Below are 57,671 nucleotides of genomic sequence, written 5' to 3'. Positions count from 1 at the left end.
CATCTTTTGAAGATAAGAGTTACCGTATTGGGGGGACTTTTAAATTCTAATTTAATTTCTTTGGTTATTTCTTTATTTTTAATTAAGGTATTGTTATATGAATTTTATAAGAAAAATAGCTGTTATCCCTTTATTTACCTTATTTACTGTATTGGCGGGTTGTACATCATGGGAAAAACCAGGCGCAACTCAGTATGAAAGAGATAGGGATTATGCTGAATGTAAAGCATTGGGTTATTCTCAATTACCATCAGACTGGACCAGCGAAGTTGTTCATTCTTTCGAGACAAAACGTTTTTCCTGCAAAGATAAAGACAAGGACGAAGATAAATCCTGTAATCATTATATTACTGTGCCGAAAACTGAAGTTAAGCGTTGGGATAAAAATGAATCGTCAAGGCGTTGGATAATTTCATCCTGTATGTATAAAAAAGGGTGGCATGAAGAGACGCGCTATTGGTTTTAATATATACCCGTCATCTTTCAAGTTGCCTCTTTGTTGGCTGCACTCACTCACCCCGGTCACATCGTTATCTATGCTCCCGGGGATTCTCTCCCTTGCCGCCGCGATGCATCTTGAAATCTATAGGGTATAGTTCATTTTTTCCATCAGCAGGAGTTATGTGGAGCTGTTGCTGGTGGTTCCTCACATTTTGTCATTATTCCTTTCTAATCGTTGGTTTTAGCCTCTCGGTTTTATTGATTTGAGCTACATTTATAACTTGATGGTATACATTTGTATTTAAAATCAGCAGGTGATGATTTGGTAGCTATATCTTTTTAATAAAGATTCAACTATTTTATTGCTGTAACGATTCAATATACCCATTTATATGTTTAAAAAAGGTTGGTTAAAATATTATCTTAGGATGTTTATTAACCTACTGGTTATCAGCTTTTACTAATTTTTAAAAAAAATTGTCAAAATTTGCAGGTTTTTATGATTTAGCAAAAGGTCTTTATAGACAGTTGATGAATACTTTGTTACTTTTATGGCCCGGTGGTTTAAATTGGTATTACCAATTGACTTCGGCAAAGACCGAAACAACAAACAAAATAGCCTCATGAGATAGGTTCTAACTGGCTTATAATAAATATGGCTTATAGTAAAATCCGCCAACCAAAACTATCAGATGTCATTGAGCAGCGTCTTGAGCATCTCATCCTTGAAGGATCCGTGCGTCCAGGGGAGAAGTTGCCGCCTGAACGTGAGTTGGCGAAACAGTTTGATGTGTCACGTCCTTCACTGCGCGAAGCCATTCAACGGTTAGAAGCTAAAGGTTTTCTTTTTCGCCGTCAGGGTGGGGGAACGTTTGTTCAGAGTAACCTCTGGCAAAGTTTCAGTGATCCGCTGGCACAATTACTGGCTGGTCACCCAGAATCTCAATTTGACCTCCTTGAAACCCGCCATGCTTTGGAAGGTGTTGCTGCCTATTACGCGGCACTGCGTGGAACTGACGAAGATTTTGAGCGTATTCGGCAATATCACCTTGTTATTCAACAAGCTCAGGAAAGTGGTGATGTCAATGCTGAATCTGAAGCTGTTTTGCAATATCAGCTTGTCGTTGCTGAAGCCGCGCATAATGTGGTTCTCCTTCATTTATTACGTTGTATGGCGCCTATGCTGGAACAAAATATCCGGCAGAATTTTGAGTTTTTGTATACCCGCCGGGAAATGCTGACGGCTGTCAGCGATCATCGGGCGAAGATTTTTGAAGCAATAATGGCGAGGCAACCAGAGAAAGCCCGTGAGGCCTCCCATCGCCATTTAGCTTTTATCGAAGATGTCTTATTGGATCTCAGCCGCGAGCACACTCGCCGTGAGCGATCATTACGACGTCTTCAACAGCATCAGGAATAAAATTAGCTGTGTAGATCTTGAAGTTTGCTGCGTTTGCACAGCTAAGTTGAGTCCCTTTACTGAGGGCGCTAGCGGCAACAACAGTGAGGGCCTATCTTCCAGTCATGACCGGCTGAACGTCAAAGGGTATGACGGGAAGGTAGGCTCCAAAACAATCATTAGAAACAGATAACAGATAAGGAATACACCATGTCAGACATTTTGAAAAATGACGTGGATCCGATCGAAACTCGCGACTGGTTACAGGCGATCGAATCGGTCATCCGTGAAGAGGGTGTTGATCGTGCCCAGTTCTTGATTGATCAGGTACTGAACGAAGCACGTAAAGGTGGCGTGAATGTTGCAGCCGGTGCTGCTAACCGCGATTATATCAATACCATTGCTGTTGAGGATGAGCCTGCTTACCCTGGCAATCTGGATTTGGAGCGCCGTATTCGCTCTGCTATTCGTTGGAATGCTGTGATGACCGTGTTGCGGGCATCCAAAAAAGATCTGGAATTGGGTGGTCACATGGCTTCATTCCAGTCTTCAGCAACCATGTATGAAGTTTGTTTCAACCATTTCTTCCGTGCCCGTAATGAAAATGACGGCGGTGACTTGGTTTATTTCCAAGGCCACATCTCTCCAGGCGTCTACGCTCGTGCTTTCCTTGAAGGTCGTTTAACTGAAGAGCAGATGAATAATTTCCGTCAGGAAATTCATGGCAACGGTCTCTCTTCTTATCCGCATCCAAAATTGATGCCTGAATTCTGGCAGTTCCCAACCGTTTCAATGGGATTGGGGCCAATCGGTGCGATTTATCAGGCTAAATTCCTGAAATATCTGGAACACCGTGGTCTGAAAGATACCTCCAAGCAGACCGTTTATGCCTTCTTGGGCGACGGTGAAATGGATGAGCCAGAATCCAAAGGTGCGATTACTATCGCAACCCGCGAGAAACTGGATAATTTGGTATTTGTTATCAACTGTAACCTGCAACGTCTGGATGGTCCAGTTACGGGTAATGGCAAAATCGTTAATGAGCTGGAAGGCATTTTTGATGGCGCAGGTTGGCAGGTTATTAAAGTGCTTTGGGGCGATCGTTGGGATGAACTGTTGCGTAAAGATACCAGCGGTAAATTGATCCAACTGATGAACGAAACGCTGGACGGTGATTACCAGACGTTCAAATCCAAAGATGGCGCTTATGTGCGTCAGCATTTCTTTGGTCGTTACCCAGAGACCGCTGAATTAGTCAAAGATATGACCGATGACCAGATTTGGGCGTTGAACCGTGGTGGTCATGATCCTAAGAAAGTCTTTGCTGCTTTGAAAAAAGCGCAAGAAACTACCGGCAAACCAACGGTTATCCTGGCTCAGACTATCAAAGGTTACGGTATGGGTGATACGGCGGAAGGTAAAAATATTGCTCATCAGGTTAAGAAGATGAATATGGAAGGCGTTCGCCATTTCCGTGATCGTTTCAATGTCCCTGTTGCTGATGAGCAAATCGAAAACCTGCCATATGTGACTTTCGATAAAGATTCTGAAGAATACAAATACCTGCATGAGCGTCGTGCAGCGCTTGGTGGCTATTTGCCAAGCCGTCGTACTCATTTTGAAGAGAAACTGGAACTGCCAACGCTGGAAGATTTTGGTGCGTTGCTGGAAGAACAAAACAAAGAAATTTCTACTACTATTGCTTTCGTTCGTGCTTTGAACGTGATGTTGAAAAACAAGTCAATCAAAGATCGTCTGGTTCCAATCATTGCCGATGAAGCGCGTACTTTTGGTATGGAAGGTCTGTTCCGTCAAATCGGCATCTACAGCCCTAACGGCCAGCAATATACTCCGCAAGACCGTGAGCAGGTTGCTTACTATAAAGAAGACGCCAAAGGTCAGATTCTACAAGAAGGTATCAATGAACTGGGTGCCGGTTCATCATGGCTGGCGGCGGCAACGTCTTATAGCACCAATAACCTGCCAATGATTCCGTTCTACATCTACTACTCTATGTTCGGGTTCCAACGTATTGGCGACCTGTGCTGGGCAGCTGGCGACCAACAGGCTCGTGGCTTCCTGATTGGTGGTACTTCTGGTCGTACAACCCTGAATGGCGAAGGTCTGCAACACGAAGATGGTCACAGCCATATTCAGTCTCTGACTATCCCTAACTGCATCTCTTATGATCCGGCATTTGCTTATGAAGTTGCTGTGATTATGCATGATGGTTTGGAGCGTATGTATGGTGAGAAACAAGAGAATATTTACTACTACATCACCACGTTGAACGAAAACTACCACATGCCGGCGATGCCACAAGGCGCGGAAGAAGGTATCCGTAAAGGTATCTACAAGCTGGAAAGCTTGGAAGGTAGTAAAGGTAAAGTTCAGCTATTAGGTTCAGGTTCTATTCTGCGTCATGTGCGTGAAGCAGCGCAGATTCTGGCTAACGATTATGGTGTGGGTTCTGATGTGTACAGCGTGACTTCATTCACTGAACTGGCTCGTGATGGTCAGGATTGTGAACGTTGGAACATGTTGCATCCAACAGAAACGCCACGTGTACCTTATGTTGCTCAGATCATGAATGAAGCACCGGCAGTGGCTTCTACTGATTATATGAAGTTGTTCGCAGAACAAATTCGTAACTTCATCCCTGCAAGCGAATTCCGCGTATTGGGTACTGACGGTTTCGGTCGTTCCGATAGCCGTGAAAACCTGCGTCATCATTTTGAAGTTGATGCTTCTTACGTGGTGGTTGCTGCTTTGGGTGAATTGGCTAAGCGCGGCGAAATCGATGTGAGTGTTGTGGAAGAAGCAATCAAGAAATACAACATTAACCCAGAAAAAGTTAACCCGCGTCTGGCATAAGAGGTAAAGAATCAATGGCTATCGAAATTAAGGTACCGGATATCGGTGCGGATGAAGTTGAAGTCACCGAAATCATGGTGAAAGTTGGCGATACAGTGGAAGCTGAACAATCGCTGATCACCGTGGAAGGTGATAAGGCTTCTATGGAAGTTCCATCCCCTCAGACGGGTGTCGTTAAAGAGATCATCATTGCGGTTGGCGATAAAGTTGAAACCGACAAACTGATTATGATTTTTGATTCTGCGGAAGGTGCTGTAGAAGCTGCGCCAGCGGAAGAGCCGGCAGCGATAACATTGTCTTCGCGTATGGCAGAGGCAGAACCAGTAGCTTCTGCGGCTATGAATGTTCATGTACCGGATATCGGTGGTGATGAAGTCGAAGTTACCGAAGTGATGGTGAAAGTTGGCGATGCGGTGGAAGCTGAACAATCGCTGATCACCGTAGAAGGTGATAAAGCCTCTATGGAAGTCCCCGCGCCATTCGCAGGTATCGTTAAAGAAATTCAAATCAAGGTCGGTGATAAAGTGAAAACCGATTCTATGATTATGGTATTTGAAGTTGCGGGTGCAGCGCCTGCTGCTCCGGCTGCCTCTGCGCCAGCGCCAGCGGCTGAACCAGAGAAAGCGGCAGCACCGGTTATTGCTAGCAGAAGCTTCGCAGAAGAAGACAAAAATGATTTCGCTGAAAATAGTGCTTATGTTCATGCAACGCCGGTGATCCGTCGTCTGGCGCGTGAATTCGGCGTTAACCTGGCTAAAGTGAAAGGTACAGGGCGTAAAGGCCGTGTTCTGCGTGAAGATGTTCAGGCTTACGTGAAAGACGCGGTTAAACGTGCAGAGTCTACTCCTGCATCAGCCGGTGGTGGTCTGCCGGGTATGTTGCCTTGGCCGAAAGTGGATTTCAGTAAATTTGGTGAAATTGAAGAAGTTGAACTGGGTCGTATTCAGAAAATCTCTGGTGCTAACCTGAGCCGTAACTGGGTGATGATCCCACATGTTACACAGTTCGACGAAACGGATATTACTGAAGTTGAAAACTTCCGTAAGCAGCAGAATCAGGAAGCTGAGAAGAAACAGCTTGGTGTGAAGATCACGCCATTGGTATTCATCATGAAAGCGGTAGCAAAAGCGCTGGAAGAGATGCCGCGCTTTAACAGCTCTATCTCGGAAGATGGTCAGAAACTGACGCTGAAAAAATACATCAACATTGGTGTGGCAGTGGATACACCTAATGGTCTGGTGGTTCCAGTGTTCCGTGATGTTAATAATAAGGGCATCATCGAATTGTCCCGCGAGCTGACTGAGATGTCTAAGAAAGCGCGTGCAGGCAAACTGACTGCATCTGATATGCAGGGGGGATGCTTCACTATTTCAAGCCTGGGTGGTATCGGTGGCACAGCATTTACGCCAATCGTTAATGCACCAGAAGTGGCTATCCTGGGCGTATCCCGCTCATCAATGAAGCCGGTATGGAATGGTAAAGAGTTTGTTCCACGCCTGATGCTACCTCTGTCACTCTCTTTCGATCACCGTGTGATCGATGGTGCTGATGGTGCGCGTTTCATCACATTTATTAATCATGCGATGAGCGATATCCGCCGTCTGGTGATGTAATCTCAAAGGCCGGCCATGTGCCGGCCTGATTGTTATTGCGGTGACAGAGAGACAGCTTACATCTGGTGAGTTTGTTGCGAGTTCTGTCACGTTAACGCACTTTTCAGGTTATTAACAATTCTGTAAACTGCTCGCGGTGTGTAGGTCCCGGTGGAATATATCGTTTTTGGCGCCTGACCCGCCGGACAAACAATTAAGAGGTCATGATGAGTACTGAAATTAAAGCCCAAGTAGTGGTACTTGGGGCAGGTCCAGCAGGGTATTCTGCTGCTTTTCGTTGCGCGGATTTAGGTTTGGAAACCGTTCTGGTGGAACGTTACTCTACCTTAGGTGGTGTTTGTCTTAACGTTGGTTGTATCCCTTCCAAGGCATTGCTGCATGTAGCAAAAGTTATTGAGGAAGCTAAAGCGCTGGCAGATCATGGCATCGTTTTTGGTGAACCCAAAACTGACATCGAAAAAGTCCGTGTTTGGAAAGAAAAAGTTATTAATCAGCTAACCGGTGGTTTGGCTGGTATGGCTAAAGGCCGTAAAGTTAAAGTGGTTAATGGTGTTGGTAAATTTACAGGGGCGAACACGCTGGTTGTTGAAGGTGAAGGTGGCGCAACAACGATTAATTTTGATAACGCCATTATTGCAGCGGGTTCCCGTCCTATCCAATTGCCATTTATTCCTCATGATGACCCGCGCGTTTGGGATTCTACCGATGCTTTGGCGCTGACAACCGTTCCTGGCCGCTTGTTGGTCATGGGCGGTGGTATTATCGGTCTGGAAATGGGAACCGTTTACCACGCTCTGGGTTCTCAGATTGATGTTGTTGAAATGTTGGATCAGGTTATTCCTGCGGCTGATAAAGATGTGGTGAAAGTCTTTACCAAACGTATCAGCAAACAATTCAATCTGATGCTGGAAACCAAAGTTACCGTAGTAGAAGCCAAAGAAGATGGTATCTACGTCACGATGGAAGGCAAAAACGCACCGACAGAACCACAGCGTTATGACGCGGTTCTGGTTGCTATCGGTCGTGTACCTAACGGTAAAATGCTGGATGCAGGTAAAGCTGGTGTTGACGTTGACGACCGCGGCTTTATCCACGTTGATAAGCAAATGCGCACCAATGTACCGCACATCTTTGCTATTGGTGACATCGTTGGTCAGCCTATGTTGGCGCATAAAGGTGTTCATGAAGGTCACGTTGCGGCGGAAGTTATTTCTGGTAAGAAACACTACTTTGATCCAAAAGTGATTCCATCCATTGCTTACACTGAACCCGAAGTTGCATGGGTTGGCCTGACTGAGAAAGAAGCGAAAGAGAAAGGCATTAGCTATGAAACGGCTACTTTCCCGTGGGCAGCTTCTGGCCGCGCAATTGCTTCTGATTGTGCTGACGGTATGACCAAACTGATTTTCGATAAAGAAAGTAATCGTATTATCGGTGGTGCTATTGTGGGTACTAACGGTGGTGAATTGTTGGGTGAAATCGGTCTGGCAATTGAAATGGGTTGTGATGCGGAAGATATCGCATTGACCATCCATGCTCACCCAACATTGCATGAATCGGTAGGTCTGGCTGCTGAAGTCTTTGAAGGCAGTATTACTGATTTGCCGAATGCGAAGGCAAAGAAAAAGAAGTAATTTCTTAAATCGATTAATGTATTAATGTAATTCACCGAAGCGGCTTTCATTTATTGAAAGCCGTTTTTTTATCTGGTATGACCTGTTTGGGAAAGTACAGTATAAAAAGTATGGCTTTTGTAGGTGCTATTGGCAAAAATCAGCGGAATAATCTGTTTTAATAGCTTTGTCTGCTGTTAATTCAGAATATTACTATCAGTTAATGTTACTTTTATGTGAACGAATTAACATCGCATTCAAATTTTGGTATGCTGAGCGCCCGAAGCTGGGCATAACTTGATTTGTACTTGTTAAGTTATGTCGGCAATCCTCTGACCTGGCACCCGGAACCATAACTAACAACCTGTCCCAGGAGGGGCTATTTGTTGCGAAAACACATATTGTTGCGCAAAGACGATAGTCTGGTGAGGCAGGTTCTAAGGCGGGTGCAGAGCCGGGTAGATAAAATGACAATGAGAGCGAGGAGAAAGTCGTGCTAGAAGAATACCGCAAGCACGTAGCCGAGCGTGCAGCCCAAGGTGTTGTCCCTAAACCATTGGACGCGACACAAGCGGCGGCGCTGGTTGAGTTACTGAAGAGCCCACCAAAAGGTGAAGAAGATTTCCTGTTAGATCTGCTGATTAACCGTATTCCCCCTGGCGTTGATGAAGCGGCCTATGTAAAAGCCGGTTTTCTTGCCGCCATTGCGAAAGATGAAACCATTTCACCGCTAATCGCGCCAGAAAAGGCGGTTGAACTGCTTGGAACGATGCAAGGTGGTTATAATATTCATCCTTTGATTGATGCTCTGGATAATGAAAAACTGGCTCCAATTGCAGCTAAAGCGCTCTCTCATACTTTGTTGATGTTTGACAACTTCTATGATGTAGAAGAAAAAGCAAGAGCAGGTAATCCACAAGCCAAACAAATTATGCAATCTTGGGCTGATGCGCAGTGGTATCTGGAACGCCCTGAATTGGCAGAAAAAATTACAGTCACAGTATTTAAAGTGACGGGTGAAACAAACACTGACGACTTATCTCCTGCGCAGGATGCATGGTCACGCCCTGATATTCCTCTGCATGCTCTGGCTATGTTGAAAAATGCCCGCGAAGGGATTGTCCCGGATCAAGCTGGTGTTATTGGCCCAATCAAACAGATTGAAGAGCTGAATAAGAAAGGCTATCCGCTGGCTTATGTCGGTGATGTGGTTGGTACAGGTTCTTCCCGCAAATCAGCCACTAACTCAGTGTTATGGTTTATGGGCGATGATATTCCATTTGTGCCAAACAAACGTGGTGGTGGTGTTGTTCTGGGCGGTAAAATTGCACCAATCTTCTTCAATACGATGGAAGATGCCGGTGCGCTGCCAATTGAGCTGGATGTGAACAAATTAAATATGGGGGAGGTAATTGATATCTACCCATATAAAGGGGAAGTACGTCACCACGAAACCAATGAGTTACTGGCTGAATTTGAACTGAAAACAGATGTATTGTTGGATGAAGTGCGTGCGGGTGGCCGTATTCCACTGATTATCGGCCGTGGTTTGACCAGTAAGGCACGTGAATCTCTTGGTTTACCACCCAGTGATGTCTTCCGTCAGGCGAAAGCGGTTGAAGAAAGTAGTCGCGGTTTCTCCCTGGCTCAGAAAATGGTCGGTCGGGCATGTGGCACGGTGGGTATTCGCCCTGGTGAATACTGTGAACCTAAAATGACCTCTGTTGGTTCTCAGGATACAACTGGCCCCATGACCCGTGACGAACTGAAAGATCTGGCGTGTTTGGGTTTCTCTGCGGATCTGGTAATGCAGTCATTCTGCCATACGGCGGCTTATCCTAAGCCAGTTGACGTCACCACTCACCATACCTTGCCTGACTTCATCATGAATCGTGGCGGGGTTTCTCTGCGTCCGGGGGATGGCATTATTCACTCATGGCTGAACCGTATGCTGTTGCCTGATACCGTTGGTACGGGCGGTGATTCTCATACGCGTTTCCCGATTGGTATTTCCTTCCCGGCTGGTTCTGGTCTGGTAGCGTTTGCTGCTGCGACGGGGGTGATGCCTTTGGATATGCCAGAATCTGTGCTGGTTCGTTTTAAAGGGCAGATGCAGCCCGGTATTACTTTGCGTGATTTGGTTCATGCGATTCCTTACTATGCGATTCAGCAAGGCCTTCTGACGGTTGAAAAGAAAGGTAAGAAAAACATCTTCTCTGGCCGTATCCTCGAAATTGAAGGTTTGCCAGATCTGAAAGTCGAGCAGGCATTTGAGTTGGCGGATGCTTCTGCGGAGCGCTCTGCGGCGGGTTGTACCATTAAATTGGATAAAGCACCGATTATTGAATATCTGCAATCCAATATTGTACTGCTGAAATGGATGATTGCTGAAGGTTATGGTGATCGCCGTACTTTAGAACGTCGTGTAACAGGCATGGAGAATTGGCTGAAAGATCCTCAATTGTTGGAAGCTGATGCTGATGCAGAATATGCCGCAGTTATCGAAATCGATCTGGCTGAAATTAAAGAGCCTATTCTATGCGCGCCGAATGATCCAGATGATGCCCGTTTACTGTCTGATGTGGCTAACAGTAAGATCGATGAGGTTTTTATCGGTTCTTGTATGACTAACATTGGTCATTTCCGTGCAGCCGGTAAGTTATTGGATCAACATAAAGGTCAATTACCGACTCGTTTATGGGTTGCTCCGCCAACGAAAATGGATGCGGCTCAACTCACAGAGGAAGGTTATTACAGCATCTTTGGCAAGAGTGGAGCACGGGTTGAAATTCCTGGTTGTTCCTTGTGCATGGGTAACCAAGCACGCGTTGCTGACGGTGTAACTGTGGTCTCCACTTCGACTCGTAACTTCCCAAATCGTTTGGGGACGGGTGCGAATGTTTACCTGGCATCGGCTGAACTGGCGGCTGTAGCTTCTCTGTTGGGACGTCTGCCTACGCCAGAAGAGTATCAGCAATTTATGGCTAAAGTTGATGAGACTGCGGAAGATACTTACCGTTATCTCAATTTTGATCAACTGAACCAATACACTGAAAAAGCGGATGATGTGATTTTCCAAACTGCGGTGTAATTCCGATATATACCCAATGGATTTCAAGATGCATCGCGACGGCAAGGGAGTGAATCCCCGGGAGCATAGGTAACGATGTGACCGGGGTGAGCGAGTGCAGCCAACAAAGAGGCAACTTGAAAGATAACGGGTATATTGCAATATGAACGAATGGGAGGTAAAAACCTCCCATATTAGATTGCTGGCTTTTAGTGTTTCGACTATCACTGTTGAGTTTTTATCAATGATAAAACAAGTGTTAGTTAAGAAAAGTCGTTTTTTTCCTGTTAGTGTGGTTTTAAAATCTGGAGAAAAGGCAAACGTATAATGAAAAAAAAGATAAAAACTTTAATCATTAAAGGTAAAAAGTAATGATTAAGAATTTTTTAAAGTGAGTGAAAATTTCGATATTATAACTGACATTAAAAGATAAAACATTAGGAAAAACGGATTTTAAATTGGTTAATAAGGTGACAAAATAACGCTGTTAACCGTATTAAAAAATTAGTAGTAAAAAAACGGTTAGTGGCATTAAAAACTATTAAAAAATGGATTTTGGTTTTAATAATATTAACAGAGCTGTTACTCTTTCTGGTTTTAAACCTAAAAAAATCAAAATAGAAGAAACCTAATTATCGCTATAAAAACCCCCAACCACATGATTTTAAATAAAATTATTAGCAAATAAGCAAGGTTAAAAAGTTTTTATATAGTATTTAATTATTGGTTAAATATTTGGATTTTTCACGATAATTCATATATACCCAATGGATTTCAAGATGCATCGCGACGGCAAGGGAGAGAATCCCCGGGAGCATAGATAACGATGTGACCGGGGTGAGCGAGTGCAGCCAACAAAGAGGCAACTTGAAAGATGACGGGTATAAACATATTTCTACCGATAATCGGCGTGTCTAATTATTCTCAGGTGCGCCGATAATATTCGTTATGTTGAATATTGGTTAATAGATGATTATTCCCCAGAAATGAAAATTACACTTCATAATCAAATACGATGATATCGTTGACATAATCTATAAGGAGATCTTTTAATTCGTCATGCGCTGAGTGAGACAAATAGTTTTAAATAGCTTTATGATCATCAAATGTCATGGTGATAGCATATGTAAAACCTTTATTTTTGTTTTCATTATTTCCCAATTCGATAGAAGAAATACCTTTGATCTGATGCTGCATGGAAATAGCGGTATCTCTTATCGTCGTTAATTGTTGTTGTTTTATCTCGGATGTGAATTTTAGCAAAAGAATATGGCGTATCATAATGGTTCCTGAAAGGTGTCTTTGTTTTTGCTGACAAAATAGAAAATAAATTGTTCTATTGCAAGATCCTTGAATATATCTCATCAATTAGTGGATGTATGTTCGATTTTGCTGTTTTTGTTTCTCTGAGATACTATTAATTATAGTGTATTTGTCTATATTTGCACTGAGGCTGAACTCTCCTCCGATGAAAGCCGTAGCGGACACAAACCTCAAGAATAACTTGGGGGTGTATATTTCGGTTATCTAGGTGAAAACTATACCGTTGTGTCAGCATAGAGGCTTTAATCTCCCACTTCTTGGCAGTTTGTGGGCTGATTCTGGGGCGGAATTGCTAGGAAATATTAAAATGGAAAGAACGCACCGGAGGTAATGATGGAATACGAATTTTTGCTGGATGTCACTGGACTGGTGACTAGCCGGTTCTCAATGGATCACGAAGCTATTGGTCAGTGGCTGAATGAAGAAGTTAAAGGTGATTTGGCGGTGATAGATAAGATTGCCTCAGCGTTGGCCGAAATTAAAGGTAGTGAACGTCAATGGCAACTTGTAGGTCATGAATATACGCTGTTAATGGATGACGAAGAAGTTATGGTTCGCGCCAATCAGCTTGAGTTTGAAACTGATTCGATGGAGGAGGGCATGAGTTATTACGATAATGAGAGCCTGGCTTTTTGCGGTACCAAGGATTTTATTGATATGTTGGCCGATTATCGGGATTTTATTTTACAAAAGTACGATTGGTAAGAAGCTGTATATAGACAGAAATAATTCTCTGGCACGATAGGCTTTTTCTTACTGTTAATGGTTGCTATGAAGGATAATCATCGAGTAATTTTACTCAATGATAGTTTAAGTAGCTAAAGAATCAAGGTGGTTTTAATGGAAGATATCAATCTGTCTGGTGGCATTAATGAAGCTACAAGCTGGCTCATTAATCATCAGGATTTAATCATTCAATATCTGGTCAATACTGTTGCTGCTATTCTCATTCTTGTTCTGGGATTAATGGCGGCGAAACTCATTAGTAAGGGCGTGAAAAGAGTTATGTCATTGCGTGGCATTGATGTAACGGTATCGGATTTCCTGGCTGCTGTTGTTCGTTATTTGATTATTGCGTTCACTATTATTGCAGTTTTGGGCAAATTAGGTGTTCAGACGGCTTCCGTCATTGCGGTTATCGGTGCTGCTGGTTTAGCTGTTGGTTTAGCTTTACAGGGTTCTTTGTCCAACTTTGCCGCAGGGGTATTGCTGGTGGCTTTTCGTCCAATCCGTGCGGGTGAATATGTTATTCTCGGCGCGGTTGAAGGCACTGTTGTTCAGGTGCAGATTTTTTCTACTACATTGCGTACAGCAGATGACAGAATTATCGTGATCCCGAATGGGAAAATTATTGCAGATAATGTTATTAATACCAGCCGTGAACCGAATCGTCGAACTCAGATCATGGTCGGTGTTGCGTATAATGCGGATATTGACGAAGTTAAAAAAGTATTAGGTGATGTTATTGCCGCAGACAATCGTATTCAGCATGATAAAGGCGTGACGATTCGTTTGCATGAAATGGCACCTTCTTCACTGAATTTTATTGTGCGTGTATGGACCACCAATGGTGATGCTTGGGAGGTTTATTGGGATTTGATGGAGAACTTTAAACGCACATTGGATAAACACAATATCAGTATTCCTTATCCACAAATGGATGTTTATTTGCATCAGAATCAAGCTATGGCGCGGAATAAAATGAGTGATTAATCAGAGGGATTGGATAATAACCTTCTGATTATGTGAATAAACCGTAAATTTTTACCAGTAAATCAGCGCCGCGCTGTCAATAGCGCGGGCGCTCTATTCCCCAAGTCTACTTTATTGACATAAGGTATTAAAGTTGTTTTTAATAAAATCATCGTTGATATCTTCTGTCAGTGCTATTTTCTTGTTATCTGATAAGCAAAGGACAGCGGATGAAACATCTGAAGTATGGAAATTAATATCAGCAGTGACTATCCCATCACCTTTTTCACCCTGTATTTTAAGAATGAAACGTTCACAGCCTTTTTTACATAAGAAAGGCTGATAATTACTGAGATCTACATCTGTAATATTGGCTGTACCAATATAGTATTCAATTATTTCATAGTGGTTTAATGTCTCTTCAACATCATTTCGAAGCAAATAGTAGTTTCTGACAGTAAGAGCAGCAATAATAATGATGACTAGTAGCATGAAACCCATAATTTTTTTCAAAATAACCCCTTCCTCTTATTTTTCATAGAATTGATAGATTCATTAATACTTTTAGTGTGTATTAGCTTGATTTTCTTTGAATTAATCAAATAATTTTCCTGTAAAAATCTGCTTTTTGGTTGGTTATTAAAATTTCTTATGATCGATTAGAAGCATTTATTTCCTCTAATGAGCTATTCTTCTTAATATTCTGAACATTGAAATAGCAAAGTGAATAATTATTGAGGAATTTTTTTATGTTATCGACATTTGTGCAGGGTTTTTTTCTTAGCGCAGCAATGATTTTGCCTCTTGGCCCACAAAATGCCTTTGTTATGCAGCAAGGCAGTAGGAGACAATTTCATCTAATGAGTGCAACTTTGTGCGCGATCAGTGATGGTTTTTTGATTGGTGTCGGTGTATTTGGTGGTAGTGCATTACTTAGTCAGTCAACTTTACTCTTACAATTCGTCACCTGGGGAGGTGTTGCTTTTTTATTTTGGTATGGATGGGGGGCCTTACGTGTGGTTTTGTTTGCTAATGTTGAACTGGCACAGGTAAATAATTCAGTAAAAAACCGTTGGCGGGTAATTGCGATCATCTTTGCGGTCACTTGGTTAAATCCGCATGTTTATTTAGATACCATTGTTGTTCTGGGTAGTATTGGTGGTCAGTTATCTTCAGAACTCAGACCTTGGTTTACTTTTGGGGCGGCAACTGCTTCTGTTAGTTGGTTTTTCTCTCTGTCATTACTAGCTGCATGGTTTTCCCCTGTGCTAAGTAAGCCGCTTTCTCAACGGATTATTAATGGGTTTATTTGTATCATAATGTGGTATATCGCATGGCAACTTGCTAAGCAGGGATTGCTAATTTCTGATTAAGCTGAACACTTCTTTGCATACAGTCTCTGTGTTAGTGTTTCATTTATCCCATGTATATTTCGGTTTTTCCGTGGGATGAACATTTTCTGTAACAGGTTTTCTTCGGAGGTTGTGTGAAATTGAAATCATTAGGGTTGGCCGCCATGTTAAGTGCCGGGGTGCCACTTGCTGCACAGGCTGCTGATTTACCCGGAGTCCCTCATGTTATTACTTCTGGTAATGCGGTAGTGAAAGCAGAACCGGATATAGCAACATTGATGATTAACGTCAATATTTCTGCTAAAGATGCTTCTGGGGCTAAAAAGCAGGTTGATGAGCTGGTTGCTAAATATTTTGATTTTCTGAAAAATCACGGTATTGAAAAGAAAGATATTGATGCAGCGAATTTGCGTACTCAGCCTGATTATGAGTACGATAATGTGTCTGGCAAATCGGTGCTGAAAGGCTATCGTGCGATCCGTTCAGTGGAGGTGAAGGTCCGTAAGTTAGATCAACTTAATGATCTGCTAGATGGTGCATTAAAAGCGGGTTTGAACGAAATCGTATCTGTTCAGTTTGGTGTGGACAATCCGCAAAAATATCGTGATGAAGCCCGCCAGAAAGCGATTGAGAATGCAATTGAACAAGCTGATGCACTGGCGAAAGGCTTTAGTAGCAAAGTTGGTTCGATATACAGTATCAATTACCGAGCACCAGAGGCGATTGATCACATGAAGTATCGCAATACTGATGTGATGATGTCGGGAGGTGCTGCTGCTGGAGTGGGTGAAACTTACCAGCAGGATAGCATCAATTTCAGTGATCAGGTTGATGTGGTTTTTGAGCTAAGACCTTAATTAATGTCATCTTGTCTTAACATCTGACGCCCAAGTTTCAACAGGGCGTCAGTCACTTTTTTCATGGTCCTGCTTTCCGGTGCAAAACGATGCCAATAGAGCATCCGGCGTTGACATAAACCCGGTGTCAGGTCGATCAGTTCACCATTTTTCAATTCTTGATCAATCTGTAAATGTGGGATCATACAACAAGTGGAACCCTGTTTTGCCAGTTGTACAAAGGCTTCAGATGAATTGACGATATGACATGGAACGCTGCCCGGTGACAACTCGAAGTTCTGTTGTAAAAATACCTGATGCATATCATCCAGATGGTCGAATGCAACCGCTGGGGCTTTTAGTAACGCTGAACGGGTAACCCCATTTGGGAAATAGCGGGTAGCAAATTCTGGTGAGGCGACAAACAGATAATCCAGTGCGCCTAGTTTATCAATCAGACAACTGGGTAAAGGTTGTGGTTGAATACTGACTGCGCCAACGACTTCACCTCTCCTTAACTGTTCTTGAGTCCGAGTTTCATCTTCAACTTGAATATTGAGTCGGATAGGTAAATCAGCGAGTACCGGGTGTAGAGCCGGTAATAGCCAGGTTGCTAAGCTGTCAGCGTTGACTGCTAATGAAAGCAGCAATGGGGTATCGGTCCCCTGTTCATCGCCTAGCCATTGTTCTTCCAACAACTCTACCTGATGTAATAGTGCCAGTAGTTTTTGTCCTTGTTCGGTGGGGCGCGGAGGAACGGTGCGCACTAATAGAGGCTGACCAAACAGATTTTCCAACTGTTTGATACGTTGAGAAACCGCGGATTGAGTGATACAGAGTTTCTGAGCAGCACGCTCGAAGCCGCGTTCTCGGATCACCGCATCCAGAGCTTGTAGTGTTCGGTAGTCAGGGCGTTTCATTATAGAAAGATTCTCCATTTATTTTTCTGAATATCACTATGCCATATTTTTCTGATGTATGAGGCAATTTGTCTGGTGGGCCGTAAAATCCTACCTTTCAGAAATTACGCATGTTATACCCAATTTGGATAAATTTTTGTTGGTTGGTCACCTTTGGGAAGGGGGTTCCATTTTTGAAGGTTGAGTGTGTTGACGTGGTTGAATAGGCGATATGCTCAGGAGAAAGCACTGGGTGAAGCTGTTTTTGATAGCTTGATGATGAATTTTTGATCTGGCTAAAGATTGTTTGCATGTTTCACTTAAGTGTAGTCTTTCAATAAAATTGTTAAACAATTGTCATTTTGGCTATTTAATAACAATGTAAGTAAGGTTGCTTTTTATGCTGTCACTGAAACATGTTGCACAATTAACATATAATACTTTGCAGTTATACATGGATCAGAGAGGAATAGATTTGGCGGTTGGTCCTATCTCTGACAGCGATGCAAACACGCTAACAAAAGCGTATGGTGAGCTTAACTGGGAATATTATATTACAGAGGTCGGTAATCGACATGATTGCTTCAGCTTATGTATAAAATTTGTCATATCAAGGGAAAATCTCCAAATTGAATCTGCTCCGGCTGGAGTCGCTTTATCCACATATGATTTGAACGATAAGAGTTTTAACATCCATGTATTGGAAAATTTTGTGAAGGATATAGAAAATCATCCGTTGCATAGAAAGATGCTTTTGTATACTCTGTATGCAACATTGATTTTCATGAATGTGGCTGATGGTGAAGACGTCAGGATTCATGAACCCGTTAAGGATAAAATAGCTTACTATCGTTCGTTTGGTTTTGAGCTAGAACGTTGTGGATATGTAATGTCATGTGATATTAAGACATTAACGGCAAAGTTGAAGCGTCGGTCTAAGGAGTTAGTTCTTTGACCTCTCGGCATTTATATGCATGTTATAGTATCCTGGTAGACCAAGTGGGATAGTTATTTTGTTCATTTAGATTTGTTGAAGGTGAAATCTTACTAAATTTGTTGCTATGGCCATAACAGAGAGATTTTGTCGGGAATTTTTTGTCCTGTATGACTAAATCAGTTCAGTAATGTGAAGTCGTTTTAGAGGTGTTGCTATGAGAACACAAAAAGAACCGATGTTCGATACCATTCAAACTTATAAAAAAGCTGGAGAGATCTTAGATTTTCTCATGAAAGTAGGTCCGGTTTTGGAAGATCATGCACAGGCACCAAGCCAAGAAAAGCAAGGTCGTCGTCGTAACAAAGAGGCTGCATAGACATCACTCTTTATTGTAGCCCGCTAGTATGGCGGGTTTTTCACATCATTCACTCTTAATTTTTCATGATTCATTTCACTCAACTTAATTGCGGTTTCTTTGTTGCTATCAAGGTTTATACTAGTCGACAGGCTTTCCTTGTAACTGATATAGGCAATGAATTGATATGACTCAGGACGAACTAAAAAAAGCAGTAGGTTGGGCAGCACTCGAATTTGTTATACCAGGAACAGTTGTGGGTGTGGGGACAGGTTCAACGGCTTCACACTTTATTGATGCCCTTGGTTCCATTAAAGATCAGATTGAAGGGGCAGTATCCAGCTCTGAGGCTTCTACTGAGAAGTTAAAAAGTTTGGGAATTCCTGTATTCGATTGTAATGAAGTGGATTCCCTTGATATCTACGTTGATGGTGCGGATGAAATCAATGGCAATATGCAGATGATTAAAGGCGGTGGTGCTGCATTGACACGTGAAAAAATCATTGCTGCAATAGCAAAAAAATTCGTTTGTATTGTTGATGCCTCTAAAAAAGTTGATGTATTGGGTAAATTCCCTCTGCCGGTTGAAGTGATTCCAATGGCTCGGACTTATGTTGCTCGTGAGTTGGTTAAATTGGGAGGAGTACCAAAATATCGTCAGAATGTTGTGACTGATAACGGCAATGTGATTCTTGATGTGCATAATCTAGCCATACTCGATCCTGTTGAGTTAGAGAATAAAATTAATCGTATCTCAGGTGTGGTGACTGTGGGCCTATTTGCTAACCGTGGCGCGGATATTGTATTGATGGGAACACTTGATGGAGTGGAAACCATCACTCAATAATATTATTTACAGGGGCGGAGTTTTTCGCCCTTAAAAATTTTTTCACTTTTAAAATAGGTGGAGAATTTAGTGATATATTTCATATCTCTGATTGTTATTTAATCTAAATCCTAATTTTGTTCTTTTTCAGATCATTTTATTCCACATAATAACTACTTTATTAAGACTTATGTGACGGGAATAGCAATCGTTTATATTGCTGTGTTCGTTTTTTTTGTTATGTTGAGAGAATGAATCTTAAATGTAACGAAGCGTAACAATAGGCAGGATAAATGGTTAAGGTATCTCTGGAAAAAGATAAGATTAAATTTTTGCTATTAGAAGGTGTGCATCAGAGCACGGTAGAAAATCTACGAGCAGCCGGTTATAGCAATATCGAATATCATAAGGGAGCATTAGATTCCAAAGAGTTAAAAGAGGCAATTCGTGATACCCATTTTGTTGGTATCCGTTCCCGCACACAACTGACTGAAGACATTTTTCAGGCAGCTGAAAAATTGGTTGCTGTAGGCTGTTTTTGTATTGGTACCAATCAGGTTGATCTGAAAGCGGCTGCAAAACGTGGTATCCCTGTCTTTAATGCGCCATTTTCTAATACCCGTTCTGTTGCTGAAATGGTCCTTGGTGAGTTGTTGTTATTGCTGCGTCGTATCCCTTTGGCGAATGCGAAAGCTCATCGTGGAGTGTGGGATAAGCAGGCTAAAGGCTGCTATGAAGTCCGTGGTAAAAAACTGGGCATTATCGGTTACGGTCATATTGGCACTCAGCTTGGTATTCTGGCTGAAAATATTGGTATGGATGTCTACTTTTACGATATTGAAAACAAATTGCCGTTAGGTAACGCTCATCAGGTACGTCATTTGTCAGAATTACTAAATATGAGTGATGTGGTTAGTTTGCATGTACCAGAAACGCCATCAACTAAAAATATGATTGGTGCAACTGAACTGACTCTGATGAAACCGGGTTCTATCCTGATTAATGCTTCACGCGGGACGGTGGTGGATATCCCGGCATTATGTGATGCATTGGAAAGTGAACATCTGTCAGGGGCGGCTGTGGATGTGTTCCCTGTTGAACCGGCAACCAATAATGATCCATTTGAGTCACCGTTACGTAAATTTGATAACGTGTTGCTGACCCCACATATTGGTGGTTCTACCCAAGAAGCGCAGGAAAACATTGGTTATGAAGTTGCAGGAAAGTTAGCGAAATACTCTGATAATGGTTCTACCTTATCCGCAGTAAACTTCCCAGAAGTGTCTCTTCCTGTTCATGCTGATGATACCAACCGGTTTCTACATATTCATGAAAATCGTCCCGGTATATTGAACAGTATTAACCAAGTGTTTGCTGAACAGGATATCAATATTGCTGCTCAGTATCTGCGTACCAGTGGGGATATGGGTTATGTGGTTATTGATATTGTGACTGAAAATCCTGCTCAAGCTGAAATGGTATTTCAGAAACTGAAAGCATTGCCGGGTACTATCCGTTCTCGCCTGCTTTACTGATTATTTTGATATATCAAAAATGGGTGCTTTGTGTAAGGCGCCCATTTTTTACTGCCATTGCCAGATTTTTTCAGGTGTGATGATTTCGGGTAATGGGATATCCCATTCGGCTATGGGCAGTGTATCGACTAACTGACAGTTATGCGCCAGACCTATCGGATAGAAATTTTTTTGTCGCCATTGCCTCAATGTACGATCGTAAAAGCCACCACCCATGCCAAGCCGTTGCCCCGTGCGGTCAAAAGCAACCAGCGGGATCATCATGATATCCAGTTCTGATAATGGTAGAACCTGCTCAACATTCAGCGGTGGTTCTTCTATATTGAAGCGATTTCTGATGAGTGGGGTATCGGGTTGATAGTTTAAAAATAGCAGATGGTGATGACGGAAAGGATGCAATACCGGCAGATAGATCTGTTTATTTTGTTGCCAGAGTTGGTTAATCAGTGGACGGGTATCGAGTTCACCATCAAACGAAAGGAATAGTGCGATTTTGCTGGCTTGGTGAATTTTGGGGTGGTTGATTGCTCGCTTAGCAGCCCGTCTTGCAAAAAGAGATTGTTGTTCAGGGGTGAGTTCACGGCGTTGTTGGCGTATTTTCTTTCTAATGCTTTGTCTGAGTGGTAATAGGGACTCTGATTGCATAGAACCTGCCAGTGGATAGCAGCAGCGATTAAAGTTGAGATTCTCCAAGATGTCGTTACAGGTAGTAACCCTTGAACCCTTGGTTCAAGGTGAACATAGTGTCGCAGCTTTAAGGCTTCTCGGCCAGACCGAGCATGCACACCAGACTACGGAGCACCACATTCTATAATGTATGAAATATCGGCTCAGGGGACTTTCCCCGTTCACGAACATCTCAGAGAAATTTATTCAGCGCTTGTTAAGCAACTTTATGAACCCTATTGTATGAAACTAAATACAGAAAGCAACTAATTCTCGAATGATTCACTCACTAATGCATGATTTATCAATAGAATTCATTTAGTTGGTGCAATTGTGCTCTCAGTGATGCGACCTTGTTCCACTAATGCTTGTTCTATAGTCTGCTGAAGCATCTTTATTTTCTGTTCCATATTATAGGCATAATCACGGGTTTTCACTTTTTCTTGTGCCAATTCGTGACAGATATTCAGTGCCACAATAAAAATCAGTTGTTCAGTATTGGTTACTCTGGTGCGCTCTTTTAAATCGTCTAAACGTTGCTCAAGTTCCACAGCCGCAGCCAGCAATGCTTCTTTTTGCTCTGATGGACAATTGACACGTAGTGACCGCCCAAAAATCTGGATATCTACCGGTTGTGCAGACATGACCCCTTCCTGACTTATTGCTGCGCCCTGGTTTTAATTCTGAATTATAGAATTGAAACCGGCGCCAATCATTATAACGCCATACCAACAGACAACTCACAATTAGCGAAGGTTGTTGTCTGGTATAGCGACTCCCCTTGGTGGTAGCATAGCATGAACTTACACCGTCAACGATGACCAATACACATGTCTATACAGAATTCATTACCAGATTATCAATCTTTTGACGAAATATTGCATCAACAGTCAGTGGCACTGACGGCAGCGGAGATGCATGGGTTGATTAGCGGCCTGCTGTGCGGCGGTAATCGCGACAGTAGTTGGCAGGTTTTAGTTCATGACTTAGCTAATGATGGGCTAGCTTTTTCCCATCCATTAGCCCAACAATTGCGTGAATTACGTGAAATCACATTCGAATCATTGGATGACAGTAATTTTGCATTTGGTTTATTGCTGCCAGATGAGGAAGATAATGTATATGAACGAGCAGATGCATTAGCTGGATGGGTTAACCATTTTTTGCTGGGATTAGGTGTTGCTCAACCGAAGTTCGCGGATAAAAAAGAGATCAATGAGATTATTGGTGATTTGCACAATATCGGTCTGCTTGGTTATGAAGAAGGTGATGATCAGGAAGAGTTGGCTCAGGCACTGGAAGAGGTCCTTGAATATGTGCGGGTGGCTGCGCAGCTTTGCTATATTGCCTTTACTGAACCTAAAACCGTTTTAATCGCAAAAAATGATAAACCAACATTGCATTAATTGGTGTTTATTGAGCGCAAAATATACCCTATGGATTTCAAGATGGATCGCGGCGGCAAGGGAGTGAATCCCCGGGAGCATAGGTAACGATGTGACTGGGGTGAGCGAGTGCCGCCAACAAAGAGGCAACTTGAAAGATAACGGGTATAATTAACTAAGTCGCAGGAGAGGGTATGATCAAACAAGAATATTTATCCCGCCGTCAGGCTTTACTGGCAAAAATGGCTCCGGCCAGCGCAGCGATTATTTTTTCTGCCCCGCCTGCGCCACGAAATTCAGATAATGAATATTCCTATCGTCAGCATAGTGATTTCCTTTATTTGACCGGGTTTAATGAACCGGAAGCGGTGCTGATATTAATTAAGAGTGATGATACGCATAATCATAGTGTGCTTTTTAATCGAGCGCGTGACTTGACTGCGGAAATTTGGTTTGGGCGTCGTCTTGGGCAAGAAGCAGCACCGGAAAAACTGGGTATTGATCGCGCTTTGCCTTTTGATGATATCAAAGAAGAGCTTTACCTATTACTGAATGGTTTGGATGTGGTTTATCACGCCCGAGGCGAATTTGCCTACGCAGATGAAATTGTCTTCCATGCGCTGGATAAATTAAGAAAAGGCGGTCGCCGTAATCTTTCAGCGCCTTTATCGATAATTGATTGGCGCCCTTGGGTACATGAAATGCGGTTATTCAAATCTAAGGCAGAAATTGAGGCTATGCGCCGGGCGGGTAGAATCAGTACTCAGGCCCATATGCGAGCGATGAAAATTTGCCGCCCAGGAATGTTTGAATATCAACTGGAAGCTGAAATTCATCACGAATTTACTCATCAAGGGGCTCGCCATCCTGCTTACAACACGATTGTAGGGAGCGGTGAAAATAGCTGTATTCTGCACTACACCGAGAATGAAAGCAGGATGAAAGAAGGTGACTTGGTGTTGGTTGACGCAGGTTGTGAATATCTGGGGTATGCCGGAGATATCACCCGGACTTTCCCTGTCAATGGCAAGTTTACTCGTGCTCAGCGTGAAATTTACAATATCGTACTGAAAACATTAAATGTTTCATTGGAATTGTATAAGCCAGGCACCAGCATCAACAAAGTTACAGAACATGTCGTGCGGATTATGGTGGAAGAGCTGGTGAAACTAGGCATTATGCACGGCGAAATTGAACATTTAATCGAAACTAAAGCCTATCGTCAGTTCTTTATGCATGGCCTCGGTCACTGGTTAGGATTGGATGTACACGATGTCGGTGATTATGGTGTAGAACGCGATCGTATTCTGCAACCGGGAATGGTATTGACGGTTGAACCGGGGATTTATATTGCGCCGGATGCAGATGTGCCGTTGGAATATCGGGGTATCGGTATCCGTATTGAAGATGACATTTTGATCACTGAAACAGGTAATGAAAACCTGACAGCCAGTGTCGTTAAAGAAGCTGATGAGATTGAAGCTCTGATGGCGAAAGCAAAACAGGGTTAAGTTAAGAATGAACGTGATTATCGTTGGTGGAGGCATGACCGGCGCGACGCTTGCGCTGGCGATATCTTCCCTGAGTAAGGGGCAGATTCATGTGTCCCTGATTGAAGCAGCAGAGCCGGAGCAGAAACATCCCGGCTTTGATGCCAGAGCGATAGCGCTGGCTTACGGTACTTGTCAGCGTTTACAACAGATTGGCGTTTGGTCTGCTCTGGAAGATTATGTGATACCGATAACTCACGTTCATGTTAGTGATCGTGGTCATGCAGGGTTTGTGAACCTTTATGCAAAAGAATATAACATTTCCGCTCTAGGTCATGTTGTCGAATTGTATGATGCAGGGCAGGGTTTGTTCGGATTACTGAAAAATGCGCCTGGTGTAACGCTGTATTGTCCATCCAGGGTTATGGCTGTTGAAAGAACTCTGTCATCGGTAACTGTTACTCTGGACAGCGGAGAACGACTGCAAGGTGAATTGCTGGTAGCGGCTGATGGCAGCCATTCTGCCATTGGTCACACCTGTAATATTCAGTGGCAACGGCACGCTTATGAACAGGTTGCCGTGATTACAAATGTACTGACTTCAGAGCATCCGCGAGGCAGTGCATTTGAGCGTTTCACGGAATATGGTCCACTGGCTTTGCTACCAATGTCTGAGGGGCGGAGCTCGCTGGTATGGTGCCATCAGTTGGCGCGGAGAAAGGAGATAGCGGGTTGGAGTGATGCGCAATTTCTTAGGCAGTTACAGCGAGCATTTGGCTGGAGATTGGGGAAAATATTGGAAACCGGTCAGCGTCATAGCTATCCATTGACACTATCTACTGCAAATCAACAAATTAGCCACCGATTGGCGCTGGTGGGAAATGCCGCGCAAACATTACATCCAATTGCCGGTCAGGGTTTTAATCTTGGAATGCGAGATGTTATGACACTGGCGCAGATTGTTTCTGAGGCTTTTGCTGCTGGTCAGGATATTGGTACTTATCAGGTTTTGGCTAATTATCAACAGCAACGGATTTTAGATCGGGAAAACACCATCGATATTACCGATGGATTGATACGAATATTTGCCAATCGTTATTTCCCATTACAAATCGGGCGTAACTTGGGCTTGATGATAATGGAAAAATTCTCTCCTGTGCGGGATATGCTGGCCCGTCAGACTCTGGGTTGGGTCGCCCAAAGATAACCGCAGATAAAGCAGACAAAATAAGAGGACGTTATATTATGCAATCATTTGATGTGGTTATCGCTGGTGGCGGTATGGTTGGTTTGGCGCTTGCCTGTGGTTTACAAGGCAGTGGTTTGCGGGTGGCTGTGGTGGAGAGCTATCCGCCTACTCACCCCGTTATTGCTGGAGAAGAGTATGCTTTGCGGGTTTCTGCGATTAATGCGGCCAGTGAGCGCCTGTTACAGCATCTTGGTGTGTGGCAACAGATTCTGGATATGCGCACTAGTCCTTATCAAGAAATGGAGGTTTGGGAGCGGGATAGCTTTGGCCGTATTCAGTTCAGCGCGGCTGAATATGGGATGGAATATCTTGGTCATATCATTGAAAACTGGGTTATCCGTGAAACATTATGGAAAAAAGCAGACAGCTTATCTGACGTGACCATTTTGGCGCCTGCGGCTTTGCAACAGGTTGCCTGGGGTGAAAATGAAGCTTTTATGACTTTATCCGATGGTCGCATGTTAACGGCTCGTTTAGTTGTTGGTGCTGATGGCGCTCACTCATGGTTGCGTCAGCATGCTGATATCCCTCTCACATTCTGGGATTATGAACATCATGCGTTGGTAGCCACTATTCGCACCGAAGAGCCGCACGGCCGGGTTGCCCGTCAGGTCTTTTATGGTGATGGTATTTTGGCGTTTTTACCCCTTGCCGATCCCCATTTGTGTTCTATCGTCTGGTCACTACCGGGTGAAGTTGCTGAACAGTATAAACAATTTGATCATAAGCGTTTCAACCAGCAATTGGCGGTAGATTTTGATCTGCGCCTTGGTCAATGTGAACTGATGAGTGAACGTCTGACAATTCCACTGACCGGTCGTTATGCCCGTAATTTTGCGGCTCATCGTCTGGCCTTGTTGGGAGATGCCGCTCATACCATTCACCCATTGGCTGGCCAGGGAGTGAATTTGGGCTTTATGGATGTCGCTGAGCTGATAGGTGAATTGCGTCGTTTGCATGGTCAGGGAAAAGATATTGGTCAGTACTTTTATTTACGTCGCTATGAGCGCCGACGTAAACATGGTGCTGCTGTGATGCTGGCCGGGATGCAAGGTTTTCGTCAATTATTTGATGGCAATAATCCGGCGAAAAAACTTTTGCGGGATGTCGGGTTGTCTCTGGCAGATAATTTACCGGGAATTAAACCTAAATTACTTCGTCAGGCAATGGGATTGAATGACTTACCGGACTGGCTCTCTTCTAAATCCTATTCGGCTGAAAAAATCTAATTTAGCCTCTGCTTATCGATAACTTTTTCTCATACCTTGCTGAAATATGAATAGGTGATTTTATTCATATTTCAGTTGGTTTGTAACAGAAAATGAGTGTTTTCTAAAGTTAATTGTTAATTTTGAGTATTATGACTCATTTTAATAGTTGAAAATTCTGCATACTTATAACTCGTTTTTTGATGTCACTGGATTGAACCCTATTTTTACTTATGGTTCATTTGGGTTTTCAGTGATAACTTTCATTTTAAGATATCGTTTGCGTCGCGTTTTTTAGCCGCTTTTTGTTCATGATTCACAGTATCTGTCGGTTAATACGCGGTATGTTTTCATGTAGGAAATGAAAAGAGGGAAATAATGGCAAAACAAACTCCATTGTATGACCAGCATCTGGCTTGTGGTGCACGTATGGTAGATTTTCATGGCTGGATGATGCCTTTGCATTATGGTTCACAAATGGATGAACATCATATTGTCCGCACTCATGCCGGTATGTTTGATGTTTCCCACATGACGATTGTGGATCTGCATGGTACTGGTTGCCGTGATTTCCTGCGTTATTTGTTGGCAAATGACATTGCTAAACTGACAGAAAAGGGTAAAGCCTTATACACCGGGATGCTTAATGCTTCTGGTGGTGTAATTGATGACCTGATTGTTTATTACCTTAGCAATGATTTTTATCGGTTGGTGGTCAATTCTGCGACTCGTGAGAAAGATCTGGCTTGGATTAATGAACATGTAGCCAGTTACCCGGTTGATATTCAGGTTCGTGATGATCTGGCATTAATTGCGGTTCAGGGGCCTGAAGCTCAGGCAAAAGTACAGTCTCTATTGAATGATGAACAGAAACAGACTATTGCTGGAATTAAACCTTTCTTTGGTGTCCAGGCGGGGGATCTGTTTATCGCAACAACGGGTTATACCGGTGAGGCGGGTTATGAAGTGGCATTACCAAAAGCGCAAGCAGCGGATTTCTGGCAAAAATTACTGAGTGTCGGCGTTAAGCCCACGGGATTAGGTGCGCGTGATACGTTGCGACTTGAAGCCGGTATGAACCTCTATGGACAGGAAATGGATGAAACCATTTCTCCCCTTGCGGCTAACATGGGCTGGACAATCGCTTGGAAACCCGAAGATCGCCAGTTTATCGGCCGTGAAGCGCTAGAAAAACAGCGTGAAAAGGGCACTGAGCAATTGGTTGGCTTGGTGATGAGAGAAAAGGGTGTGTTACGCGGTGGTTTAGCGGTTAGTTTTACTGATGAGATGGGCGCCTTACATTCTGGCGTTATTACCAGTGGTACGTTCTCTCCAACATTAGGATTCAGCATTGCCCTTGCCCGTGTGCCACAGGGGATTGGTGAACAGGCGGTTGTCCAAATCCGCAATCGTGAAATGCCGGTTCAGGTAGTCAAACCTAGCTTTGTACGGGCGGGTAAACCTCTCGTATAGTCATTTTTATCGAATAATAACTTGATGAGTAAATAGCAATTTATCCCGGTAGGCATGATTGGTGCAGAAGCGCAAAATAGCCTGATAGGGGTAGATTCTAGGATTGAAGGAGATAATGGTAATGAGTAATGTACCCGCAGAGTTAAGATATGCTGAATCACATGAGTGGGTTCGTGCAGAAGGTAATGGTGAATACACGGTAGGTATTACCGAGCATGCACAGGAGCTGCTCGGCGATATGGTCTTTGTTGATTTGCCAGAAGTAGGTAATGAAATCAATCTTGGCGATGATTGCGCGGTTGTTGAATCAGTAAAAGCGGCTTCTGATATCTATGCGCCACTGAGTGGTGAAATTATTGCCGTTAATGAAGCGCTAAATGACGCGCCTGAATTGGTTAACAGTGAGCCTTATAATGAAGGCTGGCTGTTCCGTATTAAAGCCTCTGATGAAAGTGAACTTTCGAGTTTGCTGAATGCCGAAGGATATCAGGCACTTCTGGACGAAGAAGAATAATATGCTTACCGCCGCCCTGTCTCACATGATGAACAGGGCGTTTTTATTTGTATGCCATTTCTGGCCAGCTTCAGGAATTAGTAACAAATGACCCAGACATTAAGTCAACTTGAGAACCAGGGTGAGTTTATCCGCCGTCATATAGGCTCTTCCGCCGAACAGCAAAAAGAGATGCTGGCGACAGTGGGGGCAAATTCCCTTAATGATTTAACACAGAAAATTGTTCCCCGTGATATCGCGTTACCAGAGCCACCCGATGTTGGCGGTGGTGCAACTGAACAGCAAGCACTAGCTGAACTGAAAGCGATTGCCAGCCAAAATAAACGTTACCAATCCTATATTGGTATGGGATATGTGCCTGCTGTACTTCCGCCGGTTATTTTGCGTAATTTATTAGAAAATCCTGGCTGGTATACCGCTTATACACCTTATCAACCGGAAGTTTCTCAAGGTCGCCTTGAATCACTGTTGAATTTCCAACAAGTGACGATCGATTTGACGGGTTTGGATATTGCTTCTGCTTCTTTGCTGGATGAAGCTACCGCGGCGGCTGAAGCAATGGCAATGGCAAAACGTACTAGCAAACTGAAAAATGCTGACCGTTTCTTTGTTGCTGATGATATCCATCCTCAAACATTAGACGTTGTTCGTACCCGTGCGGAAACCTTTGGCTTTGATGTGATTGTAGATAAAGCAGAAAAAGTCTTGGAGCTGGACGGTGTATTTGGTGTGTTGTTACAACAGGTTGGCACGACAGGTGAAGTTCATGATTATGCTGATCTGATTACACAACTGAAACAGCGCAAAATCATTGTCAGTGTTGCCGCTGACTTGATGGCGTTGGTGCTGTTAACTGCGCCGGGTAAACAAGGAGCTGACATTGTGTTTGGTTCTGCCCAGCGCTTTGGGGTACCGATGGGTTATGGCGGTCCCCACGCAGCATTTTTTGCCAGCCGTGATGAATTCAAACGTTCTATGCCGGGACGTATTATCGGCGTTTCCCTTGATGCGGCAGGTAATACGGCACTGCGCATGGCAATGCAGACCCGTGAGCAGCATATCCGTCGTGAGAAAGCGAATTCCAACATCTGTACTGCTCAGGTGTTGTTGGCAAATATCGCGGCGATGTATGCGGTATATCATGGTTCGAAGGGGCTGAAACGCATTGCGAGCCGTATTCATCGTCTGACTGACATTCTGGCGGTTGGGTTACAGAAAGCGGGATTTACTCTACGTTACAAAACTTGGTTTGATACTCTGACTGTTGAAGTTGCTGATAAAGCAGCAGTATTAGCCCGGGCAGAGAAAGCTGAAATCAATTTGCGTACCGATATTTATGGCGCAGTGGGTATCACATTGAGTGAGGCTACTGGTCGTGATGATCTGGTCAAATTATTCTCTGTGCTGACAGGCACGGATGACAAGCTAGATGTTGAAGCACTGGATAAAGAGCTGATGACGGAAAGTCTCTCCATTCCTGCATCAATGTTGCGCAGTGATGAAATCCTTCTGCATGCAAATTTCAACCGTTATCACAGCGAAACGGATATGATGCGCTATATGCATCGTCTTGAGCGCCGAGATTTGGCACTGAATCAGGCAATGATCCCATTGGGTTCTTGCACTATGAAACTTAATGCTGCGGCAGAAATGTTACCGATCTCTTGGCCTGAATTTAATGAACTACACCCATTCTGTCCGCCAGAGCAAGCACAGGGTTATCAGCAAATGATCAGCCAATTATCTCACTGGCTGGTGCAACTGACAGGTTATGATGCCGTTTGTATGCAACCAAACTCCGGTGCGCAGGGTGAATATGCGGGTCTGCTTGCTATTCGCCGTTACCACGAAAGTCGTGGAGAAGGGCATCGTCATATCTGTTTAATCCCAAGTTCTGCTCATGGTACTAACCCAGCTTCTGCTCATATGGCGGGTATGACGGTTGTGGTGGTGAGTTGCGATAAAGAGGGCAACATTGATCTGGCAGATCTGCGTGAAAAAGCGGAAGAATCAGGTGGTGAGCTTTCCTGCATCATGGTGACTTACCCATCAACCCACGGCGTATATGAAGAAACTATCCGTCAGGTGTGTGAAATCATTCATCAGTATGGTGGTCAGGTTTACCTTGATGGTGCAAATATGAACGCGCAGGTTGGCATCACCGCGCCGGGTTTTATTGGCGCTGATGTTTCACACCTCAACCTTCACAAAACATTCTGTATTCCACATGGCGGTGGTGGCCCGGGAATGGGGCCAATTGGCGTAAAAGCCCATTTGGCGCCATTCTTACCGGGGCACTCGGTAGTTCAAATGGATGGCATTACTGAACAGAGAGCCGTCTCAGCGGCACCATTTGGTAGCGCTTCTATTCTGCCGATTAGCTGGATGTATATCCGTATGATGGGCTCGCAAGGGCTGAAACAGGCAAGCCAGACGGCGATTTTGAATGCTAACTATATTGCTGCCCGCCTAAAGAATGATTATGACGTGTTGTATACGGGTCATAACGGTTATGTGGCGCATGAGTGTATTCTGGATATTAGACCGTTGAAAGAAGCATTTGGTATCAGCGAGATGGATATTGCCAAACGCTTGATTGACTATGGTTTCCATGCACCAACTATGTCATTCCCGGTTGCTGGCACGCTAATGGTGGAGCCTACAGAATCAGAAAGTAAAGTAGAAATTGACCGCTTTGTGGATGCTATGCTGGCAATTCGTGCTGAAATTGGCAAAGTGGCGCAAGGTGAGTGGTCATTAGAAGATAACCCGTTGGTCAATGCGCCTCACGTACAAGCTGAACTGGTTTCTGACTGGAGCCATAGTTACAGCCGTGAAACCGCGGTTTTCCCAACCTTAGAAACCAAAGCCAATAAATATTGGCCTGCGGTTAAACGTCTCGATGATGTTTACGGTGATCGTAATTTGCACTGCTCTTGTGCACCTGTCAGTGATTACCAATAATTACCAATATAATAGTCAACACCAGTATAATAACTGGTGTTGCTATTATTTATATTTATTGGCGAAGTCGGTTTAAATATAAAATTATTTTATATATTTAATGCCTTTTCCTTCCAAATTTTACATTCTATTTCTAATCTAACAGTACCTTTCATTATTGCTATTATTATTTAATAAATTGTTTTTATTGATATTTTATTTAAATAAGTTTTTATGGGTAATGATATTTCATTAATAAAAAATTGAAACTATTATTAATATAATACTTTATTATTATTGTATATTTAAAAATTTCATGAATTAAGTTTTCCTATAAGTGTCTCTTCTGTTGAAGAAGGGAAACACGGCGAGTAGTACGAGATTGATTCTTTTCCTTTTATACCCGTCATCTTTCAAGTTGCCTCTTTGTTGGCGGCACTCACTCACCCCGGTCACATCGTTATCTATGCTCCCGGGGATTCGCTCCCTTGCCGCCGCGATGCATCTTGAAATCTATAGGGTATATACCCCGCGCCATTTAATATCTCCAGCCTTATCGCGATTTCCTAGCATTTAATATAACAGATTCCCCATTATCAGGATTAAAAAATTGAATGATGATCACATTTTGCGCTACCTATTCAGACGGTCAATTAATTACAAATTAGAATAGTTTAATGTTGTCACTATTAAATCATCAATATTCTCTGTGGGAAGATGACCATTTTATCACCAAAGCCAGACTGAGGATAACGTGATCGCTTATTAGTCAGCATTACTGACTTTGTCACACTTAAATTAGGAAAAGGGACAGTACGATGGATAAACGCTACAACTCAATGGCCAAGGTTACGAGTTATCTTTTAATTTACCTGACGGCAATCCAGCCATTGCACCCGGCTATGGCTGTCGGCATAACACCGGATAACAACCGTACACAGGTACAAAATCAGGGCAATGTGCCGGTGGTGAATATCGCCACGCCGAATGACGCAGGGGTATCTCACAATACCTATCAAGAGTTCAATGTTGCCACTCAGGGGGCCGTACTCAATAACGCGACACAGGCGGCTCAATCACAACTGGCAGGACAACTTAACGCGAACCCTAACCTGCATGGAAAAGCGGCGGCACTGATTGTTAACGAAGTCACTGGCAGCGGCCGCTCTGACCTGCAAGGCCAGTTGGAAATTGCTGGCAATAAAGCCAATGTGATGATTGCCAACCCTAACGGCATTACCTGTGATGGCTGTGGTTTTATTAATACCGCTAACGCAACCTTGACCACCGGTAAACCTCAATTTGATAAACAGGGTGCACTGGAAGCACTGGAAGTGAAAAAAGGCCAGATTACCATTGGTGGCAAAGGGCTGGACGGCAAGGCGACGGATTATGTCGATATCATCAGCCGCGCAACGGAATTGAATGGAAAAATTCAGGCTAACACCCTGTCGATGACTCAGGGGGCTAACCGTATCAGCTTGAAAGACGGCACGGTTAAACCTATCGCAGGAGAAGGGGCAAAACCGCAATTAGCGGTTGATACCAAAGCCTTAGGCGGTATGTATGCCAATAAAATCCGACTGGTAGCGACTGAAGAGGGGGTTGGGGTTAATCTCACCAACTTAACCACAACCCAAGACGCTATCAGTTTAACTGCTGAGGGTAAAATTATCCTGGGGGAGGTTCAGGCCAGGACGGACATTAATATCAACAGCAAAACCATTGAAACGGCGGCACAAAGCCATGTGCAAGCGGGTCAACATCTGAAATTAACCACCGAAACATTGCGGAATCAAGGCCAAATCCGTGCGGGTGGTGATGTCACCATTAAAGCGACTAAACTTGATAACGTAAACCCGACCAGACGAAGTCACCCGATTATTACCGCGAATAAAAATAACAACATTACCGCTAACGAGATAAATAATGTTGGAGAGTTAAGTGCGGTACAAAATCTCACCCTGACAGGCAAAAATTTTTCAACGCAGGCGATAAAAGACAGTCAGGAGAATATCATCGGTAAACTGAGTGCTGGCGGGGATCTGACGGCTGTCTTTAAAGATGGATTTAGTTTTAATTTTGATAAAGAACATTTTAAAGAGGGAAAGAAACCCACTGATCTGGCTTTAATCACCGGGAAAAACATTTCTCTCACTGCCAGAGATTTAGCGAATCGTGCGTCAATGATGGCAGAACAAAACCTAACCGTTGACGCAGAAACAATCTATTTAGGCCAGGGGAATTTAAAAGTCGGGAACCATGTCATGCTGGAGGGAAGGTCACATCTTGATGTGAATGGCTATGATATCTCCGGTCGTGATGTCACCTTGCTAGCGAGCCGGGGGCCTCTTTCTGTTGTCTCTGGAGACGACTATACCCCGGAAGGAATAAGCGCATTAACCACGCTTTCTGCTGATAACATATTACGCATTATCGCCGATGGTCCTATTAATATCGTCGATACCCTGATTAACCGGGCGAAAAATATCTTTTTGGCAACCAATGATAAGCTTGAGATTTATGTATCTGCTGATTTAACTGATGAGCAGAGCCCATTAAATGACGACGCTAAACAAGAGTTAATTAATCAGCGTCTGCGCCAGCTCAGTCAATTGCAAGCGGATGAAAATATTGAGATCCATGCAGGAAAGATTGTCGATCTAAGAAGCATTTCCTTGACGGCAGGGAAGGATATCACTCTGACCAGTGGCGGTACGCTTGATATTAGTAAAATAACAGCAGAGGACCCCTATGAATATGAAAATGAACATGGAGATAGTTATGAAAAACATTACGAATATGAAAATGCCAGTGACGAGGAAGACGAACAATCTTACCCACAATTTCAATTCCCAATAGCGAAAAGTGTCATTACTGCCGGCAATAATTTAACCCTGAATGCTGGCGGTGACATTATTGACACTGAGGCGACGTTGTCGGCAAAAGGGACAACGACAGTTGCCAAGAACAATGCAGAATTGCACTCACCTGAAGGAAAGTATAATTCAGTTGAAGGAAAGTATACGCCGGTAACTTCTGCGCTGATTGAAAGTGCGTTAAGGCATAGTCCTGAACTGACAATGAACTTCTCCGAAATAGAAGGAGAAGTACCGGGGATTAAACTTGCGGATAAGCAAACCCGGATCACCTCGAAAAACAATCGCCCTATTATTCATATTGCGGCACCTAACGCCCGTGGTGTTTCACATAACCATTATCAGACGTTTAATGTTGGGACATCAGGACTGGTATTGAATAACGCGACCCATGATACGCAGTCTCTACTGGCGGGGCAAATTGGCGCGAATCTGAACTTCAACGGTCAATCGGCTGAACTGATTATTAATGAAGTGATAGGGACTTTTGCCTCAAATCTGCAAGGTCTGTTGGAAGTGGTAGGGCAAAAAGCCCCTGTCTTCATTGTCAACCCGAATGGCGTAACCTGTAATGGTTGCGGCTTTATCAATGTCCCAGCTGTCACATTATCGACAGGTAAACCGGTGTTTGATAAAGACGGGGCATTAGAAGCCTTAGCCGTGAAAAAAGGCGTCATCATCTTGGGTGAAAAAGGGCTGGATGCGACGGCACAGGATAATGTCGATATTATCAGCCGGACCATTAAGCTTAACGGTAGACTACAGGCGAAAAACCTGACATTGACACAAGGCCCCAACCAGATTGATTTAAAACGCGGGACGATTGTTCCGATTACAGGGGAAGGTTATACCCCCTGGGAAGCGATTGATACCGGGTCATTGGGGGGAATGTATGCCAATAAAATTCGTCTGGTGAGTACCGAGCCGGGTAAGGTTGTCAATCTCACCAACCTGACGGCAACGCAAGGCGACATCAATTTGACCGCCGACGGTAAGGTTATTCTGGGGGATGTGCAGGCCAAAACGGACATCAACATGAGCGGTAAAGGCATTGAAATGGCGAAACAGAGCCATATGCGAGCCGGTCAACATCTGATATTGACAACCGATACATTGCAGAATCAGGGACGAATTCGTGCCGCCGGTGATGTCGCCATTAAAGCGAAAGCATTGTCTTTAAATGGGGGAAATGTCAACGCCGGGAACCATATCCTGCTACAGGGTGAGAACAGTTTTACGATGCGTGGCACGGATATCTCAGGTTTTAACATTACCTTGATTTCCAACGGTTATAGTACTGCTGTTTTACCTGGTGGCAGTGACACGCCGAAAGGCACACGGGCATTATCCCTTATTTCTGCGGTTAATACGTTGCGTATTCTGTCTGAACGCGGAATATCTCTTTCAGATACGCTAATTAACCGGGCAAAAAATATCTTTGTGGCGAGTAATGAGTGGATTGGTATTAATCAGCATTTGGCTGCGGATGAGAATATTGATCTTCACGCTGGTGGCGGGATAAATTTGGGTGGCATTTCCCTGACCGCTGGGAAAGATATTAGCCTGACAAGTGGTAACTCGCTTTATGTTGGTAACGTCACCGCCGGCAACAATTTAACCTTGATTGCTGGTGGTAATATGACGGAGACGACATTATCGGCAGAAGGGGCGACCGCGGTTGCCAAAAATAGCACGGCGTTGCACTTAGCTGACGGGAAATATACCCCGGTGACTGCTGGGTTGATTGACCTCGCATTAGGCAATGCCCCCCAGTTGGCAATCAATATCCCAGAAATAGCCGGTGGAATACCCGGGATTCAACTTGCGGATAGACAAGCGCGAATTGCCGTGAGAAATAACCTGCCTATTATCCATATTGCGGCCCCTAATTCCCGCGGGGTTTCACATAACCGTTATCGGGAGTTTAATGTTGGGGCTTCGGGGCTGGTGTTAAATAACGCTACCGATGCTACCCAGTCCGTATTGGCGGGACAAATTGGGGCAAACCCTCATTTTAACGGTAAATCGGCTGAGTTGATTATTAATGAAGTGGTGGGGACTTTAGCCTCAGATCTACAGGGCCTGTTGGAAGTGGTGGGGCAAAGAGCTTCGGTCTTCATCGCTAACCCGAACGGCATAACCTGTAATGGCTGTGGCTTTATCAATACCCCGGCGGTCACCTTATCGACTGGGAAACCGGTGTTTGATAAAGAGGGAGCATTAGCGGCTTTAGAAGTGAAAAAAGGCGCCATAACCTTTGATGAAAAAGGACTGGATGCGACGGCGCAGGATGATGTCGATATCATCAGCCGGACTACTAATCTTAACGGTAGACTACAGGCGAAAAACCTGACATTGACACAAGGCTCCAACCAGATTGATTTCAAACGCGGGACCCTTGTCCCCATTGCTGGGGAAGGTTATACCCCTTGGAGAGCGATTGATACCGGGTCATTGGGGGGAATGTATGCCAATAAAATCCGTCTGGTGAGTACCGAGCCGGGCAAGGCTGTCAATCTGACCAACCTGACCGCAACGCAAGGCGACATCCGTTTGACCGCTGATGGCGAGATGACGCTAGGAAATATACAGGCCAAAACGGATATCACCGTTAGCAGTAAAGACATTAAAACGGCGGAACAGAGTCATGTGCAGGCAGGGAAAGATATCACGCTTGCCGCGAACACGTTGAACAACACCGGTAAGATTATCGCAGAAGGTGACATGCGGTTATTTATCGATCATTTATACAATCAGAATAAGGGGCTGATTCAGGCAAATAATCATCTCTGGCTGCAAAAGGACGCGAGCGGTAATTTAAGCACTGAAATTAACAACACGTCAGCGACACTGAAAACCAATCATGGCGATATCGTTATTCGCACAAAAGCATTCAGTCATGCCAGTCAGGCTAACCTTGTTTCAGGGGCGAATGCTTATATCAATGCGACCAGACTGGATAACAGCCAAAGTCAGTTTCAGGCGCAGAAAAATCTCATCTTAACCGGTCATGACTTTAATAACGGGATGGACGGTAAACTCTCAGCTGGTCTTAATGTGGTGGCTGATTTTATTGATAAATTCAACGGAACTGCGTTCATATCGGCGAAAAATATTCTGCTGCATGCTGGTGAAATTATTAACATAGGGCACCTCAACGCGGGCAATGATCTGTCCGTCATCGCCGAGCGTCGAATGTATGCCGGCCAGAGTACACTGGAGGCAAAGAGAAATCTGACCTTGATTGCGGGTAAAGATATTGATGCCTTTCAAGTCGAGTTGAAGGGAGAAAATGTTGAACTGCTTACGCGTGAAGGCGACATCCAGATGTGGGGGGACGGTTCTCGTATTTCGGCCAGCAACAATTTGCGGATGTTCGCGAGTAACAAACTGGATCTCTATGGTCTTTTATTCGATAAATCAAACACGATAACGTTAAATGCGGGTCATGAAATTGATGCCAGCCAGGTTAAATTGGCCGCACAGAAAAATCTGACACTCAGTGCGGGCAAAGATATCACCGCCCGTCAAACTGAGCTGAAAGGGGAAAATATTGAGCTTCTCGCGCGTGAAGGTGACATTAGGGGGCCGATGAGCGGGGAGGATTCTTCTCGTATTTCGGCCAGCAACAATTTGCGGATGTTCGCGAGTAACAAACTGAATCTCCAGGGTATTTTATTCGATAAAGCAAACAATATAACGTTAAATGCGGGTCATGAAATTGATGCTGACCGGGTTAAATTGGAGGCAAATAACAACCTGACATTAATTGCGGGCAAAGATATCACCGCCCGTCAGGCCGAGTTAAAGGGGAAAAATGTAGAGCTGCTGGTGCGTGAAGGCGACATCCAAATGGGATGGAATAGGTCTGATGCATCATTACCCTCAATTTCGGCCGATAATCATTTGCGGATTTCAGCGGGCAACGATCTGGATCTCTCCGGTATTCAGTTAGACAAATCACGCCATCTGACATTAAGCGCGGGTCGTAACCTGAATGCCAGTCGAAGTCAATTGAACGCTGCGGGCAATATTAATCTGTTTTCTGGGAATGATTTAATGTTGCGGAGAGCTAGTATCAATGCCGGGCAACAAGTCATGCTCAGCGCGGGCCACGATATTGATATCTCTCGCCCCAATACGCCGGAGGCATCAGAGCGCCGGTTTGATTTATCTCAATCAGGCACGCAAATTACCGCCGGTGATCACCTGCAACTCAGCGCAGGGGGAGATATCGCGGGTATTGCGAAATTAACATCGACTAAAGGAAATATCTCGGTTAACGCCGGCCGGGATTTAGTGTTCTTTGCCCAGAAATATTCGCCGATTAATGATAGCGATAAACAATATCTTTATGGCACCGGCGACGTCAGCGCGGCTCAAAATCTCACATTAGTTGCAGCAGGCAACTTGCTGACATCTGGAACCCGTTTGACATCCGGCAGTGATATGCTGCTTTCCGCGGGTGGAAATGTTCGCTTTGAATCGCGACAAGAATTTATCCGCGAGGGGAATATTGAGCGCTTTACGCAACATGCCAGCCGGCTGAATAGTGGTGGCGCATTAACTATGCGTTCCCAAGGCAGTATTTTATTTCAGGCGACGGAGTTAATCGCCAAAGGCGTGATGGATATCGCGGCAACCGGCGGCTTTCTTTATGCGCAAGCAATGGAAGAAGTCTATAGGCGGGAAGAAACGGAGAAAAGCTGCAAAGGTTTTGGTCCCATAAAATCGTGCAAAGTATTTGGTTCTAAAACAGAGCATAAAATACAAATCAGGAATACCAACAAAGTCACGGAATTTACTGCCGGTGGTGATATTAACCTGATGGCAAAAGATGAGGTGACATTAGAAGCGAGTCGGATAAAAACCGATAAAAACGCAAAAATCACCAGCCAGACCGGGAAGGTGAACTTCAAGGCGATGCCAAATATTGATTTTGAGCAGACCATCACGACATCAAAAGGCTTTTTTATTACGCAGCACGATAAAGGTCACCGTGAGGAGACATGGATAATTCCGTCAGTGCATGTTGGCGGTACGCTGACGGTAGAGGCGGCGAAAGGCATCAACGCGGATGTGAAAGTGAAAGAGGGACAGTTACTGGAAGACGCGTTAGGGGTACTGAGTAACACCCCCGGTACGGAATGGTTGAAAAATCTTCAAGACCGCAATGACGTCCAGTGGAATCGGGTTAAGGACGCTTACAGTAGCTGGGACAAAAAAAGCGAAAACTTAAACCCCGTAGTGGGTGCGGTGATTGCGATTGCTGTCGCGGCGGTCACGGCGGGTTCGGGTCTGGCTGCCTGGGCGGGAAGCGGCGCTGTGGGGGCGACAGGCGCCACGGGCACCACGGCAAGCGCGGTTTATGGGGCGGCTTATGGCGGTATGATAGGGCTGACCTCTCAGGCGGCGGTGGCCTTAGTTGAAAATAAAGGGGATCTCAGCAAAACACTGGCTGCCTTAGCGAAGCGCGATGCCGTCAAATCCCTCGTGACCCAAATAGCGGTGGGTGGCGCCTTAGGGGGATTAGACCACACAATGGGCTGGGGAAAATTAGTGGAGGGAAAAGGCGTTGTCGACCCGATAAAATCGTCGCTTCCCTTATTGAGTAACAATAACTGGAGTCAGGTGGCCCAGCGTGTCGCGGCGCAATCCGTCGTGAGCTCAACCATAGGCACCGCTATTAACGGCGGCAGTTTTACGGATAATCTGCAAGCGGCGTTATTGAGCAATGTGGGTAACCAGATTAACGCCGAGGGAGCCGGATTGATTGGTGATAAGGGTCAGATTCTGGGTGTCCCGGGTAAAGCGATTAGCCATGCCGCGGTATCTGCTCTGGCTGCCGAAATCGCTGGCGGGGATGCCAAAGGGGCAGCGGTGGGCGCGCTGGCGGCTGAATTAGCCGCCATCACCATGGAAAGCCGGCTATTTGAACCGGCGTATAAAAATGAAACAGAACGGCAAATTCATAAACTTCAGGAAGCGCTGACGGGTAATGAAGTGAAGGCCCAGACAGCCAAATTTATCGGGGCGTTGTCAGGCGCACTGATTAGCCATACCCCGGAAGGCGCTTACAGTGCGGCAAACAGCGCAGAGCTTGTCTACCGTAACAACATGACTGAGCACATGTTGTATCAGTTATCGGTAGATAATCAAAAAGATATATTAGCGGCAAAAAAAGGGGATAAAGCTGCGGAAGAGCGCGTTATTGCGCGACGGAATGCCGCGATTGCCGTCACCGCAGTGGCGGCAGGGGGCTATGCGCTGGTTTATGGCGGTCATATACTGATTGCGGGTTCGGCTGAAATGGCAACGGCAGGGCGTATTGCGCTTGAAGGTTGTAAAGCCAATCCGGCGCTGTGCCTGAATAACGTGGGGATTTTTGTTGCTGATGCGGTTGCGCCGGAAGCGGCTGTTGGGACGGGTGTTTTGGCTGCTGGAGCGGTAAAAGTATTAGGTAACAGCAAAGAAGGTGCGAAGGATCTGGCAGAAGGATTGAGTCATGCCTCAAAACCGCTGTTAAGTAATGCTAAACCTGATACCCATGCCGTAGCTAGTTTAATTGAAAATGAGAAAGTGTATGTTGGAAAGGGGACGACAACAGGAATTAAGATAAATGCATCAGAGCTTAAGTTAACTAAAACAGTTAAAAATCATCTTAATGATCTTAATAAGGTTGGTGATAGAGTTAGGCCGTATGGTGATTTAAGAACGTTAATGCAAGAAATCATGGATTCTAAACCACCGTCAACTGATCCAAGAGGTGTTCCTGGGGTTCTTCGGTGGGATGTGGCTGGGATGATGAATGGAAGCAAAGGAACGTATGAATTAGTTGTAGATCCTAAGACTAATACCGTACTCCATTTTCTCTTTAAAAGTGGTCAGTAGTTATGAAACATATTAATTTTTATAGTCGACTAAATAATAAACCGTTATCTGGAAATTTGATTTACAGAGAATCCGAATATTCAATAGACTTTATTGACTATTCGCCGGAAGAAATGGAAATGCTGGTTGGTAGTCAAGGGTGTTCATCGTTAACTATTGGTACATTGCAGATTGAAGTAGGTATTGAAACTGGAACATTGCTTTATCCGTGGGGTTTATTTTCTCTGACACAATGTGAATCAAAGGTTTTATTACAGCCTGAAATGCATGGAGGAAATATATATATAAATCCCAATGAGTTAGGGATGTTGTCGGGTGTAGCAATTGAAATTCCAGGCTCAATCTTGTGGAAAGTGTTTAGAGATACGTCAACTGGATGGATCTGTATTGGTAATAGTGATGAGGTCGATAGCAGCGTTTGTGTTGTGCAATTTGCAACCAATGCAGCTATATCCCTTAAAAATAAATTAATTATTGCATTATGGATAAAGCCAGATTTGGAACCATGAGATAAATAATAGTCTCAGTATAGGTTAATCTTAGCCCTGACGATGAGGCATCTCCGTTCAGCAGTAATGGTCACCAGTTGGCTGGTAAGTAAAGTCCAGCTTTTCCAGCCATCATTCCTTCATAGTGTGGGTAGGAGTTAGTTTTACCCAAGTTAGGTGACTCGCAATTTATCAGGACGTTATCAAGTGCCCTGATTAGCCATACCCCGGAAGGCGCTTACAGTGCGGCAAACAGCGCGGAGCTTGTCTATCGTAATAACATGACTGAGCATATGCTGTATCAGTTATCGGTAGATAATCAAAAGATATATTAGCAGCAGAGAAAGGGGATAAAGCTGCGGAAGAGCGCGTTATTGCGCGACGGAATGCCGCGATTGCCGTCACCGCAGTGGCGGCAGGTGGCTAGCTTATCACAAAAATTATCCACGTTTGATATTTTCTATAAAGTTGTGCCATTATGACGTCATAATGGCAAAAATTGCGTTTAAAATGCTTCGAATGTGCTTACATTTTTTTCGCTCTTCATCTAAGTCCGAGCTTCTTTTTTGAGAAATAGGTTTGCTTAACACTAAACGTATTACACTAAATTCTATACAGTCTGTATATGGGGCGAGTCTCTGAGGTGACAGGGGGGAAGAAAAATGAGATTACGTTGCATGGCTTATCGTCAGGGTGAGGTATATGTAGCCGCCTGCTTAGATCTGTCTTTAGCGGCGCAGGGTGATAATATAGAAGAAGCAATAAATAAGCTTGAAGCCCAGATTGAAGATTATCTTGAAGAAGTGAGAGCGGAGCCTCAGTACGCCAAACAAATGCTAAGTCGAAAAGCACCATTATCAATGTGGGTTAAATATTGGCGGATTGCCTTTCGAATTTTCATGAATAGAGAAGACAGCGGTATGGCTAAAGTTTTTAATGAACAGTGCGAACCGGCTTGACATAGGGCAGCGCCATGTTTTTTAAAAAATTAACGCCATTGAAATATGCGGAAGTTATCAAAGGGCTTACCGCACTTGGTTTTGAGATGAAGCCCAAAAAGGGCACATCTCATGAGCAGTGGATTAGGAAAACAGAGGGCGGGAAATGACTGGTAATGGTCGATAAACATCACGCTCCGTTTTCCAGAGACCTTATAAAATCAATGGCTAAACAGGCTGGTATCAGCGCAAAAGAGTTTCACTCATTATGTAAAGGTGTGATTAGCGTTGAGCAAGTGCACGCTGGGAATTCAGAGTAAGCAACTTATTATAGTTTAATTTATCAACACTAAAAAATTTTCTTACGCCGCTTAACTGCGGTTTTTTTATTTAATCAGCCTCGCGATTTCCACAAGGTTTTTTATGGGTGGAATATGGTAAAAGCGATCAAAGGTAGAAAGGGTGGCAGCAAAAAACCACGCACACCAGTTGAAGCCCCGGATTCAATTAAATCATAAAATATTGTTAGATTATATGGCAGACGCAGTAGCGATTATTCCGGGTGTGGGTGACGACTTAAACAGAACTCAGGTTAATTAACTTTTATTTAATGTTTAATAACGCTTTATTGTATCAACAATGGTGAAAAGTCTGATGGATTAATAAACCCAGAAATATGATAACAGTTAAACAGGTAGTTAACCGTTAACAGCGCTGAAAATAACTTGGTAAAATAATGATATAAATTTATTTTAGCGTTAAATCACATTGACAGTATAAAAAGAGGAATGGTTTAAATTAAACAGTAAAAAAGATGTTATTGGATGGGTTAAAGTAGTATAAAGCCAGTTTAAACTGGCGGATTTACGCTATCACGGTTTTGTATAATAAAGGTAACATAATAACGTTGTAAGTAACTTAATTCGTAGAGACTGTTATTCAAATTTTTTATGATTGATGATTTAATTGGTTTATTAAAAAGTTTATTCCTTGGTTGAATGCGTTATTAAAGATGATTCCTTTTAAAAATAGATTATCTGATTGATTTATTCATATTTTTATTTATCCGTTTTCCCTAGGAGACATAAGCATGAATAAAATCAACCTTTGTTTTTCATTTTTCACTGATGGTTTTATAATGGATAGGTTTTAGACTATGATTAAAAATCATTGTTTTAACTCTTGGATTAATCAGTATAAAGTTTTAACGATGGTTTTACCCGTTTTACCCCTGTTTTTTATTAAGTTTAATCATCATGGTATATTGTGTTTTATGTTCAAAAAACATTAATCACACTTGCTTTTTATCTTTATAAATCAGTCAGTAAATAGCCTGATGATGTAAAGATACTTTTTCGAATAATCACGCTTTTTTCAGGACGTAAATCCTGCCGAATTAACCTGTTTTATCCATTTTTTTATTACATTATTTTGATGGTCTACTTCGTAAAATGATGGAAATAAATCACTTTAATATCAGACTGTATGAATGATATTATTTTACTTACTGATTTGTTTTTAACTCATTTATTAATGATTAATGGATTGCGATTAAATACAATTAACTATTCTGCTAAAAAATTTTACTTATTGAATTTACCTTTTATATAAAAACTTGAATTTATCTGTATTCCCCACTTTTAAATAACTATGGCAGATTAAATGAATGTAAAACAGGCGAAGAAGAATATCACCGGTAGATATATTAAATGTGATAGTGAAAAAGATTTTTTTAATCACGCTATACCTTTTAAAAACGGGTGTTAATACAATGCTGGTTTTCTTAACCCTTAGTTGAATCATTACCGATAAAAAGGCGTTTACTATCGCCGAAAAAGGGAAAGGTAAGTAAAAAGAGAAAGTGAATAATGTTAAAAACATAATGTGCTTGCTCTTTTTTCCTGATTTTAAAACCATACTGACAGATAAAAAAAGATTTTCTTAACAAGATTAAAGGTATTAAAAACAGTGTTAAATCCCTCTGATAGCAGTAAAATGCCATTTCCATGCAGACTGCCAGTACAAATTTTTTCATTTAATTATTGAAGAAAACTCTGTAGTGATAGCCGAGACGCTAAAAATCAATAATCTGAAATGTACATGTTCACGTTGATCACAATAATCACAAAATATAATAGTCAATAAAGATATAATAACTTATGTGTTCTATTTGTTTATATTGGTGAAAGTTGATGGAAAATATAAATTTTAAAAAACACTTTTCTTAAGAATTTTTGTTTTTTTATTGAAGAATAAAAGGCATTTAGAATATTGTTCCCCGTAACAATTTAAATATAAATTGTTTTTATTTTATACTGAAAGTATTTATATGATTTTTTTGTTTATAATATAAGGCTAAATTTATTTGACAGTTTTGTATTTGATGACTATTGTTCTTCCCTGATTTGCAGATGTTATTTCAAATATAATAATATCGTTTGTTATTATTTATTTTAAATGTAAATAGCATTTTGTGATGTTGTTCAATTTATTGTTTTTATTGGAAAGTTTTATTTTCATAAATTAATCAATATGGGTAATTATATTCGCTTGATAATAAATTGAAACTATTTCTAATGTGATAGTTTGTTATCGAATATTTGTCTTTAAATTTAGTGTAAATCTGAGAGTGATTCGTTATTTTAATTACTGATGAACACAGGGTTATTTTCTTGCAATTGATGTAAAGCAGTAAAAATATCCTCACTATAGAGGATGATAATTATTTGTCCGCGTTGTTGACAAAGTATTTAAAATAAATTGGCCGCAGGCCATATAGGAGTAAATAAGTGAAGTACGATTTTATTGTTGTTGGTTCAGGGGCAATTGCAGGTTCAATCGCCTATGAGTTGGCAAGTAGAAATCTTTCGGTTTGTCGGGTTGGAGAGACTGATCGAACTAATGCTGCTTCTAAAGCTGCCGGTGCAATGAACGGTTGTTTTGGTGAAATTACCAGTGGCTTATTAGCGAGTGAACACGGTAAGTTGAAATTGAATATGGATTGTATTTCCAGGGACCTTTGGCCGACTTGGGCGCAACGGTTAGCTGACTCTTCCGGTGATACCCGATCGCTGTTCACTGCTAAAGGCACTCACGTGATACTGAACACTGCCGGGATGGAAGAGATTGACACTATCAATTATGACGCTATCGAACAAACCCTGAACGATTATGCGGCACCTTATGAAACCGTTGATCCGCGTGAAATTGAGTGGTTAAAGCCCAACGATTTAGTGCGTCCGTTGCGTGCTTTGTACATCCCTGATGAGCATGCGCTGAACTCGCATTTATTGCTGGAAAAGCTGGATGCGGCATTTGTTGCTGAAGGTGGATGTCTTAAAGAAGAGAATGTTAAGTGTGTGCTGATTGAAGAGGGTTTAGCTACCGGTGTCGAATTGCTCAGTGGCGAACGTTTAATGGCAGATAAGGTCGTCGTGGCTGCCGGTGCACACTCGTTGGATCTGTTATCAAATATACCTTCAGTTGTTCGCCAAATTCCGCCAATCTTTGCCGGTTATGGGGTATCCATTCTGGTCAAGATGCCAAAAGGCAGAGAACTGCCGACCTCAGTCATCCGTACCCCTAACCGGGCATTTGCTTGTGGGCTGCATTGTGTACCACGTGGTGATGGTGTGCTGTATCTTGGTGCGACCAATATTCTGTCTGAAAAACCACGCAGTCAGGCACTGATTTCTGATGTGCAGTTCTTGTTGGATTGTGCGTTAGATCAGTTGGATATTAACTTACATGATGCTGAGATCCTCTCAATTCAGGTTGGTAACCGGCCAATTCCTGCTGATGGGTTCCCGCTGATTGGCGAATGTGGCGTAAATGGTCTTTGGTTGGCTACCGGGACTTACCGTGATGGCTTACATCAATCACCGTTATTAGCGGATTATGTGGCTAATGCTTTGACGGGAGTAGAAAATAGACTCATTAATCTTGATGATTTCAATCCCGTTCGTCCTCCGTTGGTCGGTTTCTCCCGTGAAGTGATGGCTAAAGAAACTACCCAACAAATGTTTGCTACCGGCTATGAATATCGTTGGGATATCAAACCTTACTGGCTGCCACTGCTGAATGAAGGGATGATGCGCAATTATCAGAATTTAATTGAGTCTCTTCACCCTCAATTCACTCCACCGCCAGAGCTGGTCGCCTTCTCTCATATTTATGAATCCATGCGTGAACGGTTACGTAGTTATTATGAGGCATGGTCATGAGTTTTTCGCTGAAAGATCAAGTTGTCATTGATAAAGCCAGAGAGTTACTGTCAGAGGCCGGCGTTTGGGATGTGGAAACTGATCTCACGAGCTTAGTTGACCGTTATCTGGAAAGGCGTTGTAAAGATCGCGCCCGTGATGAATTTATGCTTGCGGTTCATGAACGCTGTAACCGGATCCCTCTTGGGCATATTGTCGGTACTGTGGATTTTGATGGATTGCCTCTGACGGTGGGGACCGGGGTATTTATCCCGCGTCCTCATAGTCAAGTTATTCATAAATGGCTGGAGAATGAATATCAAACACCTCCGGGGGCAGTGGTTCTGGACTTATGCTCCGGTAGTGGCGCCATCGGTTTAGCTATTGCTAAACGTCGCCCGGATTTAAAGGTCACTTGTGTCGAATATGATGATGTGGCTTTTCAATACCTGACGCGAAATATCTATCGGTTGGCGAATTGGGCGATTAAAGCCGATGGATTAAAAGCAGATTTACGGGATTGGCAAGCATTTTCTCAATTTAACAGATCGGTGGCGTTGATTGTGGCTAATCCACCTTATGTGCCGGAACAGCAGGAAATATTGCCGGAATGGGAGGAGCATCATCCTTATGCGTCGGTGTATTCGGGGGATGATGGGCTTGACTTAACGCGGTTGATTATCAAACAAGCTAAACAGCTACTGCAATCAGAGGGTTGGTTAGTTATTGAACATGGTGAAAGCCAGGGAGAGAGTGTCAGAACATTATTTTTAGAGTCTGGCTTCTCTTTGGTACGAACCATTATCGATGAAGATATTTCTGATACAACAGGCAGTTCGGTAATCACTGTTGGTTGTAAGCTCATTTGAACTTAGACAGTTGGAGTCTAGATAATGGATGTAAAACATAAGCAGGACTGGATGACAATTCGCCGGTCACGGACAACCGGCGCCTTAGCGCAAGCTATCGACGAAGGTTTGACCAGTTTCACTGTAGTTGAACGTCAAGGTAAGCAAATTACTACAGAGGAAGGAAAAGTCTTTACTGAATTTGTTTCCTGCTCTTATTTGGGATTAGAACATCATCCTGCCTTAATTGAAGCGGCAAATCAGGCTATGTCCCGCACAGGGATACATTTGTCATCGTCCCGTGGTGCGATGCGCCCACAATATTTGGGGCAATTGGAGAAACTGCTGGAAGAGATTTATCAGGGTGGTGCCGTTGCGGTGTTTACTTCCACCAGTAATGTTCATCTTGGTGTATTGCCGTTATTGGGGAGTGGCTCTCTACCTAACTATCCTCTTTCCCGGCCTGTACATTGGTTGATGGATAAAACTGCTCATGCTTCTATGCAGGTCTTACGCGGTATTCTTGAACAGTTCGGACCGGTATCGCGGGTTGATAGTGCTGATGCACAGTCAGTACAGCAAGCTTTGCAGAACTGTAAGGAGAATCAGCGTACACCTATTCTGTTGATTGATGGTATTGGTTCAATGAATGGTTTAATTCCGGTTGCGGAATTAACGCGACAATTGGCTGCTGCTGGAGGCTATGTCTATGTAGATGATGCTCATGGTATTTCCATTATGGGGCGTTATGGCGCGGGTTATGCCTTTGCTGCACTTGACCATATTTTGCCATCCAACCTCATACTTGCAGGTTCATTATCCAAAGCATTTGGTGGCGCCGGGGGTTTTGTGGTGGTTGCAGGTGCCGATGATGTCGAAGTGATTAGTACTTTAGCGAATCCTCTGGTTTTTGGTCATTCGATTATGGTGCCGATGTTGGCAGCTAACGTTGCCTCTGCAAGACTTCATCTCAGCCTTGAGATAGAAATCCGGCAGGAGCAGTTATGGAAAAACATTAATCTGTTTGATTCTCTGATGGAGAACAGTTTGATGAATGCGGGTGTGCAATCTCCCGTTCGCGGCGCTTTATTCGAAAATGAAGCGGAAGGGCTTGAAGCTGCTCGTTTGCTGCGTGACAATGGTATCTTATTATTCCCGGTATTTTATCCACTGGTCCCGGATGGCAATGCAATGTTGCGCTTTGCTTTCTCTAGTGAGCATAAGGCAGGTGAAATCAAGCAGCTAGCAAATACCTTATTTGAAATAAGGGAAAAAGGGCTGAATTGGGTTGAGCCACAGGCTGTAGTTCCACAGGTATAAATCACCAGCTTACCGATAAAGAAGATAATTGAAATAAATCAGTGACGAAGATCAAATATATGACTCAAGCAATAATAAATAAACAGGACATATTACAACCTTACAGGGAATCTCTGGATGTTATTAATATGCAGATTCTGGCTCTTCTTTCTGAACGTATGAAAGTCTGCATGAAAATCGCTGAGGTAAAAGCGGAACAGGATATTCCGATGATGCAGCTACAACGTATTACCTCGTTACTGGATATGTTGCGGGATAAATCAACAGATTTTGGGTTACGGCCTGAATATACTGAATCAATATTCCAACTGGTTATCGAAGAGGCTTGCCGTCGAGAAGAAGAGCTGATTGACCAGTTGTTACACGAGAAAGTAAAAAATAATGAAAATACTGCTCATTGATAATTATGATTCCTTTACGCAAAACATTGCTCAATATCTGTATGAAGTGACGGGCAGTGTGCCGTCCGTAGTCACTAATTCTTTGACTTATAAAGAGTTAATGATAGACGAATATGATGCGGTAGTCCTTTCTCCAGGGCCAGGACATCCGGCTGAAAGCAGTGATTTTGGGGTCTGTGCTGAAGTTATTGCACGTGCCAAAGTGCCACTGTTGGGTATTTGTCTCGGTCATCAGGGTATTAGCCTGGCATTTGGCGGCTGTGTAGAACATGCCCCCAATCCGGTACATGGCTATCGCAGTCGCATCAGGAACACCGGAGAAGGATTATTCCTCGGTTTGCCTGAACAGTTTGAAGTGGTCAGATATCACTCGTTGGTATGTACCCGGTTGCCTGACAGTCTAAAATGTACTGCCTGGACTGATGATGGCTTAATCATGGCAATTGAGCACACCGAAAGGCCGATCTGGGGGGTTCAATTTCATCCTGAATCGATTGATTCTGAATATGGGCGTGAGCTACTTAGTAATTTCGTGCGGATAGCGGAGACGTATAAAGAGAATAACGAACAGGAAGTTACCGCTCAGAATATATGTACTGATGTCAATGAGGCCTATCTTGCAGTAGGTGGAAGACAATATCTCAACCTGAATTATCGTGAGTGTAAGGAGATAGTCGATCCTGAATCCTTGTTCATTCAACGCTATGGCAATGATACACATGCTTTCTGGCTTGATAGTGAAAATTCTGATAGACCCAATGCCCGCTTCTCAATTATTGGAAGCGGTAATGAACAGGGCGCTATCAGGCTTGAATACTGTGTACAGACGGAGAGTTTGCGTTTAACCGGTCCTGATGGCGAGAGGATTGTTCAGGGAGATTTTTTCTCACTGATGTCTGAGTTGCTTGATATGGTGGAAATTTTGACACCAAAATCGATGCCATTTGTATTTAAAGGCGGATTTGTCGGTTATTTAGGATATGAATTAAAGGCGCTGACAATTGGCAGCAACAAATACCGTTCAAAACATCCTGATGCCAGCTTAATATTTACTCCGCATTTTTTTGTATTCGATCATCAGCAAAATAAACTTTATGAATGTTTTATCACACCGATAGGGCAGCCACATAATTGGTCACCGGAACTTTTAGTTACCATTGCAAAAAATACCGGTGAAGTGATACCTGATTTTATTCCCGGTGCTATCGATCAGAATAAAATTTGTCTGGAATATGGAGCTGAGAAGTATATGGATGGAATCCGTAAATCACTCCAATACATCACAGATGGTGAGTCCTATGAAATCTGTCTGACGAATAGGGCAAAGATGACTTATTCAGGGCATCCATTGGACGCTTATCGACGTATGCGTCATGCCAGCCCTGTACCTTATGGCGCTTATTTAGCCTGTGGGGATTTTTCTGTACTCAGCGCATCACCAGAAACGTTTTTACGTATTGATGAGGCCAGAAATATTGAATCCAGGCCGATTAAGGGGACCCGGCCACGAGGAAAAACGGTAGCAGATGATCAGTGTTTGCGGCTGGAATTGAGTCAGTCCACTAAGGACAGAGCAGAAAATCTGATGATAGTGGACTTGGTGCGTCATGATCTTAATCAGGTATGTCGTCCAGGCAGTGTGCATGTACCTGAATTATTTAAAGTTGAGAGTTTCTCTTCTGTACATCAATTGGTTTCGACCATACGCGGTGAGTTATGTGAAGAAACGTCATCGATGGAGGCTATCCGGGCATGTTTTCCTGGAGGATCAATGACCGGAGCGCCGAAGAAGCGCACGATGGAGATTATTGACACGTTGGAGTCATCGGCACGCGGTGTTTATTCCGGCGCGCTTGGATGGTTGTCTTTCAGTGGTGAAGTGGAATTGAGCATTGTGATACGTACAGCTGTGTTACATCAAGAGTGTGCTGAATTTGGCATTGGGGGTGCAATTGTTGCTCACTCTGATCCTTATGGCGAATTTGAAGAGACATTGGTCAAAGCTAGTGTGCCCTATTTCAGTTTTAGTCATATGGAGGAGGAAATGTGTGAGTAACCATAAAGTGGTCATTCTTGGTGGGCAAGGTGCTATTGGTTCTTTATTAGAGCGCCTTTTTACTCGCTGTGGTTACATTGTATACAGTGTTGACAAACGAACGCAGGGAGTGCGTTCTCATCACTATCATTCTTATTACTACCAGATTGATATCTTAAATCCGGCTGCTGATGCTGGAGCGGTTTTTAGTGGGGCAAAGGCGGTAGTCTTTGCCTTACCGGAAGCCGTTGCCATACAAGCATTGCCTTGGGTGTTATCTGCTATTGGTGGTGATGTACAGATCGTGTCAACCTGTTCAGTTCAGGCCCCTTTCTATTCTGCATTAAGAGCTGCCGCCCCCGGGCAGCCCTTCATTGGTGTTAACCCGATGTTCTCGCCATCTTTGCCGGAACAAAAAAGGCCAGTTGCAGTCATTCTCGATAACTGTCATGTTAGTGAACATTGGATTGAGCGGGTATTGATGCAGGCTGATATGCGTATCAGTAGGATGACACCGGAGGAACACGATCGGGTTATGGCGCTTTGTCAGGCTTTGCCCCATGCCGCGATACTGATTTTTGGCTTGGTGTTGGCGAAAAGCCCGTTAGATATTCGTACCTTGGCAACTATTGCGCCACCGCCCATGCGTACAATGCTGGCGTTATTATCAAGGATCTTACGCAATCCAATAGAAGTGTACTGGGACGTTCAATATGAAAATCCGATGGCTGCTGAACCGCGTCAGGAATTGTTGCATGCCATACAACAGTTAGATTCGATAGTACAGGCTGGCGATCAAACTGAATTTGGCTATAACCTCAGAGATATTGCGCAACAACTGGGGGAACAGCTTGATATCAGTGCTGCTGATTGCCAGCATATTTTTTCAACGCTTGAATGATATAGAAAGGAGTTGAGGGGATGTCGTTAAATAGAGTTGCTGAGGCTAACGGGCGGGCAGGACTCAGAAATTGGCTGGGATTACTGATATTGATGTTACCAGTTTTATTGGTGACTGTGGACAATACGATCTTAAGTTTTGCTTTACCAAAAATAGCTGAAGCTCTGGGACCCAGTGCAAGCCAGCAATTATGGATAATTGATGCTTATTCATTGGCATTGGCTGGTTTGCTGGTATCAATGGGAAGTATTGGTGATCGTGTTGGTCATCGTTCATTACTGTTATTTGGATCTTTGGGATTCACGGTTATTTCGGTGTTCACGGCACTGTCAACTTCACCTGAACAATTGATTTTAGGGCGAGCCGTACTTGGATTTTTTGGTGCGATGCTGATGCCTTCAACTTTGGCTTTGATCAGCGTTCTTTTTGAGGATCGTGAACAGCGTCGATTGGCTGTTGCTATCTGGGCGACAACATTAACTATTGGTTCGGCCTTAGGTCCCGTAGTGGGTGGTGTTCTATTACAATTCTTCGATTGGAGTTCAATTTTTCTCTTGGCAGTACCGGTATTAGTGCCATTGTTGATCTTCGGACCGATGTTATTGCCAGAGTCCGATAAAAAACAGACGGGCATTATCGATGTGTATAGCGTTCTGTTATCGATCGTTGCTATGGTTGGTATTGTTTACGCGATTAAACACCTTGCCAGTGATGGGTTTGAAATAAGTGTAATACTCGAACTGTCGGTTGGTCTTATTGCTGGCGTGCTATTTGTTCGCCGACAACATCGTCTGCCTGTGCCGTTGATGGATATTTCCCTGTTCCGCAATGGTATGTTCACTGGTTCGATTATTGTTAACTTACTGAGTTTGGCATTGCTGGTTGGTTTTGTCTTTTTTGCCACACAGGTCTTGCAAATTGTACTCGGTATGAAACCGATTCTGGCTAGTCTGGCATTGGTTCCTGGACAAATAATGGCAATTGTTATGGGTATGGCGATAGTGCCTATTGCTCAACGGGTGCCTGCTCATTATCTGGTGCCAATTTTGCTGAGTGTTGCAGGTATTGCATTTCTTCTGGTAGCGAGTATCGGCAGTGATTTAGTCACTCTGATTGTTGCTTTCGCATTATTAGATATTAGTGTGGGAGCAATTGCTTCGGTGTCTAACGATTTGGTGCTTTCGTCAGTACCCTCCTCTAAAGCAGGAGCGGCATCATCAATAAGCGAAACGGCTTATGAAGTGGGTGTTGTACTTGGCACGACTATTCTGGGGGGATTGGTCACGGCTTTCTATCGTATAACATTGCAATTACCAAATGAGATCTCTCAGGAACAGACGGGATTAGCTTTAGAGACTTTAGCGGGAGCTTACGTTGTAGCGAATTCATTAGCTGAATCAGAGGGGCAGAAGCTGATGACAGCGGCGGCGGAATCATTCACCAGCGCTATTCATATGATGAGCTGGATGACAGTGGTATTGACCGCAGGAGTGGTATTGCTCGCTTGGCGTTTGCTGAAAGCTCCGCAGAAAGAACAGGTGCTTGAGTATTGATAGTTTTATGTGCAGCCATTGAAAATGGCTGCACTGCATCGTGATAATTATTGATCTAGTTCTATTGTTTGATTCAGTTATTTTGATTTATACCCGTCATCTTTCAAGCTGCCTCTTTGTTGGCTGTACTCACTCACCCCGGTCACATCGTTATCTACGCTCCCGGGGATTCATTCCCTTGCCGTCGCGATGCAACTTGAAATCCATAGGGTATATTGCCTATTTCATTAGGGGTTTTTTATTTACTTTTTTATCGGTCATTTAAGCGTTTATTTGTAAGAAATCTTCTTATTGTAAAGAGAGTTATTTTCTACTTTTAATTTAAATTATATTCATAATTTCATTATTCAATAATATCTATGGATTTATATCTTATGGTGATTTTTGAAAATACAATTATACTTGTTGTTTTTATTTGTATTTTCTAATAATACCTCATGAGATAAGTATAAAATTGAAATTTTAATTAGTATCTATTAAAAGGTAGTGATATATAACAGAAATATTCTCCATAATTAATGGAAAAAATGAGAATTTACATTAATATTTTAAATTGTGTAATTTCAATGTTGTATTTAATTGATTTCTGTAAAGTGAATAAATATTTACCTAATTAATTCTCGTTGGAATTATCTTTCTGGCCTACCTGTTGTTGAAGTAGCTGTATATTTTGCCAGAAAAAATCGGTGCTTTCGTTATGGCTAATTTTGACTATTAGCAATTTAGTGACATAACCGGTAGGGATAGCAATAGAGACTTTGGAACTTGGTTAAATGGATAATTGATATATGAAGTTATTCTAAATGTATATACCCTATGGATTCCAAGTTGCATCGCGACGGCAAGGGAATGAATCCCCGGGAGCGTAGATAACGATGTGACCGGGGTGAGTGAGTGCAGCCAACAAAGAGGCAACTTCAAAGATGACGGGTATAAATTTAAACTCAGGAGAATTCTCATGGATAAAATAAGAACGGTTGCTGAGACTTTGGCAATATTACATCAGTATCATCATCTGATTGGTGTAGAACGACAGCCAAAACAACTTAAGACCTTGGATTTTGACGGCAAGGTAATATTCTCCAACGATCCAGAAACAGCGACTGTGCCACCTGCATTTTTTACAGTACAAACTATACAAGAGTTGAAAGCGCTCGGCGGTGTACCTGACCGTGAGTACGGCCCTGGCAAAATGAAACCCCATCATACGTTACCGGAGCCGTTTTCTGCTGAACGGCTGGCAAATGTTTCTGGTAATCATATTGATCTGTGCAAAGCTTTTAGGGCCTATATCTATAGTGATTCTGCTTTAGTCAAAGATTATGAAGAAATGCTTAATGCTAAGCGCTTCCCGATGAAGGTTGCGTTATACAGTGGCGAGAAAATGACTATCTCCTCCGATAATCCATTGGTTGTTGAAGATAAAGATGATTATGGTGAACCGGTTGTCTTGATGTATGAGCAGATAATCATTGAACCGGGAGGTCAAATTATTTACCGCACTAATGGTCGAATCGAAGCTAACACTATTGTAGGGAATGAAAATACTGGAAAGGAGAATGTTGTCAATAGAGGCAGTAATGGCACCGATGGTCTTGATGGCGCACCAGGAAATCAAGGGGCTAATGGCAGTGATGGTAAAGATGGTACAGATAGTAAAAATGGCTGCTTAATTAACGCCACATCAGGTACTGATGGAGCCAGCGGTTCTGTCGGAGGATTAGGGGGGGATGGTGCAGCGGCTGGAAATGCGAATGACCTGACTATTACTAGTCAATCTCTTACTGGAACAATAAATGCGGCAACGATAGGTGGTAATGGTGGTAACGGTGGAAGAGGCGGTCTTGGGGGACGTGGGGGTAATGGGGGTAATGGAGGTAATTGGGGCAATGAAACAATCAAGTGGTGTCCTGCTGGGGAGGCAGGAAATGGGGGCGCTGGAGGAAATGGAGGGAATGGAGGCAGGGGGGGGAAAGGTGGGGACAGTGGTAACATATATATTAATTACTCTGACGGTGGTCCAGTACTTCAGGTTATGTCAATTAATGGTCTTGGTGGGGAAGGTGGGAAGGCCGGTTGGGGAGGAATAGGGGGTGAACCTGGAAATAGTACCAGAGTACTCGGTGTACATGGTTTGTCGGGAGCCTATGGTAAAGATGGTCTTAAAGGAGAATTTGGAGATGACGGTAACACCGGTAAGATATATGTCAACGGTCATGAACGGGAATCTGATCGGAAACTTAATCGCTAGTAGTGCCGCAATCAGACGGGTCTGAACGACGATAAATAAGGGGAAATAGGGTCAGATCTTGGTTTTGCTTATGTTCAAGTGGTTTACATTATTAATTACTGAATACTTATTGGGGCTGGCCTTGCTGGTTGGCTTCGTTTTTCGCCACTCAGGTTTTACAAGTGTACTGAGTATGAAGCCGATTTTGCATTGGTTCCTGGGTAAATTAATGGCGATTGTTATCGGCATGGCAATAGTGCCTGTTGCTCAATGTGATTTTTGAAGAATATAATCATGATTATTATCTTTTATTTGTATTTCCTAATAATACTTAATGAGACAAATATAAAATTGAAATATTTAGTCAGCACGTATTAAAAGATCGTGATGTATCACAGAAATATTCTCTTTAATTAATGAAAAAAGTGGGAAATTACATTAATATTTTAAATTGTGTCATTTAAATATCGCATTCAATCGCTTTCTGTAATGTGAATAAATACTTACCTAATTGATTCTTATGGAAATTATTTTTCTGGCCTACCCGTTGTTGAAATGCTTACATCCTTTGCCAGAAAAAATCGATGTCTCCACTATGGCTAATCTGGTAATTAGCCAGGGGCAATATTCTGGCTATTAGTAATTTAGTGTCACAATCGGTAGTGATAGCAGTTGATACTTTGGAGCTTGGTTAAATGAACAACTGATATATAAAGTTATCCTAACTGTATATACCCTATGGATTTCAAGATGCATCGCGACGGCAAGGGAGCGAATCCCCGGGAGCATAGGTAACTATGTGACCGAAGTGAGAGAGTGCAGCCAACAAAGAGGCAACTTGAAAGATAACGGGTATAAATTTAAACTTTGGAGAATATCTATGGATAAAATAAGAACGGTTGCTGAAACTTTGGCAATATTACATCAGAATTATCATCTGATTGGTGTAGAACGGCAGCCAAAGCAACTTAAGACCTCGGATTTTGACGGCAAGGTAATATTCTCTAACGATCCGAAGACCGCGACTGTGCCACCTGCGTTTTTTACGGTACAAACCATACAAGAGCTGAAGGCACTCGGAGGTATACCTGACAGCGAGTACGGCCCTGGCAAAATGGAACCCCATCATCCGTTACCTGAACCGTTTTCTGCTGAACGATTGGCAAATGTCACGGGTTATCATATTGATTTGTGTAAAGCTTTTAGGGCCTATATCTATAGTAATTCTGCTTTAGTCAAAGATTATGAGGAAATGCTTAATGCTAAGCGTTTCCCGGTGAAGGTTGCGTTAT

The 57,671-nt window shown here is 43.3% G+C and carries 41 protein-coding genes and 1 other RNA gene (2 of these 42 cut by a window edge); 36 read left to right on the top strand and 6 right to left on the bottom strand.

Annotation, left to right across the window (positions count from 1 at the left end; all coding sequences use genetic code 11):
• The 7 genes from AACQ83_RS05445 to acnB all read left to right on the top strand — a co-directional run.
• On the top strand, positions 1-50 hold the 3' end of the coding sequence (locus AACQ83_RS05445; protein ID WP_112876762.1) for a lipoprotein. 223 nt of this gene lie to the left of the window's left edge; only the last 50 of its 273 coding nucleotides appear in the window; its start codon lies beyond the left edge, outside the window; it ends in the stop codon at positions 48-50.
• Positions 51-97: 47 nt separating this feature from the next.
• The gene (locus tag AACQ83_RS05440; RefSeq protein ID WP_112876761.1) at positions 98-466 is read left to right on the top strand and encodes a hypothetical protein; all 369 of its coding nucleotides are present in this window, start codon (positions 98-100) and stop codon (positions 464-466) included.
• A gap of 630 nt (positions 467-1,096) precedes the next feature.
• Positions 1,097-1,861 (top strand): pyruvate dehydrogenase complex transcriptional repressor PdhR, encoded by a 765-nt coding sequence (pdhR, locus tag AACQ83_RS05435; protein ID WP_036777528.1) that lies wholly within the window; start codon positions 1,097-1,099, stop codon positions 1,859-1,861.
• A 189-nt stretch (positions 1,862-2,050) separates the two neighbouring features.
• Entirely contained in the window at positions 2,051-4,714 is a 2,664-nt protein-coding gene (gene aceE / locus AACQ83_RS05430; protein ID WP_112876760.1) for a pyruvate dehydrogenase (acetyl-transferring), homodimeric type, read from the top strand.
• Between the two features lie 14 nt (positions 4,715-4,728).
• A complete protein-coding gene (gene aceF, locus AACQ83_RS05425) occupies positions 4,729-6,327 on the top strand; it encodes a pyruvate dehydrogenase complex dihydrolipoyllysine-residue acetyltransferase (RefSeq protein ID WP_112876759.1) in 1,599 nt (532 codons plus the stop codon).
• Positions 6,328-6,533: 206 nt separating this feature from the next.
• Positions 6,534-7,961: a dihydrolipoyl dehydrogenase gene (lpdA, locus tag AACQ83_RS05420; RefSeq protein WP_112876758.1), complete on the top strand. Its 1,428-nt coding sequence runs from the start codon at positions 6,534-6,536 to the stop codon at positions 7,959-7,961.
• Positions 7,962-8,433: 472 nt separating this feature from the next.
• Positions 8,434-11,031, top strand: coding sequence for a bifunctional aconitate hydratase 2/2-methylisocitrate dehydratase (gene acnB / locus AACQ83_RS05415; protein ID WP_112876757.1), 2,598 nt, complete (start codon positions 8,434-8,436; stop codon positions 11,029-11,031).
• 1,062 nt (positions 11,032-12,093) lie between these two features.
• Here acnB and AACQ83_RS05410 read toward each other — a convergent pair.
• Positions 12,094-12,291, bottom strand: coding sequence for a Dabb family protein (locus AACQ83_RS05410; protein ID WP_158537753.1), 198 nt, complete (start codon positions 12,289-12,291; stop codon positions 12,094-12,096).
• 375 nt (positions 12,292-12,666) lie between these two features.
• On the opposite strand from AACQ83_RS05410, the gene AACQ83_RS05405 reads away from it, so the two are divergent.
• Positions 12,667-13,038: a YacL family protein gene (locus AACQ83_RS05405; RefSeq protein WP_112876755.1), complete on the top strand. Its 372-nt coding sequence runs from the start codon at positions 12,667-12,669 to the stop codon at positions 13,036-13,038.
• A 135-nt stretch (positions 13,039-13,173) separates the two neighbouring features.
• Complete coding sequence (gene mscS / locus AACQ83_RS05400; RefSeq protein ID WP_112876754.1) at positions 13,174-14,046, top strand: small-conductance mechanosensitive channel MscS; 873 nt, start codon at positions 13,174-13,176, stop codon at positions 14,044-14,046.
• A 111-nt stretch (positions 14,047-14,157) separates the two neighbouring features.
• Here mscS and AACQ83_RS05395 read toward each other — a convergent pair whose 3' ends face one another.
• On the bottom strand, positions 14,158-14,538 hold the full coding sequence (locus tag AACQ83_RS05395) for a hypothetical protein (RefSeq protein ID WP_112876753.1): 381 nt from the start codon (positions 14,536-14,538) through the stop codon (positions 14,158-14,160).
• Between the two features lie 236 nt (positions 14,539-14,774).
• Here AACQ83_RS05395 and argO point away from each other — a divergent pair, with 236 nt between their 5' ends.
• Both argO and AACQ83_RS05385 read left to right on the top strand, forming a co-directional pair.
• On the top strand, positions 14,775-15,398 hold the full coding sequence (gene argO, locus AACQ83_RS05390) for an arginine exporter ArgO (RefSeq protein ID WP_112876752.1): 624 nt from the start codon (positions 14,775-14,777) through the stop codon (positions 15,396-15,398).
• Between the two features lie 113 nt (positions 15,399-15,511).
• Positions 15,512-16,234, top strand: coding sequence for an oxidative stress defense protein (locus tag AACQ83_RS05385; protein WP_112876751.1), 723 nt, complete (start codon positions 15,512-15,514; stop codon positions 16,232-16,234).
• On the opposite strand, the gene AACQ83_RS05380 is transcribed toward AACQ83_RS05385, so the two are convergent.
• Complete coding sequence (locus tag AACQ83_RS05380; RefSeq protein ID WP_112876750.1) at positions 16,231-17,133, bottom strand: LysR family transcriptional regulator ArgP; 903 nt, start codon at positions 17,131-17,133, stop codon at positions 16,231-16,233. The two genes, AACQ83_RS05385 and AACQ83_RS05380, sit on opposite strands and share 4 nt — an antisense overlap.
• A gap of 379 nt (positions 17,134-17,512) precedes the next feature.
• Here AACQ83_RS05380 and AACQ83_RS05375 point away from each other — a divergent pair, with 379 nt between their 5' ends.
• From AACQ83_RS05375 to serA, 4 genes are all read left to right on the top strand, one after another.
• Positions 17,513-18,067: a hypothetical protein gene (locus AACQ83_RS05375; RefSeq protein ID WP_112876749.1), complete on the top strand. Its 555-nt coding sequence runs from the start codon at positions 17,513-17,515 to the stop codon at positions 18,065-18,067.
• A gap of 196 nt (positions 18,068-18,263) precedes the next feature.
• Positions 18,264-18,425, top strand: a complete 162-nt coding sequence (locus tag AACQ83_RS05370; RefSeq protein WP_192880990.1) for a hypothetical protein — start codon at positions 18,264-18,266, stop codon at positions 18,423-18,425.
• Between the two features lie 166 nt (positions 18,426-18,591).
• The gene (gene rpiA, locus AACQ83_RS05365; RefSeq protein ID WP_112876748.1) at positions 18,592-19,251 is read left to right on the top strand and encodes a ribose-5-phosphate isomerase RpiA; all 660 of its coding nucleotides are present in this window, start codon (positions 18,592-18,594) and stop codon (positions 19,249-19,251) included.
• Between the two features lie 272 nt (positions 19,252-19,523).
• Entirely contained in the window at positions 19,524-20,765 is a 1,242-nt protein-coding gene (gene serA / locus AACQ83_RS05360; RefSeq protein ID WP_112876747.1) for a phosphoglycerate dehydrogenase, read from the top strand.
• Positions 20,766-20,813: 48 nt separating this feature from the next.
• Here serA and AACQ83_RS05355 read toward each other — a convergent pair whose 3' ends face one another.
• From AACQ83_RS05355 to zapA, 3 genes are all read right to left on the bottom strand, one after another.
• Positions 20,814-21,410, bottom strand: a complete 597-nt coding sequence (locus AACQ83_RS05355; protein ID WP_112876746.1) for a 5-formyltetrahydrofolate cyclo-ligase — start codon at positions 21,408-21,410, stop codon at positions 20,814-20,816.
• A 37-nt stretch (positions 21,411-21,447) separates the two neighbouring features.
• A non-coding RNA gene (ssrS, locus tag AACQ83_RS05350) (6S RNA) lies at positions 21,448-21,634 on the bottom strand.
• A 111-nt stretch (positions 21,635-21,745) separates the two neighbouring features.
• Entirely contained in the window at positions 21,746-22,075 is a 330-nt protein-coding gene (gene zapA / locus AACQ83_RS05345; RefSeq protein WP_112876745.1) for a cell division protein ZapA, read from the bottom strand.
• A gap of 186 nt (positions 22,076-22,261) precedes the next feature.
• Between zapA and AACQ83_RS05340 the strand changes: the two genes are divergently transcribed.
• The 21 genes from AACQ83_RS05340 to AACQ83_RS05240 all read left to right on the top strand — a co-directional run.
• Positions 22,262-22,837 carry a YecA/YgfB family protein gene (locus AACQ83_RS05340; protein ID WP_112876744.1) on the top strand — a complete coding sequence of 192 codons (576 nt, stop codon included), beginning with the start codon at positions 22,262-22,264 and terminating at the stop codon, positions 22,835-22,837.
• 173 nt (positions 22,838-23,010) lie between these two features.
• Positions 23,011-24,327, top strand: a complete 1,317-nt coding sequence (gene pepP, locus AACQ83_RS05335; RefSeq protein WP_112876743.1) for a Xaa-Pro aminopeptidase — start codon at positions 23,011-23,013, stop codon at positions 24,325-24,327.
• Positions 24,328-24,334: 7 nt separating this feature from the next.
• A complete protein-coding gene (gene ubiH / locus AACQ83_RS05330) occupies positions 24,335-25,513 on the top strand; it encodes a 2-octaprenyl-6-methoxyphenyl hydroxylase (protein WP_112876742.1) in 1,179 nt (392 codons plus the stop codon).
• Between the two features lie 38 nt (positions 25,514-25,551).
• Positions 25,552-26,784 carry an FAD-dependent 2-octaprenylphenol hydroxylase gene (gene ubiI, locus AACQ83_RS05325; RefSeq protein WP_112876741.1) on the top strand — a complete coding sequence of 411 codons (1,233 nt, stop codon included), beginning with the start codon at positions 25,552-25,554 and terminating at the stop codon, positions 26,782-26,784.
• Between the two features lie 357 nt (positions 26,785-27,141).
• On the top strand, positions 27,142-28,236 hold the full coding sequence (gene gcvT / locus AACQ83_RS05320) for a glycine cleavage system aminomethyltransferase GcvT (RefSeq protein WP_112876740.1): 1,095 nt from the start codon (positions 27,142-27,144) through the stop codon (positions 28,234-28,236).
• A gap of 121 nt (positions 28,237-28,357) precedes the next feature.
• Complete coding sequence (gcvH, locus tag AACQ83_RS05315) at positions 28,358-28,750, top strand: glycine cleavage system protein GcvH (protein ID WP_112876739.1); 393 nt, start codon at positions 28,358-28,360, stop codon at positions 28,748-28,750.
• A gap of 87 nt (positions 28,751-28,837) precedes the next feature.
• Positions 28,838-31,714, top strand: a complete 2,877-nt coding sequence (gene gcvP / locus AACQ83_RS05310; RefSeq protein ID WP_112876738.1) for an aminomethyl-transferring glycine dehydrogenase — start codon at positions 28,838-28,840, stop codon at positions 31,712-31,714.
• A 797-nt stretch (positions 31,715-32,511) separates the two neighbouring features.
• Positions 32,512-41,463, top strand: coding sequence for a two-partner secretion domain-containing protein (locus AACQ83_RS05305; RefSeq protein WP_240000700.1), 8,952 nt, complete (start codon positions 32,512-32,514; stop codon positions 41,461-41,463).
• Positions 41,464-41,465: 2 nt separating this feature from the next.
• On the top strand, positions 41,466-41,972 hold the full coding sequence (locus AACQ83_RS05300; protein WP_112876737.1) for a hypothetical protein: 507 nt from the start codon (positions 41,466-41,468) through the stop codon (positions 41,970-41,972).
• A gap of 641 nt (positions 41,973-42,613) precedes the next feature.
• Positions 42,614-42,910 carry a type II toxin-antitoxin system HicB family antitoxin gene (locus AACQ83_RS05295; protein ID WP_112876736.1) on the top strand — a complete coding sequence of 99 codons (297 nt, stop codon included), beginning with the start codon at positions 42,614-42,616 and terminating at the stop codon, positions 42,908-42,910.
• Positions 42,911-42,924: 14 nt separating this feature from the next.
• Complete coding sequence (locus tag AACQ83_RS05290) at positions 42,925-43,059, top strand: type II toxin-antitoxin system HicA family toxin (RefSeq protein WP_255566887.1); 135 nt, start codon at positions 42,925-42,927, stop codon at positions 43,057-43,059.
• Positions 43,060-45,678: 2,619 nt separating this feature from the next.
• Positions 45,679-47,112 (top strand): NAD(P)/FAD-dependent oxidoreductase, encoded by a 1,434-nt coding sequence (locus AACQ83_RS05285; RefSeq protein WP_112876734.1) that lies wholly within the window; start codon positions 45,679-45,681, stop codon positions 47,110-47,112.
• Positions 47,109-47,960: a HemK/PrmC family methyltransferase gene (locus AACQ83_RS05280; protein WP_112876733.1), complete on the top strand. Its 852-nt coding sequence runs from the start codon at positions 47,109-47,111 to the stop codon at positions 47,958-47,960. The genes AACQ83_RS05285 and AACQ83_RS05280 overlap by 4 nt, the downstream gene beginning before the upstream one ends.
• A 24-nt stretch (positions 47,961-47,984) precedes the next feature.
• Positions 47,985-49,259: an 8-amino-7-oxononanoate synthase family protein gene (locus AACQ83_RS05275; RefSeq protein ID WP_112876732.1), complete on the top strand. Its 1,275-nt coding sequence runs from the start codon at positions 47,985-47,987 to the stop codon at positions 49,257-49,259.
• 59 nt (positions 49,260-49,318) lie between these two features.
• Complete coding sequence (locus AACQ83_RS05270; protein WP_240000699.1) at positions 49,319-49,660, top strand: chorismate mutase; 342 nt, start codon at positions 49,319-49,321, stop codon at positions 49,658-49,660.
• Entirely contained in the window at positions 49,641-51,716 is a 2,076-nt protein-coding gene (gene pabB, locus AACQ83_RS05265; protein WP_112876730.1) for an aminodeoxychorismate synthase component I, read from the top strand. The genes AACQ83_RS05270 and pabB overlap by 20 nt, the downstream gene beginning before the upstream one ends.
• A complete protein-coding gene (locus AACQ83_RS05260; RefSeq protein WP_112876729.1) occupies positions 51,709-52,596 on the top strand; it encodes a prephenate dehydrogenase dimerization domain-containing protein in 888 nt (295 codons plus the stop codon). The genes pabB and AACQ83_RS05260 overlap by 8 nt, the downstream gene beginning before the upstream one ends.
• A gap of 20 nt (positions 52,597-52,616) precedes the next feature.
• On the top strand, positions 52,617-54,149 hold the full coding sequence (locus tag AACQ83_RS05255) for an MFS transporter (RefSeq protein WP_112876728.1): 1,533 nt from the start codon (positions 52,617-52,619) through the stop codon (positions 54,147-54,149).
• A 958-nt stretch (positions 54,150-55,107) separates the two neighbouring features.
• Positions 55,108-56,400 (top strand): hypothetical protein, encoded by a 1,293-nt coding sequence (locus tag AACQ83_RS05250; RefSeq protein ID WP_112876727.1) that lies wholly within the window; start codon positions 55,108-55,110, stop codon positions 56,398-56,400.
• A 70-nt stretch (positions 56,401-56,470) separates the two neighbouring features.
• Positions 56,471-56,662 (top strand): hypothetical protein, encoded by a 192-nt coding sequence (locus tag AACQ83_RS05245; protein WP_112876726.1) that lies wholly within the window; start codon positions 56,471-56,473, stop codon positions 56,660-56,662.
• 597 nt (positions 56,663-57,259) lie between these two features.
• Positions 57,260-57,671, top strand: the 5' end (the start) of a protein-coding gene (locus AACQ83_RS05240; protein WP_112876725.1) for a hypothetical protein. The gene runs 902 nt beyond the window's last position; only the first 412 of its 1,314 coding nucleotides appear in the window; the start codon lies at positions 57,260-57,262; its stop codon lies off the right edge, out of view.

This window comes from Photorhabdus sp. S10-54 (assembly GCF_963878145.1).
In the GTDB taxonomy this organism is placed as follows: Bacteria; Pseudomonadota; Gammaproteobacteria; order Enterobacterales; family Enterobacteriaceae; genus Photorhabdus; species Photorhabdus kayaii.
The sequence above is the reverse complement of the archived record's forward strand: the minus strand, read 5'-3'. Positions and strand labels throughout refer to the sequence as shown.

Bases quoted from the DNA above. Each gene is read 5' to 3' on its own strand.
- AACQ83_RS05280 (WP_112876733.1), top strand. From the start codon at position 47,109: ATGAGTTTTTCGCTGAAAGATCAAGTTGTCATTGATAAAGCCAGAGAG.
- AACQ83_RS05275 (WP_112876732.1), top strand. From the start codon at position 47,985: ATGGATGTAAAACATAAGCAGGACTGGATGACAATTCGCCGGTCACGG.
- AACQ83_RS05245 (WP_112876726.1), top strand. From the start codon at position 56,471: ATGTTCAAGTGGTTTACATTATTAATTACTGAATACTTATTGGGGCTG.
- AACQ83_RS05355 (WP_112876746.1), bottom strand. From the start codon at position 21,410: ATGCAATCAGAGTCCCTATTACCACTCAGACAAAGCATTAGAAAGAAA.
- AACQ83_RS05250 (WP_112876727.1), top strand. From the start codon at position 55,108: ATGGATAAAATAAGAACGGTTGCTGAGACTTTGGCAATATTACATCAG.
- aceF (WP_112876759.1), top strand. From the start codon at position 4,729: ATGGCTATCGAAATTAAGGTACCGGATATCGGTGCGGATGAAGTTGAA.
- AACQ83_RS05340 (WP_112876744.1), top strand. From the start codon at position 22,262: ATGTCTATACAGAATTCATTACCAGATTATCAATCTTTTGACGAAATA.
- AACQ83_RS05370 (WP_192880990.1), top strand. From the start codon at position 18,264: ATGAGAACACAAAAAGAACCGATGTTCGATACCATTCAAACTTATAAA.
- AACQ83_RS05255 (WP_112876728.1), top strand. From the start codon at position 52,617: ATGTCGTTAAATAGAGTTGCTGAGGCTAACGGGCGGGCAGGACTCAGA.
- AACQ83_RS05410 (WP_158537753.1), bottom strand. From the start codon at position 12,291: ATGATACGCCATATTCTTTTGCTAAAATTCACATCCGAGATAAAACAA.
- AACQ83_RS05270 (WP_240000699.1), top strand. From the start codon at position 49,319: ATGACTCAAGCAATAATAAATAAACAGGACATATTACAACCTTACAGG.
- AACQ83_RS05405 (WP_112876755.1), top strand. From the start codon at position 12,667: ATGGAATACGAATTTTTGCTGGATGTCACTGGACTGGTGACTAGCCGG.
- AACQ83_RS05380 (WP_112876750.1), bottom strand. From the start codon at position 17,133: ATGAAACGCCCTGACTACCGAACACTACAAGCTCTGGATGCGGTGATC.
- AACQ83_RS05300 (WP_112876737.1), top strand. From the start codon at position 41,466: ATGAAACATATTAATTTTTATAGTCGACTAAATAATAAACCGTTATCT.
- gcvP (WP_112876738.1), top strand. From the start codon at position 28,838: ATGACCCAGACATTAAGTCAACTTGAGAACCAGGGTGAGTTTATCCGC.
- ubiI (WP_112876741.1), top strand. From the start codon at position 25,552: ATGCAATCATTTGATGTGGTTATCGCTGGTGGCGGTATGGTTGGTTTG.
- rpiA (WP_112876748.1), top strand. From the start codon at position 18,592: ATGACTCAGGACGAACTAAAAAAAGCAGTAGGTTGGGCAGCACTCGAA.
- pabB (WP_112876730.1), top strand. From the start codon at position 49,641: ATGAAAATACTGCTCATTGATAATTATGATTCCTTTACGCAAAACATT.
- zapA (WP_112876745.1), bottom strand. From the start codon at position 22,075: ATGTCTGCACAACCGGTAGATATCCAGATTTTTGGGCGGTCACTACGT.
- lpdA (WP_112876758.1), top strand. From the start codon at position 6,534: ATGAGTACTGAAATTAAAGCCCAAGTAGTGGTACTTGGGGCAGGTCCA.
- gcvH (WP_112876739.1), top strand. From the start codon at position 28,358: ATGAGTAATGTACCCGCAGAGTTAAGATATGCTGAATCACATGAGTGG.
- pepP (WP_112876743.1), top strand. From the start codon at position 23,011: ATGATCAAACAAGAATATTTATCCCGCCGTCAGGCTTTACTGGCAAAA.
- pdhR (WP_036777528.1), top strand. From the start codon at position 1,097: ATGGCTTATAGTAAAATCCGCCAACCAAAACTATCAGATGTCATTGAG.
- AACQ83_RS05440 (WP_112876761.1), top strand. From the start codon at position 98: ATGAATTTTATAAGAAAAATAGCTGTTATCCCTTTATTTACCTTATTT.
- serA (WP_112876747.1), top strand. From the start codon at position 19,524: ATGGTTAAGGTATCTCTGGAAAAAGATAAGATTAAATTTTTGCTATTA.
- AACQ83_RS05295 (WP_112876736.1), top strand. From the start codon at position 42,614: ATGAGATTACGTTGCATGGCTTATCGTCAGGGTGAGGTATATGTAGCC.
- mscS (WP_112876754.1), top strand. From the start codon at position 13,174: ATGGAAGATATCAATCTGTCTGGTGGCATTAATGAAGCTACAAGCTGG.
- AACQ83_RS05375 (WP_112876749.1), top strand. From the start codon at position 17,513: ATGCTGTCACTGAAACATGTTGCACAATTAACATATAATACTTTGCAG.
- ubiH (WP_112876742.1), top strand. From the start codon at position 24,335: ATGAACGTGATTATCGTTGGTGGAGGCATGACCGGCGCGACGCTTGCG.
- AACQ83_RS05290 (WP_255566887.1), top strand. From the start codon at position 42,925: ATGTTTTTTAAAAAATTAACGCCATTGAAATATGCGGAAGTTATCAAA.
- AACQ83_RS05305 (WP_240000700.1), top strand. From the start codon at position 32,512: ATGGATAAACGCTACAACTCAATGGCCAAGGTTACGAGTTATCTTTTA.
- argO (WP_112876752.1), top strand. From the start codon at position 14,775: ATGTTATCGACATTTGTGCAGGGTTTTTTTCTTAGCGCAGCAATGATT.
- aceE (WP_112876760.1), top strand. From the start codon at position 2,051: ATGTCAGACATTTTGAAAAATGACGTGGATCCGATCGAAACTCGCGAC.
- gcvT (WP_112876740.1), top strand. From the start codon at position 27,142: ATGGCAAAACAAACTCCATTGTATGACCAGCATCTGGCTTGTGGTGCA.